Annotated in this window: 54 protein-coding genes, 1 other RNA gene and 1 pseudogene (1 of these 56 only partly in view); 29 read left to right on the top strand and 27 right to left on the bottom strand. The window is 63.7% G+C overall.

Going from position 1 to position 54,735, the window contains the following annotated elements; all coding sequences use genetic code 11:
* The first annotated feature begins 398 nt into the window (after window positions 1-398).
* Window positions 399-1,127, top strand: coding sequence for an AzlC family ABC transporter permease (locus NKI73_RS25115; protein ID WP_352633573.1), 729 nt, complete (start codon window positions 399-401; stop codon window positions 1,125-1,127).
* On the top strand, window positions 1,124-1,420 hold the full coding sequence (locus NKI73_RS25120) for an AzlD family protein (RefSeq protein ID WP_352633575.1): 297 nt from the start codon (window positions 1,124-1,126) through the stop codon (window positions 1,418-1,420). The genes NKI73_RS25115 and NKI73_RS25120 overlap by 4 nt, the downstream gene beginning before the upstream one ends.
* A 58-nt stretch (window positions 1,421-1,478) precedes the next feature.
* On the opposite strand, the gene NKI73_RS25125 is transcribed toward NKI73_RS25120, so the two are convergent.
* Window positions 1,479-1,661: a hypothetical protein gene (locus tag NKI73_RS25125; RefSeq protein ID WP_352633576.1), complete on the bottom strand. Its 183-nt coding sequence runs from the start codon at window positions 1,659-1,661 to the stop codon at window positions 1,479-1,481.
* A gap of 114 nt (window positions 1,662-1,775) precedes the next feature.
* Here NKI73_RS25125 and NKI73_RS25130 point away from each other — a divergent pair, with 114 nt between their 5' ends.
* Window positions 1,776-2,672 carry a LysR family transcriptional regulator gene (locus NKI73_RS25130; protein ID WP_352633577.1) on the top strand — a complete coding sequence of 299 codons (897 nt, stop codon included), beginning with the start codon at window positions 1,776-1,778 and terminating at the stop codon, window positions 2,670-2,672.
* Here NKI73_RS25130 and NKI73_RS25135 read toward each other — a convergent pair.
* The 3 genes from NKI73_RS25135 to NKI73_RS25145 all read right to left on the bottom strand — a co-directional run bounded on the left by NKI73_RS25135 (window position 2,662) and on the right by NKI73_RS25145 (window position 6,103).
* Window positions 2,662-4,506, bottom strand: coding sequence for an aminopeptidase P family protein (locus NKI73_RS25135; protein WP_352633579.1), 1,845 nt, complete (start codon window positions 4,504-4,506; stop codon window positions 2,662-2,664). The genes NKI73_RS25130 and NKI73_RS25135 overlap by 11 nt on opposite strands.
* A 138-nt stretch (window positions 4,507-4,644) precedes the next feature.
* A complete protein-coding gene (locus NKI73_RS25140; RefSeq protein WP_352633581.1) occupies window positions 4,645-5,517 on the bottom strand; it encodes a 50S ribosomal protein L11 methyltransferase in 873 nt (290 codons plus the stop codon).
* Between the two features lie 10 nt (window positions 5,518-5,527).
* Window positions 5,528-6,103, bottom strand: coding sequence for an SCO family protein (locus NKI73_RS25145; protein WP_352633583.1), 576 nt, complete (start codon window positions 6,101-6,103; stop codon window positions 5,528-5,530).
* Between the two features lie 215 nt (window positions 6,104-6,318).
* Here NKI73_RS25145 and NKI73_RS25150 point away from each other — a divergent pair, with 215 nt between their 5' ends.
* Complete coding sequence (locus NKI73_RS25150) at window positions 6,319-6,822, top strand: CreA family protein (protein WP_352633585.1); 504 nt, start codon at window positions 6,319-6,321, stop codon at window positions 6,820-6,822.
* Between the two features lie 83 nt (window positions 6,823-6,905).
* Window positions 6,906-7,547, top strand: a complete 642-nt coding sequence (locus NKI73_RS25155) for a transferase hexapeptide repeat family protein (RefSeq protein ID WP_352633587.1) — start codon at window positions 6,906-6,908, stop codon at window positions 7,545-7,547.
* Window positions 7,548-7,639: 92 nt separating this feature from the next.
* Here the strand turns inward: NKI73_RS25155 and NKI73_RS25160 are convergent, their stop codons facing one another.
* A complete protein-coding gene (locus NKI73_RS25160; RefSeq protein WP_352633589.1) occupies window positions 7,640-8,767 on the bottom strand; it encodes a LysR family transcriptional regulator in 1,128 nt (375 codons plus the stop codon).
* On the opposite strand from NKI73_RS25160, the gene NKI73_RS25165 reads away from it, so the two are divergent.
* On the top strand, window positions 8,744-8,899 hold the full coding sequence (locus NKI73_RS25165) for a YjiS-like domain-containing protein (protein ID WP_245266380.1): 156 nt from the start codon (window positions 8,744-8,746) through the stop codon (window positions 8,897-8,899). The genes NKI73_RS25160 and NKI73_RS25165 overlap by 24 nt on opposite strands.
* A gap of 365 nt (window positions 8,900-9,264) precedes the next feature.
* Window positions 9,265-9,690 (top strand): low affinity iron permease family protein, encoded by a 426-nt coding sequence (locus tag NKI73_RS25170; protein WP_352633591.1) that lies wholly within the window; start codon window positions 9,265-9,267, stop codon window positions 9,688-9,690.
* Between the two features lie 3 nt (window positions 9,691-9,693).
* Here NKI73_RS25170 and NKI73_RS25175 read toward each other — a convergent pair.
* Window positions 9,694-10,408, bottom strand: a pseudogene (locus NKI73_RS25175) (SDR family NAD(P)-dependent oxidoreductase).
* A 157-nt stretch (window positions 10,409-10,565) separates the two neighbouring features.
* On the opposite strand from NKI73_RS25175, the gene NKI73_RS25180 reads away from it, so the two are divergent.
* Window positions 10,566-10,847: a hypothetical protein gene (locus tag NKI73_RS25180; protein ID WP_352633593.1), complete on the top strand. Its 282-nt coding sequence runs from the start codon at window positions 10,566-10,568 to the stop codon at window positions 10,845-10,847.
* Window positions 10,848-10,927: 80 nt separating this feature from the next.
* Here the strand turns inward: NKI73_RS25180 and NKI73_RS25185 are convergent, their stop codons facing one another.
* Entirely contained in the window at window positions 10,928-11,356 is a 429-nt protein-coding gene (locus NKI73_RS25185) for an SgcJ/EcaC family oxidoreductase (RefSeq protein WP_352633595.1), read from the bottom strand.
* Window positions 11,357-11,461: 105 nt separating this feature from the next.
* A complete protein-coding gene (locus NKI73_RS25190) occupies window positions 11,462-12,037 on the bottom strand; it encodes a TMEM175 family protein (RefSeq protein ID WP_352633596.1) in 576 nt (191 codons plus the stop codon).
* A 239-nt stretch (window positions 12,038-12,276) separates the two neighbouring features.
* Here NKI73_RS25190 and NKI73_RS25195 point away from each other — a divergent pair, with 239 nt between their 5' ends.
* Window positions 12,277-12,681 (top strand): SH3 domain-containing protein, encoded by a 405-nt coding sequence (locus tag NKI73_RS25195; protein WP_352633598.1) that lies wholly within the window; start codon window positions 12,277-12,279, stop codon window positions 12,679-12,681.
* Between the two features lie 194 nt (window positions 12,682-12,875).
* Window positions 12,876-14,084, top strand: coding sequence for an MFS transporter (locus tag NKI73_RS25200; RefSeq protein ID WP_352633600.1), 1,209 nt, complete (start codon window positions 12,876-12,878; stop codon window positions 14,082-14,084).
* Between the two features lie 43 nt (window positions 14,085-14,127).
* Here NKI73_RS25200 and NKI73_RS25205 read toward each other — a convergent pair whose 3' ends face one another.
* The gene (locus tag NKI73_RS25205) at window positions 14,128-15,600 is read right to left on the bottom strand and encodes an MATE family efflux transporter (protein WP_352633602.1); all 1,473 of its coding nucleotides are present in this window, start codon (window positions 15,598-15,600) and stop codon (window positions 14,128-14,130) included.
* Window positions 15,601-15,869: 269 nt separating this feature from the next.
* Here NKI73_RS25205 and NKI73_RS25210 point away from each other — a divergent pair, with 269 nt between their 5' ends.
* A complete protein-coding gene (locus NKI73_RS25210) occupies window positions 15,870-16,658 on the top strand; it encodes a L,D-transpeptidase (protein ID WP_352633605.1) in 789 nt (262 codons plus the stop codon).
* 78 nt (window positions 16,659-16,736) lie between these two features.
* Here NKI73_RS25210 and NKI73_RS25215 read toward each other — a convergent pair whose 3' ends face one another.
* Entirely contained in the window at window positions 16,737-18,212 is a 1,476-nt protein-coding gene (locus tag NKI73_RS25215; protein ID WP_352633607.1) for an esterase-like activity of phytase family protein, read from the bottom strand.
* A gap of 308 nt (window positions 18,213-18,520) precedes the next feature.
* Between NKI73_RS25215 and NKI73_RS25220 the strand changes: the two genes are divergently transcribed.
* The 3 genes from NKI73_RS25220 to NKI73_RS25230 all read left to right on the top strand — a co-directional run bounded on the left by NKI73_RS25220 (window position 18,521) and on the right by NKI73_RS25230 (window position 22,887).
* Window positions 18,521-20,929: a GcvT family protein gene (locus NKI73_RS25220; protein WP_352633608.1), complete on the top strand. Its 2,409-nt coding sequence runs from the start codon at window positions 18,521-18,523 to the stop codon at window positions 20,927-20,929.
* 12 nt (window positions 20,930-20,941) lie between these two features.
* Window positions 20,942-22,495, top strand: coding sequence for a trimethylamine methyltransferase family protein (locus NKI73_RS25225; RefSeq protein ID WP_352633610.1), 1,554 nt, complete (start codon window positions 20,942-20,944; stop codon window positions 22,493-22,495).
* Window positions 22,496-22,572: 77 nt separating this feature from the next.
* On the top strand, window positions 22,573-22,887 hold the full coding sequence (locus tag NKI73_RS25230; RefSeq protein ID WP_352633612.1) for a ferritin family protein: 315 nt from the start codon (window positions 22,573-22,575) through the stop codon (window positions 22,885-22,887).
* Window positions 22,888-22,930: 43 nt separating this feature from the next.
* On the opposite strand, the gene NKI73_RS25235 is transcribed toward NKI73_RS25230, so the two are convergent.
* Window positions 22,931-23,956, bottom strand: coding sequence for a LacI family DNA-binding transcriptional regulator (locus tag NKI73_RS25235; protein WP_352633614.1), 1,026 nt, complete (start codon window positions 23,954-23,956; stop codon window positions 22,931-22,933).
* Between the two features lie 194 nt (window positions 23,957-24,150).
* Between NKI73_RS25235 and NKI73_RS25240 the strand changes: the two genes are divergently transcribed.
* The 5 genes from NKI73_RS25240 to NKI73_RS25260 all read left to right on the top strand — a co-directional run bounded on the left by NKI73_RS25240 (window position 24,151) and on the right by NKI73_RS25260 (window position 29,125).
* Entirely contained in the window at window positions 24,151-25,182 is a 1,032-nt protein-coding gene (locus NKI73_RS25240; RefSeq protein WP_352633615.1) for a Gfo/Idh/MocA family protein, read from the top strand.
* Entirely contained in the window at window positions 25,179-26,087 is a 909-nt protein-coding gene (locus tag NKI73_RS25245; protein WP_352633617.1) for a sugar phosphate isomerase/epimerase family protein, read from the top strand. Before NKI73_RS25240 ends, NKI73_RS25245 begins: the two co-directional genes overlap by 4 nt.
* Window positions 26,088-26,180: 93 nt before the next feature.
* Window positions 26,181-27,194, top strand: coding sequence for a substrate-binding domain-containing protein (locus NKI73_RS25250; RefSeq protein ID WP_352633619.1), 1,014 nt, complete (start codon window positions 26,181-26,183; stop codon window positions 27,192-27,194).
* 87 nt (window positions 27,195-27,281) lie between these two features.
* Entirely contained in the window at window positions 27,282-28,079 is a 798-nt protein-coding gene (locus NKI73_RS25255) for an ATP-binding cassette domain-containing protein (RefSeq protein ID WP_352633621.1), read from the top strand.
* The gene (locus NKI73_RS25260) at window positions 28,076-29,125 is read left to right on the top strand and encodes an ABC transporter permease (protein WP_352633623.1); all 1,050 of its coding nucleotides are present in this window, start codon (window positions 28,076-28,078) and stop codon (window positions 29,123-29,125) included. Before NKI73_RS25255 ends, NKI73_RS25260 begins: the two co-directional genes overlap by 4 nt.
* A 290-nt stretch (window positions 29,126-29,415) precedes the next feature.
* On the opposite strand, the gene NKI73_RS25265 is transcribed toward NKI73_RS25260, so the two are convergent.
* Window positions 29,416-32,112 (bottom strand): ATP-dependent helicase, encoded by a 2,697-nt coding sequence (locus NKI73_RS25265; RefSeq protein ID WP_352633625.1) that lies wholly within the window; start codon window positions 32,110-32,112, stop codon window positions 29,416-29,418.
* 311 nt (window positions 32,113-32,423) lie between these two features.
* Between NKI73_RS25265 and NKI73_RS25270 the strand changes: the two genes are divergently transcribed.
* A complete protein-coding gene (locus tag NKI73_RS25270; protein ID WP_352633627.1) occupies window positions 32,424-34,739 on the top strand; it encodes a glucose/quinate/shikimate family membrane-bound PQQ-dependent dehydrogenase in 2,316 nt (771 codons plus the stop codon).
* 19 nt (window positions 34,740-34,758) lie between these two features.
* On the opposite strand, the gene NKI73_RS25275 is transcribed toward NKI73_RS25270, so the two are convergent.
* Together NKI73_RS25275 and NKI73_RS25280 are read right to left on the bottom strand one after the other, a co-directional pair.
* Window positions 34,759-35,196: a hypothetical protein gene (locus NKI73_RS25275; RefSeq protein WP_352633629.1), complete on the bottom strand. Its 438-nt coding sequence runs from the start codon at window positions 35,194-35,196 to the stop codon at window positions 34,759-34,761.
* Window positions 35,197-35,205: 9 nt separating this feature from the next.
* Entirely contained in the window at window positions 35,206-35,355 is a 150-nt protein-coding gene (locus NKI73_RS25280) for a hypothetical protein (RefSeq protein ID WP_352633631.1), read from the bottom strand.
* A gap of 236 nt (window positions 35,356-35,591) precedes the next feature.
* On the opposite strand from NKI73_RS25280, the gene NKI73_RS25285 reads away from it, so the two are divergent.
* Window positions 35,592-36,485: a dienelactone hydrolase family protein gene (locus NKI73_RS25285; protein ID WP_352633632.1), complete on the top strand. Its 894-nt coding sequence runs from the start codon at window positions 35,592-35,594 to the stop codon at window positions 36,483-36,485.
* Between the two features lie 14 nt (window positions 36,486-36,499).
* On the opposite strand, the gene NKI73_RS25290 is transcribed toward NKI73_RS25285, so the two are convergent.
* Window positions 36,500-37,402, bottom strand: coding sequence for an EamA family transporter (locus tag NKI73_RS25290; RefSeq protein ID WP_352633634.1), 903 nt, complete (start codon window positions 37,400-37,402; stop codon window positions 36,500-36,502).
* Between the two features lie 89 nt (window positions 37,403-37,491).
* Between NKI73_RS25290 and NKI73_RS25295 the strand changes: the two genes are divergently transcribed.
* Entirely contained in the window at window positions 37,492-37,971 is a 480-nt protein-coding gene (locus NKI73_RS25295) for an Lrp/AsnC family transcriptional regulator (RefSeq protein WP_352633636.1), read from the top strand.
* A 26-nt stretch (window positions 37,972-37,997) separates the two neighbouring features.
* Here NKI73_RS25295 and NKI73_RS25300 read toward each other — a convergent pair whose 3' ends face one another.
* Together NKI73_RS25300 and NKI73_RS25305 are read right to left on the bottom strand one after the other, a co-directional pair.
* Window positions 37,998-38,195, bottom strand: coding sequence for a hypothetical protein (locus tag NKI73_RS25300; RefSeq protein WP_284271956.1), 198 nt, complete (start codon window positions 38,193-38,195; stop codon window positions 37,998-38,000).
* Between the two features lie 144 nt (window positions 38,196-38,339).
* Entirely contained in the window at window positions 38,340-38,825 is a 486-nt protein-coding gene (locus tag NKI73_RS25305) for a thioesterase family protein (protein ID WP_352633638.1), read from the bottom strand.
* Window positions 38,826-38,927: 102 nt separating this feature from the next.
* Here NKI73_RS25305 and NKI73_RS25310 point away from each other — a divergent pair, with 102 nt between their 5' ends.
* Entirely contained in the window at window positions 38,928-40,340 is a 1,413-nt protein-coding gene (locus NKI73_RS25310; protein WP_352633640.1) for an FAD-binding oxidoreductase, read from the top strand.
* Between the two features lie 168 nt (window positions 40,341-40,508).
* Complete coding sequence (locus tag NKI73_RS25315; protein ID WP_352633642.1) at window positions 40,509-40,877, top strand: avidin/streptavidin family protein; 369 nt, start codon at window positions 40,509-40,511, stop codon at window positions 40,875-40,877.
* A gap of 118 nt (window positions 40,878-40,995) precedes the next feature.
* Here NKI73_RS25315 and NKI73_RS25320 read toward each other — a convergent pair whose 3' ends face one another.
* Window positions 40,996-41,982 (bottom strand): Dyp-type peroxidase, encoded by a 987-nt coding sequence (locus tag NKI73_RS25320; RefSeq protein WP_352633643.1) that lies wholly within the window; start codon window positions 41,980-41,982, stop codon window positions 40,996-40,998.
* Between the two features lie 130 nt (window positions 41,983-42,112).
* Here NKI73_RS25320 and NKI73_RS25325 point away from each other — a divergent pair, with 130 nt between their 5' ends.
* Window positions 42,113-46,072 carry an AsmA family protein gene (locus tag NKI73_RS25325; protein ID WP_352633645.1) on the top strand — a complete coding sequence of 1,320 codons (3,960 nt, stop codon included), beginning with the start codon at window positions 42,113-42,115 and terminating at the stop codon, window positions 46,070-46,072.
* A 34-nt stretch (window positions 46,073-46,106) separates the two neighbouring features.
* Here NKI73_RS25325 and NKI73_RS25330 read toward each other — a convergent pair whose 3' ends face one another.
* The 3 genes from NKI73_RS25330 to NKI73_RS25340 form a co-directional block, all read right to left on the bottom strand.
* Window positions 46,107-46,988 carry a sigma-70 family RNA polymerase sigma factor gene (locus NKI73_RS25330; protein ID WP_352633647.1) on the bottom strand — a complete coding sequence of 294 codons (882 nt, stop codon included), beginning with the start codon at window positions 46,986-46,988 and terminating at the stop codon, window positions 46,107-46,109.
* A 16-nt stretch (window positions 46,989-47,004) separates the two neighbouring features.
* Complete coding sequence (locus NKI73_RS25335; RefSeq protein WP_352633649.1) at window positions 47,005-47,310, bottom strand: hypothetical protein; 306 nt, start codon at window positions 47,308-47,310, stop codon at window positions 47,005-47,007.
* A 114-nt stretch (window positions 47,311-47,424) separates the two neighbouring features.
* The gene (locus NKI73_RS25340) at window positions 47,425-47,862 is read right to left on the bottom strand and encodes a MarR family winged helix-turn-helix transcriptional regulator (RefSeq protein ID WP_352633651.1); all 438 of its coding nucleotides are present in this window, start codon (window positions 47,860-47,862) and stop codon (window positions 47,425-47,427) included.
* Window positions 47,863-48,019: 157 nt separating this feature from the next.
* Here NKI73_RS25340 and NKI73_RS25345 point away from each other — a divergent pair, with 157 nt between their 5' ends.
* Complete coding sequence (locus tag NKI73_RS25345) at window positions 48,020-49,822, top strand: chloride channel protein (RefSeq protein ID WP_352633652.1); 1,803 nt, start codon at window positions 48,020-48,022, stop codon at window positions 49,820-49,822.
* Here the strand turns inward: NKI73_RS25345 and NKI73_RS25350 are convergent.
* The 4 genes from NKI73_RS25350 to NKI73_RS25365 form a co-directional block, all read right to left on the bottom strand.
* Entirely contained in the window at window positions 49,819-50,043 is a 225-nt protein-coding gene (locus NKI73_RS25350; protein WP_352633654.1) for a ribbon-helix-helix domain-containing protein, read from the bottom strand. The genes NKI73_RS25345 and NKI73_RS25350 overlap by 4 nt on opposite strands.
* 10 nt (window positions 50,044-50,053) lie before the next feature.
* Complete coding sequence (locus tag NKI73_RS25355) at window positions 50,054-50,251, bottom strand: DUF4169 family protein (protein WP_352633656.1); 198 nt, start codon at window positions 50,249-50,251, stop codon at window positions 50,054-50,056.
* A 14-nt stretch (window positions 50,252-50,265) separates the two neighbouring features.
* Complete coding sequence (locus tag NKI73_RS25360; protein WP_352633658.1) at window positions 50,266-50,802, bottom strand: SspB family protein; 537 nt, start codon at window positions 50,800-50,802, stop codon at window positions 50,266-50,268.
* Window positions 50,803-50,920: 118 nt separating this feature from the next.
* Window positions 50,921-51,610 carry a TetR/AcrR family transcriptional regulator gene (locus tag NKI73_RS25365; RefSeq protein ID WP_352633660.1) on the bottom strand — a complete coding sequence of 230 codons (690 nt, stop codon included), beginning with the start codon at window positions 51,608-51,610 and terminating at the stop codon, window positions 50,921-50,923.
* A 189-nt stretch (window positions 51,611-51,799) separates the two neighbouring features.
* Between NKI73_RS25365 and NKI73_RS25370 the strand changes: the two genes are divergently transcribed.
* Window positions 51,800-53,005 (top strand): multidrug effflux MFS transporter, encoded by a 1,206-nt coding sequence (locus tag NKI73_RS25370; RefSeq protein ID WP_352633662.1) that lies wholly within the window; start codon window positions 51,800-51,802, stop codon window positions 53,003-53,005.
* Window positions 53,006-53,050: 45 nt separating this feature from the next.
* Here the strand turns inward: NKI73_RS25370 and NKI73_RS25375 are convergent, their stop codons facing one another.
* A complete protein-coding gene (locus NKI73_RS25375; RefSeq protein WP_352633663.1) occupies window positions 53,051-53,605 on the bottom strand; it encodes an AAA family ATPase in 555 nt (184 codons plus the stop codon).
* 117 nt (window positions 53,606-53,722) lie between these two features.
* Window positions 53,723-54,082, bottom strand: a transfer-messenger RNA (tmRNA) gene (ssrA, locus tag NKI73_RS25380).
* Between the two features lie 170 nt (window positions 54,083-54,252).
* Here ssrA and NKI73_RS25385 point away from each other — a divergent pair.
* A complete protein-coding gene (locus tag NKI73_RS25385; protein ID WP_352633665.1) occupies window positions 54,253-54,564 on the top strand; it encodes a DUF2853 family protein in 312 nt (103 codons plus the stop codon).
* A gap of 166 nt (window positions 54,565-54,730) precedes the next feature.
* A protein-coding gene (locus NKI73_RS25390) for a thymidylate synthase (protein ID WP_352633667.1) crosses the window boundary here: on the top strand, window positions 54,731-54,735 show its 5' end (the start). It continues 790 nt past the right edge of the window; only the first 5 of its 795 coding nucleotides appear in the window; the start codon lies at window positions 54,731-54,733; its stop codon lies off the right edge, out of view.

A 54,735-nucleotide genomic window follows, 5' to 3' on the forward strand; every position in this document is an offset into this window, starting at 1 on the left:
CGAGGGCTCCGCAAATCACGAAGCCCCTCATGAATCACATTCGCATCCCATACGCACCTCCCGTTAACCCGAAGCGATTGCCCTGGGGCCGATGCACGGCCTGGTTGCTTTGTGAGGGCAGTTATGCTATCTATTTAGCCATGGTGCTGATTCGCGCCAACGACCCGCCGCAGAGGCGGGTTTTGCGTTTCGGGCCCTGCCGTCATCGTGCACAGCCGATGAAGCACAGGCATCTGCGCCACCCGGGAGCCAACTGAATCAGGAAATCCCGAAGGGCGCGTATCGCGACCTTGCTCGATCCAGGGCATATCAGTTTCGCTGATGTGTTGGCTCAAGCGAATTCGTCTGACTTTTCAACCGCGCACCCCTAAATACCGGCGCGACGTTAGGAATGTGACATGTCGGCTGAGACTTTGACCGCGAATTCCGTGAGCAGCGATTTCTGGCAGGGCGTGCGGCTCTCGATGCCGGTCGTGGTGGCATCGGCGCCGTTTGCAGTGCTGTTCGGCGCGCTCGCTGTCGACAACGGCTTCTCGGTCCTGGAAGCCTTCCTGATGAGCGCGCTGGTCTATGGCGGCGCCAGCCAGATGGTCGGCATCCAGCTGTTCGGCCAGCATGTCGCGCCGTGGCTGGTCGTGCTGTCGATCTTCGCCGTCAATTTCCGCCATGTGCTCTATTCCGCCGGCATCGGCCGGCGCATCGCGCACTGGCCTATCATCAGCCAAGCGATCGGCTATTTCATCCTCACCGATCCGCAATTCGCGGTGGCCGAGGCGAGGGCGCAATCCGGCCAGACGGTCGGCTTCGCCTGGTATCTTGGCCTCGGTCTGCCGGTCTATCTGTTCTGGATCGTCGAAAGCGCGCTCGGCGCGGTGTTCGGCAAGCTTATTCCCGATACGCATGCGCTGGGCATCGATTTCCTGCTGCCGATCTATTTTCTTGGTCTGGTTCTGGGCTTCCGCAAGCGGCCGCTGTGGCTGCCGGTGGTCATCGCCAGCGCTGCGGCCTCGATCATCGCCTACAAGACGGTGGGCTCGCCCTGGCATGTCTCGATCGGCGCGATTGCCGGTGTGCTGCTTGCCGTCATCCTGCCACCCCACCACAGCGGCGTGAAGGCACGGCCATGAGCACGACATTCTGGATCATCATCGCCGGCGCGATCGCGACCTATCTGACCCGCATCGGCGGGCATCTGGTCATCTCCCGCTTCGACACCATCCATCCGCGTGTGGAAGCCGGCCTCAATGCCGTGCCGGCGGCAGTGCTGACGACGCTGGTGGCGCCGGAGCTGTTGAACGCCGGCCCTGCGGAATGGGCGGCATTGGCCGTCACATCAGTGGTTTCGCTGCGCGGTGGGTTGATGGCGATGTTCCTGGCGGGGGCGGCGGTGTTGATCGTTGCTCGGCAGATCGTCAGCTGACTTTTTGTCATAGTTAGTCCACGTATGCTCACTTACGCAGCGCCGCCATACATAGTGATCAAGCAATAATTCCTGTCAGGCGCTTCTTAAAAATCGAACCGATCCACACCGCGCTCAGCCGAATTGCCTCCGATCTCTCCTGATGGGCGCGACGCACAACGCTGGTGTAAAGGGCGTTGCGCTGCATTGGAGTCAATTCGCCAAGATCGATCGGCCAGCGGCCGAGAGGTTCAGGTGACATTTCCATCTCCCGTGGTTGACCGCCCGAATCGGCGTCAATAACAGGCGATTTACGCGCCGTTGATCATCAGATAAAATGAATTATTAAGATCATTTTATTCTCCGGGAGAGATGTATGGACTTGGCCGACCTTCGGATCTTTCGCATGGTGGTGCGCGAGGGCGGTATCACCAAGGCAGCGGAAAAGCTGTTTCGCGTGCAGTCCAACGTGACCACTCGCATCCGGCAGCTTGAAGAGGACCTGGGGGTGCGGCTGTTTATCCGCGAAGGCAAGCGGCTGCAGGTGTCGGCCGCCGGCCGAAGATTGGTTCTCTACGCGGACCGGTTGCTGGCGCTTGCCGAGGAAGCGCGAACGGCGGTCCTCGATCCGCGCCCACGCGGTGCGTTGCGACTTGGCGCTATGGAGAGCACCGCCGCAACTCGGCTTCCTGGCCTGCTCGCCGAGTATCACGCACGCTATCCCGAGGTGGAGATCCAACTGCGAACCGGCAACCCGCAGGTTCTCGCGGTCGCCATGCTCGCCGGCGAACTCGACGCTGCGCTCGCGGCCGAACCGCTCGCAGACGCTCCGTTCGAGAAGCAGGCTGCATTTCGCGAGGAGTTGGTCATTGTCTCGGCGGCATCGCGCGGTTCGATTGAGGACCGCAGCGACATGCCCAAAACCATGCTAGCCTTCGAGCATGGTTGTCCACATCGCAGGCGGCTGGAGGAATGGTATGCGCGCCGAGGCTTCATGGCCGAGCAAATCGTCGAACTCGGTTCATATCATGCGATGCTCGGTTGCGTGGCGGCTGGCATGGGCATAGCGCTGATGCCCAAAAGCGTGCTCAAGGGCTTCCCTGAAGGTGGCAGGCTGCAGGTGCATGAACTGCCTTCAGACGAGGACAGTGCCCTGACGGTATTGTTTTGGCGCAAGGGAGCAGGCTCTCCCAACGTCCAGGCTTTGCGGGAGCTGCTTACGGAGCAAGGCACACCAATACCAAGCAAGGGTGCCGCCGCGACTACTGCTTGAGATCGTGCGGCAATGGCGCGGTGGCCTTGCCTAGCCAGGCCAGCGTTTCGCCGTCGAGCATCGGCCCGATCTCGGCCAGCACCCGGGCATGGTATGTGTCGAGCCAATGCAGCTCGTCGCGCGTCAGGAGATCGGTGCGCACTAGGCGGGTGTCGATCGGCGCCAGTGTCAGCGTCTCGAAGCCGTGCATGGCGATGTCGCCGCCCTCGACCTCTTCCGCGGGCGTCACCAGGATGAGGTTCTCGATGCGGATACCGTAGGCGCCTTCCTTGTAGTAGCCGGGCTCGTTGGACAGCATCATGCCTTCGAGCAGCTTTTCGGTGCCGGTGCGGGCAATGCGCTGCGGGCCTTCGTGCACGGCCAGATATGAGCCGACGCCATGGCCGGTGCCGTGGGCGAAGTCGCAGCCATGCTTCCACAGCGCGATGCGGGCGACGGCGTCGATTTCCGAGCCGCGCGTGCCGGCGGGGAAGCGCAACGTGGAAATGCCGATCATGCCTTTCAGCACCAGCGTGAAGCGTTCGCGCATCTCCTGCGTCGGCTGGCCGATCGGTACGGTGCGGGTGATGTCGGTGGTACCGTCCTGATACTGCGCACCGGAATCGAGCAGGAACAGTTCGCCGGCCTTAAGCTTGCGGTTGGTGGCGCGCGATACGCGGTAGTGCATGATGGCGCCGTTCGGGCCGGCGCCGGAAATGGTGTCGAAGGAGTTGTCGCGCAGCGGCATCTGGGTTTCCTCGCCCGTCCGCCGGCGCGTCTCCTCCAGCCTGGTGACGACGGATATCTCGTCGAGCGAGCCGGGCTTCTGCCGCTCCAGCCAGCACAAAAGCTTCGCCACGGCGGCGCCGTCGCGGCGATGCGCGGCACGCGAGCCGTTGATCTCGGCCTTGTTCTTGGTGGCGCGCGGGATGCGGGCGGGGTCAGGCGCTGCAATCACCGTGCCGCCGTTGCTCTCGACCAGCATGCGCAGCCTGTCGGCTGCCAGCACCGGGTCGAGCGCGATTTTCGCGCCGCCCTTGGCGAGGGACACGATAGCCGCTTCGAATTCGCCGGGCTCATGCGGCTCGGCGAGCTGGGTGAGGTAGGCCTCGACCTGGCGCGAGAATTTGCGCCGGTCCATGAAAAGCTGATGCGACCCATCGGCGGCGAGGATGGCGAAGCCGAGCGCCAGCGGCGTGTGCGGCACGTCGCCGCCGCGGATGTTGAAGGCCCAGGCGATGGAGGAGGGGTCGGTCAGCACGGCGTGGGTGGCGCCGTCCTTGCCGATCGCACTTGCCAGCCGCGCCAGTTTGTCCTTGGCAAGTTCGCCGGCAAAACCGATCGGGTGAAGTTCGACAGGTGCCATCGGCGCGTCGGGCTGATCCTCCCAGATGATGTCGATCGGGTTCTTGTCGAGCGGCACCAGCACCGCGCCCGACTTGTCGGCCGAGGCCTGCAGCGCCTTGACGTCGCTGATCGTGTGCAGCCATGGGTCGAAGCCCAGCCGTGCGCCCTTGCCGATGTTATCCTTGAGCCAGACGGCGGGCGGGTTGTCGACCAGGCTTTCGATCGAAAAGATGTCGAGATCGACCTCGCTGCGCACTTGCAGCGTGTAGCGTCCGTCGACGAAGATGAAGGCGCGGTCGCGCAGGACGATAGCGACGCCGGCCGAACCGCTGAAGCCGGTCAGCCATTTCAGCCGCGCCGAACGATCGGCGACATATTCACCCTGATGTTCGTCGGCGCGTGGCACGATGAAGCCGTCCAGCCCGTTGGCTTCAAGCCATTGGCGCAGCAGCGCCACACGCGGTTTGCCGACGGCCGGGTCGCCCGCAGAATCGAAGGTCTGGAACATGGTGGGGCCTCCTGCAATCAGCGCAACCGTAGCGCACGGTCGCGGAAATCGGAATCGATTTCCAGCTGGCGCAAACTGCTACACCATCGCTTGACTGACAACCTGCGGAACTTGGTCCAGGCCCGGTCGTGCCGGCCCTCAATGCTTGAGATGGATCGTCACCCAGCCCTCGCGGTGCAAGGTTTTGATATGGCGGAAGTTCTGGCCGACATAGGCCGAGACGACGGCGTCGCGCTGGCGCTCGAGGATGCCTGACAGCACGATCGAGCCGCCAAGCGCGATGTGATCGGCCATTTGCGGCGCCAGCCGCATCAGCGGCCGTGCCAGTATGTTGGCGACGATCAGATCGAAAGGCGCGCGCTTGCCGAAGATCGGCTGGTGAAAGCCCGGCGCGGTCACTGTTTCCACCAACGTCTTGACGTGGTTGAGCCGCGCATTGGCGGCGGCGACTCTCACCGCCACCGGATCGATGTCGGTGGCCAGTACCGGAATATGCGCCAGCTTGGCGACGGCAATCGCCAGCACGGCACTACCGGTGCCGAGGTCGAGCGCATTGCGCGGGCGTTCGCGCCGAACTACTCTTTCCAGCATTTCCAGGCAGCCGGCCGTGGTGCCGTGGTGGCCGGTGCCGAAGGCGAGGCCGGCCTCGATCTCGATGGCGAGTTCGCCGCTGCGGCGCTTGCGGCGATCATGTGCGCCGTGGACGAAGAAACGACCGGCACGCACCGGCTTCAACCCTTCCAGAGAGCGCGCCACCCAGTCGATATCGGGCAGGGCCTCGCGCTCGATCGGCTTAGACAGGGAAAGCCCGGCAAGGGTGTCCTTCAAGCGGGCCTCGACCGCATCGACGTCGCCATCGGCGTAGAGCGACACTTCGTGGATATCTTTGTCCTCATCGACTTCCAGCACGGCGATCGGCAAGCCTTCATCCTCGAAGGCTGCCTCGAGCGCCGCGAAGATGCTGACGGACTCGATCTTTCCGGTGGTGAAATACAGGCGCGTCTGGGTCATGAAATGGTGATCAGCCCTTCGCCGCCAGCCGCTTCAGTTTGGCGACGGCCGTTTCCGAGCTTTCGCCATAGGCGATGGTGCCGGCAAAGTCGCCCCTTGCGTCGAGCAGCAGCACCGACGCGGTGTGATCCATGGTGTAGTCGCCGCCGGTGTCGACTTTCTTCCAGTAGATGCCGAACGACTTGGCCATGGCATGGACCTTGTCGGGATCGCCCGTGATACCGGTGATCCGGTCGGAGAAATTGCTGACATAGGCGTTCATCACCTCTGGCGTGTCGCGCTCCGGATCGACCGAGACGAAATAGGCGTGCAGGTTCTTGCCGTCGTCGCCGAGCGTCTTAAGCCAGCCGGCCAGCTCGAACAGCGTGGTCGGGCAAACCTCGGGGCAATGGGTGAAGCCGAAGAAGACGGCGCTGGGCTGGCCCCTGAAGGCGGCTTCGGTGATCGGCGCGCCTTTCTGGTCGACCAGGGTGAAGGCGGCACCGAAGGGCTCGCCGCCATAGTGGCCGCGATACCAGTCGAAGGTCAGCCAGCCAATGCCAGCCGCCATAAGGACGAGAATGCCGACCAGGATAGAACGCATCATCAGAAAAGTCCGTCTTGCAATTTCTTCGGCGTGCCGGCCAAGGCGAGCCCTTGGTTCGGCGAACAGTCTTAGCGGTTTGACCGGGTACACGCAAAGGTGCCGCGTTGACGCAACCGGCCATGGCGGATGTGGCGTTTTCATCCGGTGCCGCCGCTTGCAATGCCGTGCTCTTCGCCCCACCTGAGACCGGCAAACTCGAACCCCCGGAGGCTATCTTGCAAGGATCGATTGGGCAAAAACTGGTCGGCGGCGCCTTAGCCGCGTGCCTTGTCCTCGGCGCCGGTGCGGCCCTTGCCGATGAAGTCGGCAAGGTCGGGGTCGACTGGCTCGGCAACGACATCATCGTCGAGGCGATCAAGGACCCGAAGGTGGAGGGGGTGACCTGCCACGTGTCCTATTTCGATCGCGGCATTATCGATCGCCTGCACAAGGGCAACTGGTTCGAGGATCCCTCCGATTCCTCGATCTCCTGCCGCCAGACCGGTCCGATCATCATCGGCGACATCGACACGGGCGAAGGCGGCGAGGAAGTGTTCAAGCAAGGCATCAGCCTGATCTGGAAGAAGCAGGTGGTCAATCGCATCTACGACAAGGCCAACGAGACGCTGATTTATCTCTCGCATTCGCGCCAGGTGCAGAACGGCTCGGCCAAAATGTCGGTCACCACCGTGCCACTCTACGGCCAGAACGTGGTGTGGAGCAAAGGCAAACCGCAATAGGGGCTTCAGCTCTTTCGCGGAACCGGTAGACGGACGATTGGTCTCGCTTGCGGGACCAATCGCTCTGACGTAAAGCCGCCGGCATGGATCGTTCCGAAAATCTCGTCCCGAAGGATTCCGAGCCGCGCATCCATCCGACCGCGGAACTGAAGGCGTGCAAACTCGGCCGTTATGCCTCGATCGGCGAGCGGGTGGTGCTGCGCGAGGTCACGGTCGGCGACTTCTCCTATTTCGAACGCCACTGCGAAGCGATCTACACGACGATCGGAAAATTCTGCTCGATCGCCGCCAACAGCCGTATCAACGCGCTGGAACATCCCATCGAGCGGCTGACCCAGCACAAGGTCAGCTACCGGCCGAACGAGTATTTTCGCTGGCTGGGCGTCGATGCTGCATTCCGCGCGCGGCGGCAGGCGAAAGCCGTGACCATCGGCCATGATGTCTGGATCGGCCACGGCGCGGTGATCATGCCCGGGGTCACCATCGGCAATGGCGCGGTGGTCGGCGCCAACGCGGTGGTGACGCAGGATGTGCCGCCCTATGCAATCGTCGCAGGCGTGCCGGCGAAGGCACTCCGGCCACGCTTCGCTCCGGATATTGCGGTGCGGATCGAAGCTCTCGCCTGGTGGGACTGGCCGGTCGAAAAGCTCGCCAGAGCGGTTCCCGACATGCAGGCGATGACGATCGAAGCCTTCCTCGATCGCTGGGAAAACGACGGGATCTGACCTCCCGCAGATGCTCTTGTTCCGGGCGCGTGTTGCTGATCGGTTCGGGCGCCGGCATGCGGCTCGGTTGGCGACCGATCGACGCCCGAGGCTTACCGGATCGGCGTCTCGCCACGAAACAGCGGCTGGTGCGCCCGCATCAAGGCGGAAATCCGGTCGGCGACCTTTCGTACCGGCGGGGAGTGACGTTCCTCGTGATGGGTGACGATCCATTGGTCGGTTTCGAGTTCGGGGATAGGCTGAGCGACGCGAACCAGCCGTGGGTCGCCGTCACCGACGAAGCACGGAAAGACCGAAAGGCCGGCGCCGGCGGCCACCAGTTCGCGTACCGAATGGGTGTTGTTGCCGCGCACGGCGATGCGGTCGCCGTGATGGGCTTGTAGCCAGCGCGCCGAGGCAATGTTCGCCCCTTCGCCGGTGACGCCGACGAACAAGCCGGCGGCGATGCCATTGATCAGGTGGCGTCCGGAATAAATGGCATGAGCGACCTTGCCGCTCTGACGGCCGGCCAGCCACTGCTCGGTCGGGCGGTCGCTGCGAATGCCGATGTCGGCGGCGCGGCGACCGATGTCGACCCGGTCGGTGGTGGTGACGAGCTCCACCCTTATGCCGTCGTCGACCGTCCAGATCTCGCCGATATGGGCCGATACGAAGGCCGAAGTCCACGGCCCGGCCGACACACGGACAATGCGGTCGGGCAGGCTTCCTTCGCGCCAACGGGTCAGCGACTGCATTGCTGCCTCGACGTCTTCGGCGCGCCGCAGCAGTTCTTCACCGACCGGGGTCAGCCGGTAGCCGGTCTGCTGACGCACGAACAGCGGTTCGCCGATCTGCCTTTCGAGCGCGGTGACGCGTCGTCCAAGGGTGGCTGCGCTGAGGCGCGTGGTTCCCGTCGCTGCGCTCAAGCCACCCAGCCGCGCAACGACGAGAAACAATCTTAGATCGTCCCAGCCAATGTCCATTTTGCAGAAATGAAAAACTCCTTGCGACCGTGGCTGTAGCGCGAAGCCGGCATCACGCGCAAGTATGCAGGCATTGGAAGCATTGGACAATCCTGCTTGGCGGCATACCGACGAGCGCCTCGGCTGGCTGACAAGCCAGCGCAATCCTTTCGATCGCGCATGCGCTTTGCGCAGATGCTTTGCGCCTTCGACCACCAGAGCGCGCCGCCATTCTGCGCGCCAAAGGAGACGATCATGTTGTATGAACTTCGATCCCATTTCGCCCGCTGGCTTGCCTATCGCCGGACGCTTGCGAGCTTGAGGCGGGCCCCGGACAGCACATTGGCGGACGCTGGCATTTCTCGCGAAGAGATCCGCGAGCGTGCCCGCCACGCCAGCTTGCGACTTTGAGACAATGGAGGCGGGCTGCAGATTATGGAACTTTGGGAAGATCGGTCGGTAACCGCGCATCGGGGATCTGGCGGTCGTGGTGCCGTCCGCTTCAGGGAACCGTTCTGCGCGCTCTCCGGACTGAAGCCCCTTCCGCCATGCGGGGGTGGCGCGGCGGAAGGGGCTGGAGGTAAACCGCTGTGAGGCGGAAGGAACAGGCACACTTGCCTGCACGGTTACTGTGACATTAAACCCATAAGGTGTGTTTTCTGCCCCGTTCTCTCTATGCGTGTATTCGATTGTGCCTGACGTATTTGTCTCCGCCGGGAACCTGAAACGGTCGCCGGTTGTTTCTCATCGCGCCGCTGCATCGAGGGTTTCGATAGATGGAAAAGCTTTTCACCAAGATCGCCAACTGGGTCGCCCATATAACCGGCCTGCCGCTGACATTCGCCGTCTGCTGCCTGATTATTGTCGTCTGGGCGGTGAGCGGTCCGTTCTTCGGCTTTTCGGACACCTGGCAGCTCGTCATCAACACAGGCACGACGATCGTCACCTTCCTGATGGTCTTCCTCATCCAGAACACCCAGAATCGCGACGGCGCCGCGATCCAGGCCAAGCTCGACGAACTGATCCGGGTCGGCAAGGGCCACAACCACTTCATCGGCATCGAACATCTGACCGAAACCGAAGTCGAGGAGATCCGCGCCAAATGCGAGCGTGCTGCAAAGCGGCATGACGAGCAGATCGCCGCCGCCGCGGCGAAAAAGGCCGTGGCGCAGAAGCGCGGGCCGAAAAAGCACGCGGCCTGAAAGTCAGCCTTTCATGAACGCCGCGAAAGGCTCCTTGTAGTCCGGATGCCAGCGTGACAGAGCAGGGCGGTTCTCGATGCGCGCCTTCGGTCAGGCCGGTGAAGGTGAAGCCGGGGATCAGCAGATGGCCGGCAACACGGGCGCCGGGTTCGTTGCGCAACGCATGCGCCAGGCCTTCGGTGAAGGTCTTCACCCCGGCCTTGGAGACATTGTAGGCAAAATTGCCGGGCGGCGTGGTGATGCCTTGCTTGGAGCCGGTGTTGATGATCAGGCCGGGCCTGGCCGAGGCCAGCATGCGGGGCGCGAAGGCCTCGACGCCATGCACGACGCCCCAGAAATTGATGTCCAGCAGCCGTTTCCAGGCATCGCGGTTTTCCCAGGGCTTTCCGGGGTTGTCGCCGACTCCGGCATTGTTCATCAGCAGCGACACATCGCCGAAGGCGCCGAACGCCCTTTCGGCGAGACGGTCCACCTCATCCGCCTTCGAAACGTCGGCGTCGACGGCAAGTACGGCATTGTCGCCGGCGATCGCAGCGACGGCGCGCGAGGCGTGTTCAAGGCGCGCGCCGCCAATGTCGGCCAGTACGATCTTCATGCCCATCGATGCAAGCCGCTTGGCGGCTGCAAGACCGATGCCGCTGGCGGCGCCGGTGATGACGGCGATGTTGCCTCGGCTAAGCGCGGGCAGGACTGTCTGGATCTCGGCGTCGGTCATCATGGGCGATGGTTCCTTCTTTCGATGGCGCCGAACTTAGCGCTGGAACGGGCTTGCGCAAGCCTCTGATCGCCCTGTTTGGGTTGACCAGTTCGGTCGAGGCTGCGCATGTTGTCCTGGCAAAAGGAGACTTTTGCCGGGGCAAATGGAGATTTCCTGATTGACGGACTGGGTCGCAATTCTGAAAGAACAGACCGCTATCGGCGACCAGATGGGGCGCGAGGTGCCGCAGATGCTGGCCAACCCCGACATCAGCGAAGCGCAGGTGAAGACGCTGTTTTCCGCGCTGGAGAAACAAGCCGAGTTCGTCGAGAAGCTGCGCATGGCGCTGGAAAAGTTCGGCCATGATTTCTCGATCATCAAGGCGGCGGAACGGCTGGAGGAGCGCTATGCCGACCTTGCCGCATCGGTGGCGGAAAAGCTGAAAGCGATGCGAAAGTAGGGTAGTGTCTCAGTCTAGGTGCGCCGCTCTGGCGTCATGTTGGCGGCGCGCTTCTTGCCTTCAGGTCCGGTCGGCATGAGTTAGCTTTTCGAGCCGGCTGGGACGATTGTGCCAGGAACAATATCAGTGTTCTGAGCCACCTTGATACGCCATCCCGACGGCCCTTCCTGGGCAATCAGAAGCAATATGCCTTTCCTAAGCCCTGCCGGGGACCCGTCCGGGGCAGATGCTCCCGTGAGGGTCCAAGTGTAATGAACGGAAGCAAGCCCCGGAGCCAATTCCACGACCGACGAGACATCGCCTTCCAATCGACTATCCCGAAACATGGTGTCATGGGTAGCTCGGTGCGCCGCTTCGATTTCGGATCGGTTCTTCCACCAAACGCCTACGACGTTGACGAAATTAGCATCAGGAGCGAACAGAGATGCAAACTCATCCATATCATGCCGGTTCCAAGCATTCGCAAAAGCGGTCGCGACATGCTCAGGCTTGCCAGTCGTCATGCCCATGACCCTACGTCTCCTGGATACTTTCCGCTAAGCGTATAGGAGTCGGGGGCCGGATGCGACAACGGCAAGGTCACATTTCAAACTGAGACACTACCGCAATAGCGGCTACTTTTCGATGACCCGCGCGAAACGCGTATCCGGCACGAGCCATACCATCGCGACCAGCACATAAAGCGCGACGCCGATCCATTGGCTGACGAAGGTCAGCACGACGGCTGCGATGTAGATAGCCAGCGAGGTCTTCCCCTTGCGATCGTTGCCCAGTGCCCTTGCAAAGGCCGTGTCATTGCCGTGCAGGCGATGCAGCGCGGCGGCCAGTATCTTATAGGCGATGGCGCATAGCGCCAAGTCGATGCCATAGACGGCGACCGGCACCGGCGCAAAGTGGTTCTCGCCCATGAAGGCCGTCGTCACCGGCATCAGCGACAGCCAGAACAGCAGGTTGAGGTTCGCCCACAGCACGCGGCCGTCGACACGCTGCACGGTGTGGAACATGTTGTGCAGATTGTTCCAGTAGATGCCGACATTGATGAAGGACAGCACGTAGCAGAAGAAGACCGGCCACAATGGCAACAAGGCCGCGATATCCTCGCCATGCGGCACTTTCAGCTCAAGCACCATGATGGTGATGATGATGGCCACGACGCCGTCGGTGAATGCCTCGACCCTGCCTTTGCCCATGGATCCCACCTTTGCCGCACCGGATTGTCGAAAGACAGTAAACTGTTAGCGGATATTGAAGGGCCGATAAACGGCGCCGGAGAATTTCCTCAACCATATCCAAGGAAACTTCTGCATCAGCCCCGCTGGTCGGAATGGTTGCGGCGGCCACATGTTGACTTTTCTTGGCTTGGCCTCTCCGCTTGCGGCGCAGCCTCGGCCGAAGCAGACGAACGGCCGGGGTTCGAATGGAGGGACTGATGAGATTTCGATTTCTGCTTGTGATCGCGACCATACTGGCCGCGGTCTTCGGGACGTCCGCCGCGGCCTTCGCCTACAGCGCCCACACAACAACCAACCTCAATGTCCGTAGCGGGCCGGGGGCTGGATACGCCAAGGTCGGAACGTTGCCCGCCGGCTTCAGGGTGAATGTCACCGGCTGCCAGCCGGGCTGGTGCAGAATCCATGTCGGCGGCGTCAGCGGCTGGGCTAGCGCCGGCTATCTCGAGCGGTCCCAGATCGTTCGCCCGCCGATCATCATCGTGCGCCCGCCGCATCGGCCGCCGCACTGGCAGCACAGGCCGCACCGCCCCCCGCACCATCGCCCGCCGCACAAGCCGCGTCCCGGCAAGTGCAAGATCGCACCAGGCTTTCCCTGCCGGTAAGGCAGATTGCTCGGAATTGAGCGATAGATGTCATGACGGATCGGAGCCGCTGGCCCCGATCCGAGCCCGTCAAGCCGTCGGATATCCGTCCAGGCAATGTCCACCGTGCTGTCAGGAGCCTGCCCGTCGGCCGAAACGTCGTGGGTGAAACCGCGTTAAAGTCTCGATCCCCGAAATCGATGACGAGGTTGGCCATGGCCATTCGCGATTTTGCGCATACGCACGAACGGGCCGGCGGCGACGCACTTGCAGTCCCCACCGTCGCTGCGATGATTGCCGTGCTGTTTGCCGGCAGCACCGTGCTGACGCCGCTCTACATCGTCTACAAGCAGCAATTCGGCTTTTCACAAATCACGCTGACGCTGATCTACGCGGTGTATGTCGTCGGCAATCTGGCGGCACTGCTGACGCTGGGCGGCATCTCGGATGTTGTCGGCCGCCGGCCCGCGAGCCTGGCGGCCATGCTTGTCGCCATCATCAGCGCGCTTGTCTTCCTGTTTGCCGGAAACGTCGTCTCGCTCGACGTGGCCCGCATCCTGAGCGGGCTCGGCATCGGCGTTGGCGCGGGGACCGGAACCGCATGGATTGCCGAGCTTCTTCCCGGTGCGGACAAGTCGCGCGCCAGCGTCATCGCCACCAGCACCAATTTCCTCGGCCTCGGTTTCGGGGCCTTGATTTCAGGACTTCTGGCTGAGTACGCGCCATGGCCGTTGCGGCTGATCTTCATCGTTTACCTGGCGGCACTCGCGGTGGTGACGATCCTGGTCTGGCGCACCCGCGAAACGGTGGCGAAGCCGGGCCGCCTCGGGCGGATTTCCTTGCGGCCGCAATTCTCCGTCCCGCAGGTGATCCGTGCGCGCTTCGTCGCGCCGGCGGTGACCGGCTTTGGCGCGATGGCGCTGGTCGGCTTCTATGCCGCCGTGGCGCCGAGCATCCTGGCGCAGCAGCTGCATGAGACCAATCACGCCGTCGCCGGCGCGCTGTTCTTCGAACTGGCGATCGTCACCGCGGTCAGCATCGTGGTTCTGATGCGCATGAAGAGCAACAAAGCGATGCTGGCTGCGCTGGCATTGATGATCCCAAGCGTCTTGTTGGTGGTGGCGGCGCAAATGCTGGCTTCGCTGGCGCTGATGATCGCGGCGACAGCCTGCTGCGGCGTGGTGGCGGCGCTCGGCTATCGTGGCGGGCTGCAGGTGGTGAACGAGATCGCGCCGCAGGATCGCCGCGCCGAAGTGGTGTCCAGCTTCTTCATCTGCTGCTTTGTCGGCAACGCCTTGCCCGTCATCGGCATCGGCGTCGTGTCGACCTATGCCAGTCCCGTTGCCGCGAGCCTGGCGTTTGCCTGCATGATTGTAGCCTTTGCGCTGCTGGCGCTGGGCTTCGGACTGAAACAAAGGCGGTGATATCCGGACATCCAGCGGGGGGCGGTTGGCCAGCGGGGACGGTTCAGCCGTTCGGCGTTTCAGGCGAAAGATGCGCGCGTCCGCGCGGCACGCCAAGCCCGGTGTCCGGCGGCTCGCCGGCGGCTGGCCTGTCCTCGATCATGTGCATGGTGCGCCAGCGACCGAAGCGGTAATAGGCCGCGGCCAGCACGAGCGAGGTGATCGAACCGGCCGGGAAACTCCACCACAGCGCTTCCTCGCCGATCACGCCACGCATGAAATAGGCAAAGCCGGTGCGCACGACCAGCACCGAGATGACCAGGATGATCAGCGGCGGCATCACGGCGCCCGTGGCGCGCACCGTGGCAAACAGCACGATGGTGATGCCGAACAGGATGAACGACCACGACGCGACAGTGTTGATGTGGACAGCGATGTCGATCGCGGCACTGTCGCTGCTCAGGAACAAGCTCAGCACCGAGCGGTCGAAAACCGACAGCACGGCAACCAGCGCGCCAGTCAGGACCAGATTGAAGCCGACGCCGGAGGCGGCGATGCGGCCGATCCGGTCCCAGCGCCCGGCGCCGACATTCTGCGCCGCCATCGAGGAGACCGCGGCACCGATGGCGAGCGCCGGCATCTGGATGTAGGTCCATAGCTGGGCAGCAATGCCGTAGGCGGCGGCGACCTGCGAACCGTAGGAATTGACCATGCCCATCACCGTCAATGCAGCGGCCGAGATGACGATCATCTGCAGGCCCATCGGCACGCCCTTGAAGACGACGATGCGCAGCAGGGTGGGGTCGGGCCGCAGCAGAGCGAGGTTGGCGCCGGCCAGCCGCAGCGGATGCTTGCGCACATAGAGCACGATCAGAATGGCGATCACGCTCACCGTCTGGCCGATCAGCGTGGAGGTGGCGGAGCCCGCGATACCGAGTTCGGGAAATGGCCCGATGCCGCGGATGAGCAGCGGGTTGAGGACGATGTCGAGGACGACGGCCAGCGCCATGAAAAAGAAGGGCGTGCGTGAATCGCCGGCACCGCGCAGCACGGTCATGACGAAGGACAGAAGGTTCATCATCGGCACGGCCACGAAGATGATGCGCAGGTAGGAGCGGGCCAACGGCAAGGCATCGGCCGGCGTGCCCAGCGCGCCCAGGATGGCGTCGACCCAGATCCAGCCGCAGACCGCGAACACCACAGAGACGAGGAAGAAGAAGGTGGCGCTGGTGCCGACGATGCGACGTGCCTCCGGCAGGTCGCGGGCGCCGACCGACTGGGCCACCAGGATGGTCGCAGCCATGCCGATGCCGAACACCGTGCCGAGGATCAGGAACAGGACGAGGTTGGCATTGGAGGTGGCGGTCAGCGCCGATTCGCCGAGGAAACGGCCGACCCAGACGGCGTTGATCGACCCGTTGAGCGACTGCAGCACGTTGGAGCCGAGCACCGGCAGCGCGAACAGCAGAAGTGTGCGCGGGATCGGGCCGCTGGTCAGGTCGCCGGTACGCCGGCGCGAGGGCATTTTTTCGTCCATGACGGGCAACTCGGCGAAGGTTAATCTCAAGAGCAGTTCACCGTTTCACGGAAACGGCGAACCGCTCTCTTTGTTTCGACGCAATTCCGGACGGAAAACCGCTACGCACTTTTCCTGGAATTGCTCAAGTCCGGTCCGCGATGATTGCCGACTCCACTGGACAGGTCATGCCTTGATCTAATCATGTTCTCAAAACTTCAGGAATGGGATATTGATCCTCGATGCGTGGGGCCGCATTCCTACTAGATCTTGGATAGACCGGGGGGTTCATGTCCGATATTCCGCTGTTTTTCTCGCGCCTGAACCGGCGCGCGTTCCTCGGTGCGTCCGCCTTGGGCGCGGCCTCCGTGGCTCTTTCGGCGTGCACCACGACGGACGTGGCGCCGCCGCCGGTGGCTGCACCGCCAAGCGATCCGGCTTTCGGCGATGCCGCAAGCATGTATGCGGCGCGCGTCGACGAGGGCTATCAATTGCCGGCAATCCCGGTCGCCAAGCTCGATCCGAAGTTCGTGCGCCAGATCGTGTCCGACCCGACCGGAGAGAGACCCGGCACGATCGTCGTCGATACCTCCGAGCACTTCCTCTATCTGGTGGGCGACGGCGGCAAGGCTATCCGCTACGGCGTCAGCCTTGGCAAGGCCGGTTTCGGATGGACCGGCAGTGCCGTGGTTCAGGCGAGGAAGAAATGGCCGGTCTGGACACCGCCTCCGGAAATGATCCAGCGCCGGCCGGAACTGGCGAAATACAAGGATGGCATGCCGCCCGGCCCGCAGAGCCCGCTCGGCGCCCGCGCGCTGTATCTCTTCCGCGACGGCAAGGACACGATGTACCGGCTGCACGGCACGCCGGAGTGGGATTCCATCGGCAAGAATGCATCGTCGGGCTGCGTGCGCTTCATGAACCAGGACATCATCGACCTTTACAGCCGGGTCAACGGTGTCGCACAGGTCTTCGTGCGCCCCAATTTGTCGGCAGCCGGCAAGATCATGGCCGTTTCGAGCAGGACCGCCGAGCCGATCGATGCCGGCGTGCCAAGGGATGCGGAGATGTTGAAATAAGTGCCTTCGCGGCATTGGTGATCGTGGACAATCGATTTGAAGGCGGACGCGCTCGGCGCGTCCGGCGTCGTGTTGTCGTTACTTCTTGGCCAGGCCCGGCAGCGTGACCTGATAGACCAGGAACATGGTGTCGACATCGGCGCCGTCCTCGGCCTTGTAGGGCGCGCCGACCTGGAAGCCGTCCTGGGCGAGGAAGTCGTTGTCGTTGGCGACGAACAGGAAATAGTCGTCGGGCAGCTTCGGATCGAGAACGCTGACCACCGACATCGCCTCCCACTTCTCCGACAGGTTGTTCTTGTCGTTCGGCGCGCCATTGTGCAGGCCGAAGCGGCCGAGTTCGGCACTGTCGTTGATGTCGATGAACGGCGTCAGCTTGGCCGGCGTCACCGACGGGTCGAGCACGCCCTTGGGCGCCATCGGCTTGTCGGCGGCATCGAAGGCGCCGCCGGCGATGTCGGTGGCGGCCGAGACGTCGACGACGAAGATCTGGCGCACCAGCGAGGTGTCGCCTTTCAGGCCCTGGCCGTTGCCGCTGTCGCGCGCCAGCAACAGGAAGGTCTGATCCGACAACGCCACGATCTCGCTTTGCGCGGCGATCTTGGTCTTGCCCTTGGCATCCTTGAACACCGGCAGCGGCACGACATACTCATGCGCGAGCTTGAGATGGCCGAGGTCGGATGCGTCGTAGACCAGCGCCCTGGTGTTCTGGCGCGTCGCGGGCGAATCGCCGCCATCCTGCCGGGGCGCGGACTGCAGCACGGCGATCAGGAACTTGCCATCAGGCGTCATCGCCATGCCTTCGAGTCCCTGGTTGTTCTGGCGGCCGGTATCGGGATCCTTCGGATCGGGCTCGGCGGCACCCGGACCCGGATTATCCGAGGCGAAGTTCGGCGCGCCGTGGCGCATCGGCACGAGAGCGGCGGGCGGCTGGGTCGCCGACAGCAGATGGCCGTCGGCGGAGAACCGGTAGATGTTCGGGCCGTATTCGTCGGAGATGAACATCGAACCGTCGGGCAGCCGCACGATCGCCTCGTTGTCGAGCGCCAGCTTGCCATTGGCTTCGGGCAGGATCGGCATGGGGCCGCTTGCCGCGCGCACGCCGTTGAGCGGATCGAGGCCGGTAGCGTCGGCGCCCTTGTCGTCGGTGAGAAGCATGGTGTCGGCAAGCGTCGCCTTGACGCCCGTCTGCTCCTGGCCGGCGGCGGGTGCGGCACCTGGAGCTACCGGGGCAAACTCGACGCCGATCGTATTGAGGCGCGGTCGGTAGTCGGTGGTGCCGACGACATTGTAGCCGCGGTCCGGCAGCAGCCAGAGCGAGCCTTTGTAGCCGGCGGCGTCATGCGTCCAGCCTGATGTGTCGATCGCCATGCCGGAGCCCGAGCCGAACGTCTCGCCGAACTTGTCGCGCTGAGCGGCCGGGATGCGGCCGACGCCGACCAGCCCCTTGTTGACGAGGCCGCCGACGGTCGCGGTGCTGTCGGCGAGCGCCGGCGTCAAGGCGGTGAACAAGGCCAGCGCGACGCCGAGCGACGCGGTTCGGTACAGGTGTTTCATGGATAATCCTCTTTGTGACAAGCCGGAGCGGCCGCAGGACGAAAAAAGCTGAAAGAGGTGCGACATCGACGATGCCGCGCGCGCCTCCCCGAAACGCGGTCTACGGCGCGAACATGATGCTTGCGTGACAGCGCACGATGCATGCCCGCCGTCTTCTCCAGGCGACGACAAAAACATGTGCTTGACGGAAAGAATTGATCACCTCGTGCGGCTCTGGTTGGCGAAAAGCGGTGAGCTCGCACGGCACTGGACACTTATGTACAGTACATATATGGTCCAGCCTTCGGACTAACCGTGGAGGGGAAGCCTTGAAGTCGCACTACCGCGCAGTGGTCATCGGAGGTGGCGTGGTCGGGGCCTCGGTCCTCTATCACCTGACGCGTTTTGGCTGGAGCGATGTGGCGCTGATCGAGCGTGCCGAACTGACGGCCGGTTCGACCTGGCACGCGGCGGCCGGGTTCCATGCGCTCAACGCCGACGCCAATGTGGCGGCGCTGCAGGACTACACCATCAAGCTCTACCGTGAACTCGAAGCTGAATCCGGCCAGAATGCGGGCCTGCATATGACCGGCGGCGTCAACATCGCCAGCGATCCGGCGCGTTGGGAGTGGCTGAAATCGGCGTGGGCGGTTTTCCAGTCGGTTGGCATCGAAACCGCTCGCCTGGTGACGCCGGAAGAAATCAAGGAAATCTGTCCGATCGTCGACGTCGCTGGCGTGCTCGGTGGGCTCTATGATTCCAACGAGGGTCATCTCGATCCCTACGGAACGACGCACGCCTATGCCGGTGCCGCGAAAAAGCGCGGCGCGGACGTCATCCTCCGCAATCGAGTCGTCGAGCTGAAGGCGCGCGCTGACGGCCGCTGGGATGTCATCACCGAGCAAGGCACCATCATCGCCGAGCATGTCGTCAACGCCGGCGGGCTGTGGGCAAAGCAGCTTGGCCGCATGGCCGGCGTCGACCTGCCGGTGACGCCGATGGAGCACCATTATTTCATCACCGAGGACATTCCGGAGGTTGCCGCTCTCGACAAGGAACTTGGGCTTGCCGTCGATCTCGACGGCTTTTCGTATCTCAGGCAAGAGCGCAAGGGCGTGCTGCTAGGCGTCTACGAGCAGAACCCCAAGCACTGGAACATGGATGGCGCGCCTTGGGACTACGGTATCGAGCTGATCCCGGAAGACATCGACCGCATCAGCCCCGAACTCGCCAAGGCGCATGAGCGCTTTCCTTGCCTGGCGACAGCCGGCATCCGCAAATGGGTCAACGGCGCCTTCACCTTCACGCCGGACGGCAACCCGATCGTCGGGCCGGTGCGCGGGTTGAAGAACTATTGGGTCGCCTGCGGCGTCATGGCCGGCTTCAGCCAGGGCGGCGGCGTCGGCAAGTCGCTGGCCGAGTGGATGATCTACGGCGAACCGCAGGCTGACATCTTCGGTATGGACATCGCTCGTTACGGCGCCTTTGCCGCCAACCGGGAATATCTCAGGCAGACGACGCGTCAGTTCTATTCGCGACGCTTCGTCATGACGTTTCCCAATGAGCGGCTGCCGGCCGGCCGGCCGCTGAAACGCCCCGGCGCCTATGACGGCATGAGCGCGGCGGGATGCGAATGGACGGCCTCATGGGGGCTGGAAATCCCGGCCTATTTCGCGCCGATGGGGTTTACCGAGAACACGACGCTGCGCCGTTCCAATGCCTTCGACATCGTCGGCGACGAGGCGCTGCAGGTGCGGAGTGCCGCCGGTCTCGTCGATATCTCGGCCTATTCGCGCTATGCGGTGTCCGGGCCCGGCGCTGAAGCATGGCTTGACCGGCTGCTCGCCTGCAAGCTGCCGAAAGCAGGACAGGCGAGGCTGGCGCCCATGCTCGGCCATGACGGACGGCTGAAGGGCGATCTCACCGTCTTCAACTGGGGCGGCGGCTACTGGCTGATGGGCTCCTACTATCTCAGGGAATTCCACATGCGCTGGTTCGAGGCTCATGCGGCGGAGAGTGTCACCGTCGCCGACCTGTCCGACACAATGAGCGGCTTCCTGCTGACCGGGCCGAACGCGCGCAAGATCCTGGAGCGCACGACGCATCAGGATGTTTCCGGTGCAGCACTGCCATTCATGGCTTGTGGAGCATTCGACATCGGCATGGTGCAGGCGCGTGTGGCGCGGCTGTCGATCGCGGGCGAACTCGGCTTCGAAATCAGTTGCCCCGCAACCATGCATGCCACACTGCGTGAAACGCTGCTGGCCGCCGGCGAGGATCTCGGCCTTGCCGAAATCGGTTATTATGCGCTCAACACGCTACGGCTGGAAAAGAGTTTTGGCATCTGGTCGCGTGAATTCACTCAAGGGTATACGCCCAATCAGGCTGGGCTCGACCGCTTCATCGCTTTCGGCAAGGGTGATTTCACCGGTCGCGAAGCGGCGTTGAAACAGCGGGAGGCCGGCAGCAGCCAATGCCTGGTGACGCTGGAGGTCGATGCGCTCGACGCCGACGCCAGCGGCTTCGAGCCGATCTGGCACCAGGGCCGGCGCGTCGGCTTCGTCACGTCGGGCGGCTATGGCTATACGGTCGGCAAGAGCCTGGCGCTGGCGCTTGTCGACCGCGATTTCGCGGGCGAGGGCACCGCGGTTTCGGTGCATGTCGTGGGTGAGGAGCGGCCGGCCCGTGTCATCGCGGCCTCGCCCTACGATCCCCTGGGCAAGGCGATGCGGCAATGAGGAGGATTTCTGATGGTCGATGACGCGGCACGGGACAGCAGGCGCGAACGCCGGCGTGGACGCACGGGCGAGGCCGGCAGCGAAAGCAGCCGCCGGCCCAATTACCATTCGCTGAAGAATCCGTTCCTGCCGCAGCCGATTTTTTCGGACGATCAGGTCGCCGCCATTCACGACACGGCGCTGCGGGTGCTGGAAGAGCTCGGCATCAAGGTGCTGCTGCCGCGGGCGCGTGAGCTTTTCGAGCGCGCCGGCGCGCTCGTCGATCCCGACACCGACATGGTGCGCATCGGCCGTGACATGGTGACGGCGGCACTGGCCTCGGCGCCGAAGTCGATTCACGCCCATGCCGGTTCCCGCGCGCGCGATCTGACGCTCGAACTTGGCTCGATGGCGTTCCTGGCCGGGAGCGGAGCGCCGAATGTCACCGACCTCGAACGCGGCCGGCGGCCGGGGACACTCGCCGATTTCGAGGACCTGATACGACTGGTGCAGCATTTCGATGTGCTGCATATGCTCGGACCCTGTATCGAGCCTCAGGATGTCGACAACCGCTTTCGCCACTATGCCGTCAATCGCGCGCAGCTGACGCTGTCGGACAAGTTTCCGTTCGTGTTCGCACGCGGCACGCCGCAGGTCGAGGACGGTTTTGCGATGCTGCGGCTGGCGCGCGGCCTGTCGCAGGACCAATTTCTGGCGAACGCGCATTGCTATACCGTCATCAACACCAATTCGCCGCGCCAACTCGACATTCCGATGGCTCAAGGCATCATCGATTTCGCCCGCGCAGGCCAGGTCTCCGTCATCACGCCGTTCTGCCTGGCGGGTGCGATGGCGCCGATCACGGTCGCCGGCGCGCTGACGCTGCAGCATGCCGAGGCGCTGGCGGGGCTGACGCTGGCGCAGATCGTGCGGCCTGGTGCGCCGGTCGTCTACGGCTCATTCTCCTCCAATGTCGACATGAAATCCGGCGCGCCGGCCTTCGGCACGCCAGAGCATATCAAGGCAACGCTGGGGGCCGGGCAATTGGCGCGCTTCACGGGGTTGCCGTGGCGGTCCGGCGGCGGCAGTGCCGCCAACATCTCGGACGCGCAGGCCGCGCACGAGACGCAGTTCGCGCTGTGGGGCTCGGTGCTGGCCGGGGCGACGATGTGCATCCATGCCGCCGGCTGGCTGGAAGGTGGCCTCAGCGTCTCCTTCGAGAAGCTGGTCACCGATATTGAGGCGTTGCAGACGGTGGCGGAACTCTGTGCCGCGACGCCGGGTGACAGCGATTCGATCGGCTTCGAGGCGATCGCCGAAGTGCAGCCGGGCGGGCATTTCTTCTCGGCCGGCCACACCATGGCGCGCTACCGCACCGCCTTTTACGAACCGCTGGTGGCCGACTGGTCGAATTTCGGCAATTGGACGCAAAGCGGCTCGAAGACGGCAAGCGAGCGCGCCACCGGTGTCTGGAGACGGGCGCTGGCCGACTTCGAGCCGCCGGCTTCGGCTGCCGCCACATCAGGCGTGCTGGACGAGTTCATCGCCCGGCGCACTGAAGAGGGCGGGGCTGCGCCAGTGTCGTGACAGGGATGGAATTGCAGCGATGATGCGGAACCGGCGGCATTCCCGGGCATTCATGGGAATGGCCAACGGAGGACGACATGGGATTCGACCAGTATCACGAACCGCCTGAAGAATTGTCGCAGAAGGTACGGACCTTTGCCCGCATGATCGCCTCGCTGATCGAGGAAGCGGAAGCGATCGGCTGGTACGAACAGCGCATGTCGGTGGAAAAAGACCCGCAGGCGCGGGCCATCATGGAGAACGCGCAAGGCGAGGAATTCAAGCATTTCGGCATGGATCTCGAATTCCTGCTGCGCCAGAATAAGGACTGGCGGGCGGAACTGAAGGAAATTCTGTTCACCACGGGCGATATCGTCAAACGCGGCGAAGCCGGCGAGAAGAAGGTGGATTGAGGCCTATCAGCTCGTACCGACGCGGCTGCGGGTTTCGCCTCAATTAGTCGCTGTCGCGTGCGACCAGTTCCAGCGGCCAGACTTCGCGCATGATCCGCGGACCTTCCGGGCCGGCGAAGGCCGGGATCGAGGCCAGCAGCATTTCGGCGAGCCGCTGTCCCATCGGCTCCAGCGCCGGGCGGAAGGCGGTCAGCGCCGGCGAGAAGTAGCGGCAGAGCGGCGTGTCGACGATGACGGTCACCGCCATGTCGTGACCCGGCCTGATGCCCATCTCGGCCAGCGCCTTGCAGCCGCCAAGCGCCATCGCGTCATTGTTGAAGATGATGGCGGTCGGCGGATCTTTCGAGCGCATCACTTGCGGCGTCACTTCGTAGCCGCCGGCCTCGTTGATGAAGCCGGACGCGATCAGTTCAGGGTCGACCTCGATGCCGTGCCGCCGCAAGGCCTTGCGGTAGCCGGCCAGGAACAGATAGCCGAAGTTGAGATCGAGCGACGGGCGGATGGCGGCGATGCGGCGGTGGCCGCGTGCCACAAGGCGGTCGACGGCGTCAGCGCCAGCCTTTTCGAAATCGAGGTCGAGGGACGGGTAGGACTTGTCTCCGGAGCGGCTGCGGCCAAGGGTGGCGAACGGAAAGCCGACCTGGGTTAGATAATCGATGCGCTCGTCCTCGCGCCGCGTCCAGGCCAGCAGCACTGCGTCGGCCCGGCGCGTCTCGACGACGCGGCGCAGGCGCTCCTGCTGGTAGTCGCCGGGCGCGCCCATCACCACGATCAGGTCGAGACCGCTTTCGGCGAGTCTGGCCTGCAGCCCGATCAGGAACGGAATGAAGAACGGCTCGCCATATTGCTGGTCGCCCGGATGCGGCTGCAGCATGAAGGCGATCGAATGGGTGGCGCCTTGCCTGAGACTGCGGCCGGACTGGTTCGGCGAATAGTTGAGCGTCCTGGCCGCCTCGAGCACGCGCTTGCGCGTGTCGGCATTGACGTCGGCGCGGCCATTCAGCGCGCGCGACACCGTGCCGATCGAAATGTTCAGGTGACGGGCAAGGTCGTGAATGCTGGATGCCAAATGACTGTTCTCCCCCTTGCTTGGCTAGCACCGGTAGCCGCTCAGGCCAAGGCGCAAGACGATTTTCACGAGCGGCCAATTGACATTCTACGCCTTCGGGTGTGTTCTCGTAAACGTTTACGGAAAAACGTTTACGGTCTTGCCGTGAATGCCGTGACGATCGGTCTGGAGGGACCGAGAGGGAGGAGTGCTGGATGATCGATGTCGTCCTGGTCGGCTGCGGAGCGATGAGCAAAGCCTGGCTCGATGCCGTGCGGCAGATCGACGGGCTGGCCATTGTCGGCCTTGTCGATCTCGACGCCGACAGGGCGCGGGCGAGGGCGCGTGAATACGACCTCACCAATGTCGTCATAGGCACCAGTCTCGACGCCGTGCTCGGCCAGACCAAACCGCAGGCGGTGTTCGATGTGGTGGTTCCCGCTGCCCGGCGCGAAGTCGCGCTTTCCGCTTTTGCCCATCATTGCCATCTCTTGACGGAAAAACCGCTCGCCGACAGTCCTGAGAATGCGCGGGCCATCGTCGAGGCGGCTCGCCAGGCCGGACGCATCCATGCCGTCGTCCAGAACCGCCGCTATGTCGCTAATGTCAGGCGCATCCGGAGATTTCTGGACTCCGGCGCCATCGGTGCGCCGACCAGCATCCATGCCGACTTCTTCGTCGCGCCGCATTTCGGCGGCTTTCGCGAGGAGATGGCCCATGTGCTGCTGCTCGACATGGCGATCCACACATTCGACGCCGCCCGCTACATGGTCGCCGGCGAGCCGGCCGGCGTCTATTGCCGGGAATGGGAGCCGGCCAATTCCTGGTACCGGCAGGGATCGTCGGCCAGCGCCGTCTTCGATCTCGGTGGCGGCAAGGTCTTCACCTATGCCGGCTCCTGGTGTGCCGACGGCTTCCGCACCAGTTGGGAAGGCAGCTGGCGCATCGTCGCTGAGCGCGGCAGCCTCATTTGGGACGGCAACGATGCGTTGAAGGCGGAGGTGGTGGCGTCGGGCCGCGATGGGCTGATCGACAAGACCCAGCCGATCGAAGTGCCGTCGCTCGATCCGGCCGACCGCATCGGTGGCCATCTCGGCATCATCAGGGATTTCATGCACGCCATCGAGACCGGCACAGAGCCGGAGACGCGTGGCGCCGACAACATCAGGAGTCTGGCCATGGTTTTCGGCGCCATCGAGAGCGCCGAAACCGGACGCCGCGTGGCAATCGCAGAGGACGCACAATGATGCCAAACCCGCTTCTCGACATCCGGATCGGCACCATGGTGCGGGCCAACCTCGACGATCCGGCGGCCTACATCAAGGCGATCCTGCCGCTCGGATTCGAGAGCATCCAGCCCTTCTTCTGGCAGACGCTGGGCGGCAAGGACCTGCCGCGGCTCGCCGGCCAGATCCGCGAGGCGATCGGCGATGCCGATGTCACGGTGTCCTCGCTTGGCGTGTTCGGCAATCCGCTGGAGAGCGGCGATGTCGATCGCGGCGTGCTGCAGGCCTGGGAAACGGTGATCGACAATGCGCATCTGTTCGGCGCGTCGATGGTCAGCGGCTTCACCGGGCGCCTGCGCGGCAAGAAGCTGACCGACAGCCTGCCGCGCTTCAAGGAGGTCTGGGGCCCGCTGGCCAAACGCGCCGCCGACAAAGGCGTGCGCATCGCCTTCGAGAATTGCGCGATGGACGGCAACTGGGCCAGCGGTGACTGGAACATCGCCCACAATCCGGACGCCTGGGAGCTGATGTTCAACGAAGTGTCCGACGACAATCTCGGCCTCGAATGGGAACCCTGCCACCAGCTTGTCTATCTGATCGATCCGATGCCGCAGATCCGCAAATGGGCGCCGCGCATCTTCCACGTCCACGGCAAGGACGCGACGGTGCGCTGGGACGTCATCCGCGAGCATGGCGTGTTCGGCCGGCTGCCTTTCGTGCAGATGCGCACGCCTGGCTTCGGCGACAGCGACTGGACGCGCGTGATCAGCGAATTGCGGCTGGCCGGGTACAAGGGCGCCATCGACATCGAAGGCTGGCACGACCCGGTCTATCGCGACGATCTCGAGATCACAGGGCAGGTACGGGCGCTGGAATATCTGAAGCAATGCCGGGGAGGCGCCAGCTACCTGCCGAACCCAGCGTGAGAGCAGGCCGGAGAGGAGCCGGCAAGCAAGTGGTACTGCCAGCAATCATCAAAAGCCCCTCGGCTGACGAGGGAAACAATGGGAGGAACGTGCATGAGCATCGCGAAGAGAACGACACTTCTGCGCTCGACCGTCGTGGCGGCGGCCACGGCGCTTTGCGCCACAATCTCCACCTTGCCCGCGCAGGCGCTCGATGCCCAATGGTGCAAGGACGTCCACATCCGCTTCTTCGTCGGCGGCGCTGAGGGCGACGCCTTCGGCACCATCGTCTACAATGGCGCCAAGCAGGCGGCGGCCGATCTCGGGCCGAAGGTCGACTACATCTTCTCCCAGTGGGACGTTGAAAAGATGGTGCAGCAATTGCGCGAAGCCGTCGCGGTGAAGCCCAACGGCATCGCCATGATGGGCCACCCGGGCGACGCGTCGATCATGCCGCTGGCCGAGCAGGCGCACAAGGACGGCATCAAGATGATGTACCAGAACGTGCCGGTGCCGAAGGTGGTGGAAGCATTCGGCGGCGGCTATGTCGGCGCCCAGCAGGAGCAGCAGGGCCGCGCGCTCGGCACCGAGGCGTTCAAGCTCGGCAAGCTCAAGGCCGGCGACAAGGCGATCATGATCGGCCCGTTCGAGAACGAGGCCCGCGGCGCGCGCGAGCGCGGCACGGTCGCAGCACTGAAGGAGGCCGGCGTCGAGGTCATCCAGCTGTCGTCGCCGCCGAGCGGCGAATGGGCGTCCGACCCCAATCTGGCGATACCGGTGATCACCGCGGCGCTGCTCAACAATCCCGATGTGAAGGCAGTCGGCTATCCCGGCGGCCAGATGCTCGGCAATGTCCCGACCTACATGCAAGCGGCGGGACGCAAAGCGGGCGACATCTTCAACTTCGGCTTCGATACCAGTCCGCAGATCGTCGAGGCGTTCAAGGGCGGCTGGGTGCAGCTGACGGCCGACCAGCAGCCGTTCCTGCAGGGCTATCTGCCGATCCTCAGCCTTTGCCAGCAGGTGGTGCTGGGCCTGGCGCCGATGAATGTCGACACCGGCGCCGGTTTCGTCACGCCGCAGAATTACGAGATCGTCGCCGAGCTGGCCAAGCAGGCGCTGCGCTGACCTCCCAAGCCGTCGGCCGGGGTATCAGGCCCGGCCGGCGGAACCGCGGCGACAACGCCGGCACGCGACAATGAAAGCGAGGATCCGATGGCCGAACGTCTCATCGAACTGCGCGACATCAGCAAGTCCTATGGCCACGTCTATGCGCTAGGCGGGGTCAATCTCAGCGTCGACCGCGGCGAGGTGGTCGGCCTCATCGGTGACAATGGCGCAGGCAAGTCGACGCTGATCAAGATCCTGTCGGGTGTGGTCAAGCCGACCAGCGGCGAGATACTCATCCGCGGCAAGCCGGTGACCGGATGGAGTGCGGCGCGCTCGCGCGAAGCCGGCATCGAGACGGTGTTCCAGGACCGGGCGCTGGCCGTGCAGCAGACCATCGTGCGCAACATCTTCATGGGCCGCGAACTGACCGGCTTCATGGGCTTTCTCAGGGTCAACAAGGAGATCGAGGAGGCGAGCCGGCTGATGCGCGAGATCGGCTTCACCTCGAAAGTGTTCACGCCGCATTCGATCGTCGGCCAGCTGTCCGGCGGCGAGCGCCAGGGCGTAGCGATCGCGCGCGCCATCTACAAGCAGGCGGAGCTGATCGTCCTCGACGAGCCGACGACGGCGCTGTCGCTGACCGAAACCGCCAAGGTCTTCCATTTCGTGCGCCAGGTGCGGGCGAGCGGCCGCTCGATCCTGTTCATCGGCCACAACATCCATCATGTCTTCGACATCGCCGACCGCTTCGTGGTGCTGGACCGCGGCAAGGTCGCGCTCACCGCCGACCGCAGCCAGGTCAAGTCGGCCGAAGACCTCATCAATTTCATGGAAGACGTCGCGCATCCGGGCGGGTTGGCCGGACTGCATGACGCCGGCGACGCGGAGCAGAGAGCACGATGAGCAACACCATGGAACCCGATCTGCACGAGCCGGCGGCCGGCATTCCCCGCCCCAATTCCCAGAAGGAGTGGAAGCACCCATCCGATCACTGGATGCGCGGCTTCATCCTCGACAACCGCGCCTCGCTCGGCACGCTCGGCGTGTTCATCATCATGATGGCGGTGTTCATCATCGCCAACCCGACCGTCTTCACCACCTGGTACCTCTACCGCTCGGTGCTGACCACGCTGCCGGTGGCGCTGTTCGTGGTGGTGCCGCTGGTCTTCGTCGTCACCTGCGGTGAGATCGACCTGTCGTTTCCGGCGACGATGGGTTTTGCCTCCTGGGTCTTCGCGCTGGTCGTGCAGGCCGGTTATGATCCGTTCCTGGGTATCATTGCAGCGCTGATTACCGGCATGCTGCTCGGTTTCCTGGTCGGATCGCTGGTGGTCTATGGCGGGCTGTCGTCGCTGATCGCCACGCTCGGCATGAATTTCCTGCTGCGCGGTCTGATCCAGATCATCAACGAGGGCAAGTCGACGGCGCTGACCAGCCTTGCTGACAGCTGGGCCTACACGATCTTCTCCGGCCAGCTGCTGGGCATTCCGGTACAGATATTCTGGGCCATCGCCTTTGTGGTGCTGTCGGCGATGCTCTACAACCGCCATCGCTTCGGCGCGCAGGTGAGGGTGGTCGGCGACAACCCCGACAGCGCCCAGCAGATGGGCATCGACGTCAAGCGCGTGCGGGTGAAAGTGTTCGTCTTCGTCGGCATTGGGGCGGCGATCGCCGGCACCTTCTCGGTGATGATCAACTTCACCTGGTGGCCGACCGCCGGCGACGGCTATCTCCTGCCGGTGCTGGCCTCGGTGTTCGTCGGCGGCACCCCAACCTGGGGCGGCATCGGCACCGTGGTCGGCGGCGCGATCGGTGCCGTCACCGTGTCCTTCATCCAGACCGGCGTCGTGGCGGCAGGCCTGAGCGGCTTCTATGTCCAGTTCTTCAACGGGCTGATCATCATCCTGTCGCTGCTCGGCCACAAGTGGAACCAGGCGCGGTATAGGTGAGGGGCTATTTCGTTGACGGACCGCATGCCCTGACTATTGGCGCAGACGCCCTTCGCTTCGTCATCCACGGGCGAAGCAAGGAGCGGAGCGGCGCAGCGCAGACCCGAGGATCCATGCCGCGACTTATACGCGTCACCACGGTGCAGAATTCTGCTCCGCTGCACCCTTCGGCCAAGGTCGCGGCATGGATCCTCGGGTCTCCGCGACGTCGCTTCGCTCCTGCTCCGCCCGTGGATGACGAAAGTAGGGGCTTCCGCCAGAGAATGGTCGCTTGTAGGACAAGCGGACGCTCACACTGCCGCGACAAATCCATCCAGCACGCGTTTCTGGCCGGCCTTGTCGAAGTCGATGGTCAGCTTGTTGCCTTCGATGTTGGAAATGTTGCCGTTACCGAATTTCTGGTGGAAGACGCGGTCGCCGATGTTGAAGGCGGACGGCTTGTCGGCGACGGATTTGGCGACCAGCTCGCCGTCGATGGTGCGGCCCTTGACCGAAGTGCGGCCGGCGCCGTAGCCGCTGTCCGTCTCGCCATAGCCGATGCGCTCGACCTGGTGGCCGGAGCGCGAGCCCCAGTTGCGGTCGGTGGCCTCGGTGCGGTTGGCCTGCGCGCGCTGCCAGCCCGGCGTCGCGTAGGTGTTGGAGAAGGCGCCTGACTTTTCGGTGTCGGCGCCGACATTGTCGAAGCGCGAGGCGCCATAGGGGTTTTGCCGTCCTGCGCCCTGGCCGCCGCGACCAGAGGCAAAAGAACCGCCGCCATAGGAATTGCCATAGCCGCCATAGGAGTTGCCGCTTTCGGCGACCTCGACATGGGCTTCCGGCAGTTCGTCGAGAAAGCGTGACGGGATGGTCGACTGCCACAGGCCGTGGATGCGGCGGTTTGAGACGAACCACAGATGCAGGTTCTTCTTGGCGCGGGTCAGGCCGACATAGGCAAGCCGCCGCTCTTCCTCCAGCCCCGAGCGGCCGCCTTCATCGAGTGCGCGCTGATGCGGGAATAGGCCTTCCTCCCAGCCAGGCAGAAAAACGGTTTCGAATTCGAGACCTTTCGCGGAATGCAGCGTCATGATGCTGACGGCGTCGAGCCCGGCGTTCTGCTCGGCGTCCATGACCAGTGCGACATGCTCGAGGAAGGAGCGTAGCGACTCATACTCCTCCATGGAGCGGATCAGCTCTTTGAGGTTCTCCAGCCGGCCGGGCGCTTCGACCGAGCGGTCGTTTTTCCACATGTCGGTGTAGCCGCTCTCTTCGAGAATGGTCTCGGCGAGTTCGGTGTGCGGCGTGGTTTCCAGCGCCTTCTGCCAACGCTCGAAATTGGCCGCGACCTCGCGCAGTGCCGCGCGCGGCTTCGGCTTCAGCTCGTCGCTTTCGGCAAGCTTGGCGGCGGCTTCCAGCATCGGGATGCGCAACGCACGGGCGGTGTCGTGGATCTGGCGGATGGTGGCTTCACCAAGGCCGCGCTTGGGCACGTTGACGATGCGTTCGAAGGCGAGGTCGTCGGCGCCTTGCGCGACGACGCGGAAGAAGGCCAGCGCATCGCGGATTTCCATGCGTTCGTAAAAACGCGGGCCGCCGATGACGCGGTAGTTGAGGCCGAGCGTGACGAAGCGATCCTCGAACTCGCGCATCTGGAAGGAGGCGCGGACCAGGATCGCCATGTCGTTGAGATTGTGCTTCTGGCGCTGATAGGTCTCGATGGTCTCGCCGACGGCGCGAGCTTCCTCCTCGGAATCCCAGGCGGCATGGACATGCACCTTGCCGTCCTCCGGCTCGTCGCGGTCGGTGAACAGCGTCTTGCCGAAGCGGCCCTCATTGTGGGCGATGAGGTGGGAGGCCGCGCCAAGGATGTGCGCGGTCGAGCGGTAGTTGCGCTCCAGCCTTATGATGGTGGCGCCGGGAAAATCCTTGTCGAAGCGCAGGATGTTGTCGACCTCGGCCCCGCGCCAGCCGTAGATGGATTGGTCGTCGTCGCCGACGCAGCAGATGTTGACGGTGGCCGGACGCGGGTTTCCCTCCCCCTTGAGGGGAGGGTGGCCGGGCGAAGCCCGGTCGGGTGGGGTCCGCGCGGCAGTGCTCGACGTTCTGGAGGTGCCTTCTGCGGCAACCCCCTCCGCCCGCTTCGCGGGCACCTCCCCCTCGAGGGGGGAGGACTGCGGCCGCTGCGCCAAAAGCCGCAGCCACATGTATTGCGCTGTGTTGGTGTCCTGGTACTCGTCGACGAGGATGTATTTGAAGCGCTTGTGGTATTCCTTCAGCACGTCCGGATTGGCGCGGAAGATGCGGATCGGGTGGCACAGGAGGTCGCCGAAATCGCAGGCATTCAGCGTCTTCAGCCGCTCCTGATAGGCCTTGTAGAGTTCGCGGCCCTTGCCATTGGCGAAGGCGCGCGCGTCGCCCTCGGCGATATCGGCCGGGCCTTGCCCCTTGTTCTTCCAGCCATCGATCATCTGGGCGAACTGCTTGGCCGGCCAGCGCTTGTCGTCGAGCCCTTCGGCCTGGATCAGCTGCTTGATCAGCCGCACGACGTCGTCGGTGTCGAGAATGGTGAAGTCGGAGCGCAAGCCTGCAAGCTCGGCATGGCGGCGCAGCAGCTTGACGCCGATCGAGTGGAAGGTGCCGAGCCAGGGCATACCTTCGACATTGCCTTCGCCGATCAGGACGCCGATGCGGATCTTCATCTCGCGGGCGGCCTTGTTGGTGAAGGTCACCGCAAGGATCTGCGACGGGAAGGCCTTGCCGGTGGCGAGGATGTGGGCGATGCGGGTGGTCAAGACGCGTGTCTTGCCGGTGCCGGCGCCGGCCAGCACCAGAACCGGACCTTCGGTGGTTTCCACCGCCAGCCGCTGCTCGGGGTTCAGCCCCTTCAGATAGTCGGGCGCATTGTTGTGGCCGCTGCGGGCAGCCATGGCGCGCGCAGCAATGCCCGACGGGGCCGAGGGCCGCGCATTGGGTTCGTCGAAAAAGGGCATGTCTTCGGAAAAGCCGGACATTGCCCCGAATGTAGTGATTCGGGAGCGAAAGACCAGAAGTGTCTACGTTTTGTTCCGGTAAAGTGCCTGATATCGCCGTTCAGGCCTTGCGGTAACCGAGAGCGACGAAAACCGAACGAGCGCGCCTCGTCGGTCATCACGGCGCCGAGAGCGCTGGAAAACGCTGATGCAGGCAAGATGGATTACCACCTCGGCGTGTGCTCCGCGCTTGACAGGCGCGGCAGGCGGGAGAAAGTTGTGCCCAGGGCAGGAAGGTAACGCCGGTTGCCCATGGCCGCGTCGCAAAGCGCAACAGTCGAAGGAGTATCATCTTGGCTGTCACCGTCACCTCCCTCATTCTTTTGCTCATAGGCCTGGCGCTCGGCGGCGGCGGTATCCGCTTAGCTTCGCTGGGCGGCAGCTGGTATTACCTCATAGCCGGTCTCGCATTCCTGATCGCCGCCTGGCTGCTCTACCGGCGCAGATCCACCGCGCTGTGGCTCTACGCGGCGATCGTGCTCGGCACACTTGCCTGGGCGGTCTGGGAAACCGGCTTCGACTGGTGGGAACTCGGGCCCCGCGGCGGCATCATCGTGCTGGTCGCGCTGTGGCTGCTGACGCCATGGGCGAGACGAGGTCTTGTCGGCCCTGATGCGCGCGCGCCGATGATCCTTGCAGTGCTGGCATCGCTTGCCGTCGCTGGCTACTCGATGACGGCCGATCCGAAGGACATTGCCGGCGAACTCGGCACCGACAAGATCGTCGCCAACGCCAATCTCGGCAATGATGTGCCGGCCGGCGAATGGCACTATTACGGCCGCACGCAGTTCGGCCAGCGCTATTCGCCGCTCGATCAGATCACGCCGGACAATGTCGCCAAGCTGCAGCCGGCGTGGACTTACCGCACCGGCGACGTGAAGGGTCCGGACGACGTCGGCGAGACCACCTATCAGGTGACGCCGCTGAAGATCGGCGACACGCTCTACATCTGCACGCCGCACAATTTCGCCATCGCCATCGACGCAGCGAGCGGCAAGGAGAAATGGCGCTTCGACCCCAAGATCAAGCTCGACAAGGACCGCCAGCACCAGACCTGCCGCGGCGTGGCCTATTATGCCGATGCTGCCGGCGCCGCCGGCCAGCCCTGTGCGACCCGCGTCTACCTGCCGACCTCGGACGCGCGGCTGATCGCGCTCGATGCCGCCAACGGGCAGGTCTGCCCGGCTTTTGCCGAGGGCGGCACGCTGAACCTTCTGACCAACATGCCGTATCCGAAGTCGGGCTATTATTACTCGACCTCGGCGCCGCTGATATCAGGCGGCAAGATCATTGTCGGCGGCGCGGTCAACGACAATTATTCGACGCAGGAGCCGTCGGGCGTCATCCGCGCCTACGACGCTGCCACCGGCAAGCTGCTATGGAACTGGGATTCCGGCAATCCGGACCAGACGACGCCATTGGCGGCCGGCCAGACCTACACCGCCAACTCGCCCAACATGTGGTCGACGCCGAGCGCCGACGAGAAGCTCGGCCTGCTCTATGTGCCGCTCGGCAACCAGACGCCGGACCAGCTCGGCGCCGGGCGCAGCGCCAATGTCGAGAAGTTCTCGTCGTCGATCACCGCGCTTGACCTCAACTCCGGGCAATTGCGCTGGGTGAGGCAGACGGTGCACCACGACCTCTGGGACATGGACGTGCCGGCGCAGCCGAGCCTGATCGACATCACCAAACCCGACGGCACGGTGGTGCCGGCGCTGGTCGGGCCGACCAAGCAGGGCGACCTCTATGTGCTCGACCGGCGCACCGGCGAGCCGGTCATCGCTGTCAACGAAGTGCCGGCGCCCGGCGGTGCCATCGAGGGCGATCACACATCGCCGACGCAGCCGGTGTCGGATCTTACCTTCATGCCGAAGCCGCTCACCGGCGCCGACATGTGGGGCCTCACCATGTTCGACCAGCTGGCTTGCCGGATCGAATTCCAGGGCCTGCGCTATGAAGGCCGGTATACGCCACCTTCGGTACAGGGCTCGCTGATCTATCCCGGCAATTTCGGCACCTTCAACTGGGGTGGCGTCGCTGTCGACCCGGTCCGGCAAGTGATGTTCGGCATGCCGACTTATCTGGCGTTCAAGTCGCAACTCATTCCACGCGATCAGGTGCCGCCGCCGGACGAGGGGCGTGGCAGTGAGCAGGGACTGAACCGTAACGAGGGCGCGCCCTATGCGGTGGTGATGGGACCGTTCCTGTCGCCGCTCGGCATTCCTTGCCAGGCGCCGCCCTGGGGCTATGTCGCCGGCGCCGATCTGAGGACCGGCACCATCGCCTACAAGCACCGCAACGGCACCGTCTATGACATGACGCCACTGCCGCTGCCGCTGAAGGTCGGGGTGCCCGGCATCGGCGGGCCGATGATCACCGCTGGTGGCGTCGCTTTCCTCGGTGCGGCGGTCGACGACTATCTGCGCGCCTATGACCTGACATCGGGCAAGCAGCTGTGGCAGGCGCGGCTGCCGGCCGGCGGGCAATCGACGCCGATGACCTATACGGTCGCCGACGGGCGCCAGTTCGTGGTCATCGTCGCCGGCGGTCACGGCTCGGTCGGCACCAAGCCGGGGGATTATGTGATGGCCTACGCGCTGCCGAAGTGAGGGTGGCGCAATCTATGACCTAGCAGAGTCCCAGATGGCTTTTCAGGCTGGGTACCGATCCGAGTATCCGGTTGGTGAGGTCAGGGCCGGCGGCGGCTTCGGCTTGCTGGGCCAGCGTTTCGCCGGCCTTCTGGATCTGAGCCAAATCGAGCCCGGACGCCTTGAGCGCGGCGAGGCCGTTGACCAGCGCGCCGGCCTTTTCGCCGAGAACCCCGCCAAGCGCGCCCTGCAGCGATGACAGGAAGCCGCCACTGGCGCCGGCCGGAGCGACGGCCATGACATCATACTGGTGGGCGAGGTCGTCGGCGCCCGGGATTTTGGCGAAAGACGCCGACGCGCTGGTGCCTTCCGCCTCATGTTCGAGCACCGAGAAGATGGTGCCGACGACTTTCTCCGTCGTCGCCTGGTCAAGGCCGGCTTTCTGCGAGACGGTGTTGACGATATCCTGGACGTTCAAGACCTGATCTCAACCTTGGATTTTCGTGGATACGGCCTGGCGCTGGTTACTACGGACCCTGATCGTCGATCGCCTGGTGGAAGCGGCCGAGCGCAGTGCCAGCAGTGCGGCAGCGGCCAGCACGAAAGCGGTGGCGAGGATCGGGGTGGAAAAGGCCATGGGTGTTGTTCCTTCCGGTCAGATTGAGCGCACAGGGCAGGGACGAGGCCGCAAAGGCAGCTATCCCTAATATTGAAGCAGCCGCATCAAGATTGTCGAAAATGACCAAAATGTGATTGCAGTGGGTTCTGCCACGGCTTTCGGGTGAGCACCGTCACCCAACCGTGACTGGATCATGCAAGTCTCGACCCTATCTTGCGCCGCAACGAGACTTTTCGAAGCCGAGGAGCGCATCCATGACGAAAGCCGAAGCCAACACCAAGCCCGTCATCACTCAGGCGATGATCGATGCCTATGACGAGTACACGCATCTGACACTCGACCGCCGCCGCTTCATGGAGCAACTGACCCGGCTTGCCGGATCGGGCGCGGCGGCGGCGGCGATCGCGCCGCTTCTGGCGGCGAATTCCGCCCAGGCGGCAATCGTCGCCGACAACGATCCGCGGGTGAAGGGCGAGGACATAACCTATGCCGGCAGCGGCGGCGAGATGAAGGGCTATCTGGTCAAGCCGGCGGATAAGGCGGGCAAGCTCGGCACGGTCATCGTCGTGCATGAGAACAGGGGACTCAACCCACATATCCGCGACGTGGCGCGACGCGTGGCGCTGGAAGGGTTCGTGGCGCTTGCGCCGGATTTTCTGTCGCCGCTCGGCGGTACGCCAGCCGATGAAGACAAGGCGCGCGACATGTTCGCCAAGCTCGATTCGGCGCAGACCATTGCCAACGGTGTAGCGACCGTCGCTTTCCTCAAGGGCGACAAGAACGGCAACGGCAAGGTCGGCGCCATCGGCTTCTGCTGGGGTGGCGGCACGGTCAACATGCTGGCCGTCAACGCGCCAGATCTCAATGCCGCCGTCGCCTATTACGGCATGCAGCCGAACGCCGCCGACGTGTCGAAGATCAAGGCGGCCTTGCTGCTGCACTATGGCGGACTGGACGAGCGCATCAATGCCGGCATCGACGCCTTCAAGAAGGCGCTCGACGCAGCGCATGTCGAATACACGGTCTATGTCTATGAAGGCGCCAACCATGCCTTCAACAACGACACCTCGGCTGCGCGCTACGACAAGAAGGCGGCCGACCTCGCCTGGGGACGCACGATCGCCTTCCTGAAGGAGAAGCTGGCGTAGCTTCCGGCGTTGTTTCAGCGCGCCGGTTTGTGGAAGGCGACGCCGGCCACCACCAGCGCGATGCCGAGGCAATCGGTGAGGCTTGGTATCTGGCGCAGCACGATGACGCCGATCAGCGTGGCGGTGACCGGCAGCAGCGACAGCATCAGCGCAAAGCTGGCGCGCGGCAGCCGCGACATGGCGAGTTGGTCGCAGATGTAGGGGATGACCGACGAGCAGATGCCGACGCCGGTGGCGGCGAGCACCAGCGGCGGTGAGAAAAAGGCCGGCAGTGCATCTCTGAAGCCGATCGGCAGCACGATGACGAAAGCGATTGCCATGGCGGCACCAAGGTTGGCGATGCCGCCGCCCGCGCCTGAGGCAGCGATGCGGTGCCCGAGAACGATGTAGCCGACAAACAGCGCGCCGTTGAGGAGGGCCCAGAACAGCCCAAGGGGATCGCTCGACCACTTGACGTCGATGAGCAGCAAGGTGCCGGTGACGGCGACGGCAAGGGCGGCGAGATTGCGCGGGCTCCTGAGGCCGATCACCGCAACACCGATGGTGCCGACGAATTCGATCGCCGCCACCAGCGAGATCGGCAAGCGGTCGAGCGCCAGGTAGAACGAGCAGTTCATCACCGCCAGACAGGCGCCGAAGGCTAGCAACAGCAGCCGGGTCGAGAGATCGGCGCGGGCGAAAGATCGCCAGGGACGGGTCAGCGGTGCGAAGATCAGCGCGGCGGTGGCGATGCGCAGCCAGGCCATGCCAAGCACGCCGACATGCGGGAAAAGCAGCACGGCGAATGCCGGCCCGAGATAGTGGAAGACGGCGCTGACGCAGAACCAGACATGCGGCGGCAGTTTTTCCGTCAGCCTGCCGAGGGTGGAACCGGCAGCAGCAGGGTCTGCCGCAGGAACTTGCGTTTGATCATGCATCGGATCAGTATCGCAGGCAGATTTGCCTGTTTATATGGGTGATAGTTGGCGCGTCGGCCTATCTTTCCCCCGGAAGCAAGGAATTTTCCATGAAACGCCTTCGGAACGAAAATGCCGACCTCGACGCAGCGGATATGAAGATCCTGCGCCTACTGGAGATGGACGCGCGCATCAGCACGGCGGAACTGGCACGCTTGGTCGGCTTGTCGGCGCCGAGCGTGGCCGAGCGCATCAAGCGGTTGCAGGAGAGCGGCGTCATCGAGGCCTATTCGGTCAGGATCAACCCCGCGGCACTTGGCCTGCCGCTATCGGCATGGCTGCGCATCCGTCCGGTACCGGGGCAACTGGCTGTCGTGGCCGAAATCATCCGCGAGCTGCCGGAGATCGCGCAATGCGACCGGGTGACCGGCGAGGACTGTTTCATCGCGCTGGCGCATGTAGGCTCGGTGGCCGAACTCGAGCGGGTGATCGATCGCATCATCCCTTACGCGATGACCAATACGGCGATCATCCAGTCGTCGCCGGTGGTGGCGCGCTCACCGCTGGCGGCAGTGAAGCGCCCGACTTGAGGGCGAGGATCGTCGATGCGAAGGTTTTAAGCGTGGCCGCGCTTCAGGCGGGCGCGCTTCAGAATCGTGCGCCAGCGGATCATGTCGAACGGGATCGGTTCGTTGTTGTTGGCAATGTGGAATATCTCGTTGTCGACGTTCTTGAGCGAGCGCCAGAAATCATAGTCGGTAATGCGCGGATCGGCGGCCAGCCTGTCCACTTCGACCTTGATGTCGGTTTTCATGCACTTTCCTCGAACCGGCTCGCCGCGCCGCCCGCATCGCAACCCAATGCGATCGTTTTCAACCGCTCTGCTGAGTCGTTCAACGGCTCAATTGGCTTGTTCCCGTTAAAACCTCGGTAAGGTTAACGCTGGCGCCGAGCGGCTTCAAGCGGTCTTGCGACGAACCCCGATCGAGCGGCCTGCGCGTTCCGGCATCGGCAGTGCCGAATGGGCGGCGCGCATGGCTTCGACCTTCGCAAGCACATCGGCTGGGAAAGGCGCCACCTTCGGCCCGGACATGTCGACATGCAGTGACAGGGTCTCGGAGGTGGCGGCGAGCCAGCCGTCGACATGGCGGATTTCCTGGTAGGCCCGTAGCCGCTTGTCGTCATGGTCGATGAGCTGGAAGGAGACCGTGACCTGGTGCTCGAGATGCAGCTCCTGGACGTAGCAGACATGGACTTCGGCGGTGTAGATGGTGAGCCGCCGCTGGCTCACGTAATCCAGCCCCATGCCCATCGCCTCGAAGGCTTCGTCCGAGCAGCGGTCGAACAGCACGTTGTAGTAGGCCATGTTGAGATGGCCGTTGTAGTCGATCCAGTCCTTCTCGATGTCCATGGGCTTGGAGACGAAGGGGGCAGGGATGGGCATCGAAACTTCCTTGTTCTGGTGCTGGACAGAGCGTGGTGGGTGAGACTACGCATCCATAATCGCATAACAAGCGGGGGCGCTGGTCCATTCGCGGAGGAAATCATGGCTCTGAGCGACCTCAACCCGGTCGAACGCAACGAGGAGGGCATCGCTGACGTGCTCGGCATCCTTAAGCAGCGGCTGGGCGAACGCTTCCAGACCGGCGAGGCCATGCGCTCCCAGCACGCGCACACCACCACCTACATTCCGACGCAGGCGCCGGACGGCGTCGCCTTTCCGGAGACGACGGCCGAGGTGCAGGAGATCGTGCGCGCCTGCGCCGCGCACCGCGTGCCGGTCATCGCCTTCGGTGTCGGTTCGTCGCTGGAAGGCCACACCAACGCACCGGGCGGCGGCATATCGCTCGACACATCGCGCATGAACCGCATTCTCGCGGTCAATCCGCAGGATCTCGACTGCACGGTCGAGCCTGGCGTTACCCGCGAGGATCTGAACCGACATCTGCGCGACACCGGCCTGTTCTTTCCAATCGATCCGGGCGCCAATGCCTCGCTCGGCGGCATGGCGGCGACGCGGGCATCCGGCACCAATGCGGTGCGTTACGGCACGATGCGCGAAAACGTGCTGTCGCTGACGGCCGTCATGGCCGACGGCGAGACGGTGACGACCGGCAAGCGCGCGAAAAAGAGCTCGGCCGGTTATGATTTGACGCGGCTGCTGGTCGGCTCGGAAGGCACGCTCGGCATCATCACCTCGCTGACCTTGAAGCTGCAAGGCATCCCGCAAGCGATCTCCGGCGGCGTCTGCCCGTTTCCGAGCGTCGAGGCGGCCTGCAACGCGGTCATCGCGACGATCCAGATGGGCATTCCGGTGGCGCGCATCGAGCTGGTCAATGCGCTGCAGATGCGGGCGATGAAGAATTATTCGAAGCTCGACTATCCCGAGAGCCCGTGCCTGTTCGTCGAGTTCCACGGCAGCGATGCCGGCGTTGCCGAGCAGGCCGAGACTTTCGGTATGATCGCGGAGGAGAATGGCGGCGGACCGTTCCTGTGGACCAGCGTTGCCGAGGAGCGCACGAAACTGTGGAAGGCCAGACACGACGCCTATTGGTCGTCGCTGACGCTGCGGCCAGGCGCCAAGGGCCTGTCGACCGATGTCTGCGTGCCGATCTCGCGCTTTGCCGAATGTGTCATGGAAACCGAAGCCGACATCGCCGAAATGGGCCTGATCGCGCCGATCGTCGGCCACGCCGGCGACGGCAATTTTCACGTGCTGGTGCTGATGGATGTTAACGATCCCAAGGAGATCGCGCTGTCGGAGAAATTCGTCGCGCGGCTCAATATGCGGGCGATCGCCATGGATGGAACCTGCACCGGCGAGCACGGCATCGGCCAGGGCAAGATCGGCTTCCTGCGCCATGAACTCGGCCACGGCGTCGACATCATGCGCACCATCAAGCAGGCGCTCGATCCGCAAAACATCATGAATCCGGGCAAGATATTGCCGGGAAACTAGGCGGGTCCTCCGACGCGAGCTTCGCAGGCGGCTGGTCTTGACCATGCCACGACTGGACCGAGACCGGCCGCACTGCGAGGTCTGAAACGGTCCGCTACCTTCGGAACCGATTCATAGCTTTCACGTTGCGGCAACCAATGGAACATCGTCAAAGCGGAGCGGTCGCCCATGAACTGGAAAGGCGTCTGGAAGAATCAATACGGGTCCATTGTCGAAATCACCGATGATGCGGACAATCGCATATCGGGATCGTTTCGAACCGCCCTGACGGATAGCGGGTTCCATGGCCAGGAAATTCCGATTTTGGGCGTCCACCGCGGCGACTGCATCAGCTTTGCCGGCGGCGGGAAAACGCCAGTCGGCGATGCAATCGTCTCTTATACCGGCCTCCTTCGGGAGGGAAAAATGGAGACGTTGTGGTTTGTCGTCTCGGATGCGGCGATCAAGGCCAGCGGCGAGGGCCAACCTGCGAAAATCGAAAAACTGAATTGGTGGCGTTCGATGTCGACCAGCGCGGACACGTTCCAAAGAAGCTAGTCCCAATGGCCAGCGAAGCATTTGGCCTCGCACGACGCCGCTCTGGTCATCGCGGTAGGGCCAGCAGCGGATGTCGACTACATCCGCATGCGCCCAAAGCGAAAGTAAATCCGGAGCGTTAGCGTGTGATCGCAGGCTTCTCCTGCACGCCCTCGACAAGCGTCTGCAGCATGGGGCGGGTTGGCGCGAAGAATGTCGTGCCGGTGTGCGGCGTGGAGAAATCAAGCAGGCGGTCGTAAGCGCCCGGCGGCTCGCCGATGTACATCCGCTCCAGCATTTTCTCGATCACCCAGAGATACCTGGAATAGCCGATAAAGTAGGTGCCGAACTCCTGCTGTCCTGGCCGGCCGAAGGGCATGTTGTCGCGCAATATGTCGTATTCGTTGCCGTCGGCATCTTCGATGGTGGCGAGCGACTTGTGCGACTTGCGCGGGGCGTCGTCATCGTCGATTTCGATGTTGTCGATCTTGGTGCGGCCGATGATCTCTTCCTGGAGCGGTGTCGGGGTCCGCGCCCACGCCTGGAGATCGTGCAGGTATTTCTGAACGACGACATAACTGCCTCCGGCGAAGTCGGCATCCTCATCGCCGACGAGCGCTGAGGCCGGCAGATCCAGCCCGGTCGGGTTGGCCGTGCCGTCGACGAAGCCAAGCAGGTCGCGCGCATCGAAATAGCGAAAGCCCGAGACTTCGTCGACGACGGTCACGCCGTCACCGAGACTGTCGAGCAGAATACGCTCGAACTCGAAGCACATGTCGGGGCGTTCGGAGCGGATATGGAAAAGAAGGTCGCCGGCGGTCGAAGGGGCCGAATGAACAGCTCCCTTGATCGGCGCAAACGGTTTCAGTTCCAGCGGTCGCCGGCCTGGAGAGAGGCGATCCCAGAGATCGCTGCCGATGCCGGCGATGCACGACAGCCGGCCGGAAAGGTCGCGGAACCCGACAGTCTTCACCAGGTCGTCAAGTTCGCCGAGCACGGAGGCGACCTTCTCGAGCGCGCTCCGATGGTCGGCGACGGTGACGACAAGAAACACCGCCGAAAGCGACAGCGGGGCGTCGATACTCTGCGCATCGATCGGCACGCGATCCCAGTTCTTCCCAGACATCTAGATTCTCCACTTTGCCGGGATTTGTTTCAGATGATCCGAGATCACGCAACACTCGATGAATTGCCTCTTTATCGACACGCGGATGCGGGTAGAGTGCGGCAGAATTCAATCAACCCGTTCGGAGCTGATGCTCGCACGCCTGTTCGTGATCTTTGGTGGCCTGTTCGTGCTGGTGCTGTGTGCGGCGCTGGTGGTGCCGTATTTTGTCGACTGGACCGGCTACCGCGCCGATTTCGAACGCGAGGCGAGCGCCATTCTCGGCCGCAAGGTGACCGTGCAGGGCGACGCCACGGCAAGGCTGTTGCCGTTCCCGTCGGTGACCTTCGCGAATGTCGCCGTCGCCGGTGGTCCCGACGGCCAGCCGGCCATGACCGTCGAGACGTTTTCGATGGATGCGGAATTGGCGCCCTTCCTGCGCGGTGAAGTGCTGATCTTCGACATGCGGCTGGTGCGGCCGAAGGCGACCATCGACATTGCCAATGACGGCACGGTCGACTGGGCGATGCGGCCATCCTCGCCCTTCGACCTCAACCAGATCTCGATCGAGAAGCTGACGGTGACGGAAGGCCAGGTCGAACTGCGCCACGCCGCCGGCGGCCGCAGCCATCTGTTTTCCGAGATCAATTCGACAATCTCGGCCAAGTCGCTGGCCGGTCCGTGGCGCATGGACGGCACACTGCGGCTGGACGGTCTTCGCAGCACGGTCGCAGCGTCCACCGGCAAGGCCGAAGGCACAGGGCAGATGCGGCTGCGGCTGAAGGCCGATCCGGACGCCTATCCGCTGGTCATCGAGACCGACGGCAATGCCGGCATCGTCAATGGGGCCGCCGTCTATTCCGGCCAGTTCAAGATTTCAAACCCTGACAAGGATGCTGCCGACAAGAACAGCGCCGAGTTGCGCGGCACCGATGGCGAGACGGTGAAGGTCTCGGCCGGCAAGCCCGATCCGGGCTTTCGGCTGAACGGCAAGTTTTCGCTCGACCACCAGAAGCTCGGCGTCGACGAATTCCGCTTCGAGACCGGGCCGCTCGACAATCCCTACACCGCCGATGGCAAGGCCTCGGTCGATCTCGGGCTGAAGCCGAACTTCGCCATCGAGGCCAATGGCGCTCAGGTGCAGCTCGACGAGGCGGTGGGTGCGCAGGCTGGCGCCGGGCTGACACTGGATCAGCGCTTCGCGGGGCTGGAGCAGGCGTTGCTCGATCTGCCGAAGCCGACCATTTCCGGCACTGTCGAGGTCAAGCTGCCGGCGGTGGTGGCCGGCGACACCACGGTGCGCGATGTTCATCTTTCCGCCGAGCCGGTCGATGGCGGCTGGTCGGTGAAATCGCTTGCTGCGACCTTGCCCGGCCGCACCACGCTGGAAGCCGATGGTATGCTCTTGCTCAACGTGGAGGGCCATTTCGGCTTCAACGGCTCGTTGCTGCTGGCCGTAGCGCAACCTTCGGGTTTTGCAGCGTGGCTGTCGAAGGATGTCGACGAGGCGATCCGCCGTCTGCCCGCCGCCGGCTTCAAGGCCAAGGTCGACCTCTCGGAGAAGCGGCAAGCCTTCAGCGACCTCGAATTGATCCTGGGCAAGGCGAAGTTCTCCGGCCGCATCGATTCCAGCCAGCCCGACGACGCCAAACCATCGGTGCTGATGCGGCTCGAAGGCGGCGAGCTCGATGTAGACGGGCTGGCGGCTTTTGCCTCGATCTTCGTCAGCGACAAGGGCGCCAATCGTTTTGCCGACCGCGACCTCGATTTCCAGATCAAGGCAGGGCCGGTCAACGCCGGCGGGCTGACCGCCGATACGGTCGATACCGCACTGAGGCTGCGCGACGGGCTGCTCGAAATCGACCGGCTGTCGGTGGGCGGGCTGGCCGGCGCCTCGATCAGCGCCACCGGCAGGATCAAGGATTTCCCGGCGAGCCCGACTGGCAAGCTCGACGCCTCGGTGGTCGCCGTCGACCTGAAGCCGCTGATCGACGTCGCCGCCCAGCATTATCCCGACAGCGCCGTGCTCAAAGGACTGGCGAGCCGTGCCGCGGCCTATCCCGAGCTGTTCCAGGATGCGCGCGTCGACCTGGTGGCGAGTGCGGCCGACAATGGCGACGGCACCACGGGCCTGGCGGTGAGCGGGCAAGGCAAGGCCGGCGGCTCGGCCTTTTCCGCGTCGCTGTCGGGGAAGGGGGCGGTGAACAAGCTTCTCGAAGCGCCGGTGGCGCTGACCTTCAACGCCAGAAATCCCGACGCCACCGCGTTGCTGGCGCTCTACGGCCTGCCGGCGTTGCCGCTCGGCATGCTGGGCGAGGCAAGCACGGACATTCAGGCCAAGGGTACGCTTGGCGGCGGCCTGGCGACGAATTTCAGCCTTGCCGGCAACGACTTCAAGGCCGGTTTCGAGGGGACGATCGCTGATACGCCGCAAGGCCTCGCCGCCAAGGGCAAGCTCAGCCTCGACGCCGCCGATATCGAGCCATGGCTGATGACATCAGGCATCGGCCTGCCGGGCATGGGGGCCGGCATGTCGACGTCGCTCTCGGCACAGGGCGATTATGGCAACGGTCTGCTGGTGCTGGACGAACTCAGCGGCGCCATCAACGAAGCGGCGGTGTCCGGCGACGTCAATGTCGACGCCAGGGATGGCGTGCCGCATCTGGCTGGCGCGCTGGCGCTCGACGAACTCGACCTCGATCCGATGGCGGTGGCGCTGTTCGGCGATTCCGCCTTTCTTGCCGACAAGGAAGGAACCGACAAGGGTGGCGTGTGGCCGGCCACACCGTTCAGCCAGAAATCCAACCTGCCGTTCACCGCCGATCTCGATTTGACGACGGCAGCCCTTGCCGCCGGCCGGTTCGCCACCGCGTATGATGCGGCCTTTTCGCTCAAGCTCGACCAGGAAGGTATTCGCGTTTCGGATCTCAAAGCGAAGTTGCTGGGTGGCGCGCTGACCGGCCTGTTCGAGCTGAAGAACAATGACGGCACGGGCCTTTTCACCGGGCAGATGAAACTGGCGGGCGCCGATCTGGCGACCGTGCTGCCGGATGCCGGCATCAGCGGCAATGGCGATTTCTCGACGGCGCTGTCAAGCAGCGGCAAATCGGTCGAAGGGATTGTGGCCGCCTTGTCCGGCTCCGGTACGGCGACGCTGAAGAGCTTGCAGGTCGCCGGCGTCAATCCCGATGCGTTCAATGCGTTCCTCGCCAAAGCCGATGCGATCGGGCGTGACATCGATGCGGCCAAGACCGCCGGCTTCGCACCTGACATCGCCGCCGATGGCAGTCTTGCCGCCAAGGACACCGATATCGCCTTCACGGTTGCCGGCGGCACGCTCAGGGCGCCGCCAATCAGCCTGGAGAATCCGGCGGCGACCTTGTCCGCCGACATCGCGGCGGATCTCAATACCAGCATAATTTTCGCCAAGGGGGCGATCACCTATCGGCCGGGCGACGAGGCCCTGGTCGGCTCCGAGCCGGCTGTGAATTTCACCGCCGAGGGGCCGTTCGGCGCCGTGAAGCGGCAGTTCGACAGCGAGCCGCTGGCGCAGTTCCTGACCCAGCGCGCGCTGGAGAAGGAGCAGCAGCGCGTCGAGGCGATGCAGGCGGCACTGCTCGAGAAGCAGCGGCTGCGGCGCGAGGTGCGCTACTACGCGGCGCTGCAGACCGAACGTGACAAGGCCGCCGAGGAATTGCGCAAGCAGGAGGAGGCCGCGCGGCTGAAAGCCGAGGCCGACGCGAAAGCGAAGGCCGAAGCGGATGCCCAGGCGAAGGCCGAAGCGGACGCCAAAGCTCAGGCCGACGCGGAGGCGAAGGCCAAGGCGGATGCCGACGCCAAAGCCAAGGCGGATGCGGACGCGAAGGCCGCTGCCGAACAGCAGGCCGCCGACGAGGCGGCCAAGGCGCAGGCCGAGCAGGAGCGGCAGAAGGCGGAAGAGGCGATGCGTGTTGCTTCGCAGGAAAAGGCAAAGCTCGAGGCCGAACGCAAGGCCGCACAGGCTCCGAAGGTGGAGCGTGCGCCGCTGCCGGAGGCTCGCGACAACCCGCCGCCGGCCAAGCCGAAGTCCAATCCGTTCACCATCGACAATCTGCTGAAGTCGCTGCAGTAGGGAGTAGGGAGGGTTTTCCCGTCCTGAGATCCTCTCAAAGAACGAGCAAGTTGGCGCCGTCGGTGACATAGCGGGCGTGGCGGAAATCTCGGACGGTCAAGAGTTTGCCGTCCTGCCAGGCCAGCAAGATGAAATAGGATGGCCGCGCCGCCGGATCATCGCTATCGCGGACGAGGACCGCTGGCCTGTCTTCGACGAAGCCCGGCACGAAATGCCAGTCCTTCACCTGGGAATAGTTATGGAAGTAGGTGGCCACTTCCTTGCGACCGTTCAGCCGCGTCCTGGCCACCAGTTCCAGCCGCACTTCGTCGGCCAGCATGTCGCGCACCGCGTCGAAGTCGCGGGCGTTGAAGCGGTCGATGTAAGCATCGAGCAGCAGACGCTCTGCGCCGCTCAATCTCGGAACAGGACGGTCGTCCGGTTCGTCCGCAAGATGGCGCAGCCGATGACGACCACGATGTAGCGCCGCCTTGATGGCGGGGATGCTGGTGCCGAGCATGTCGCCGATCTCCTGCAGCGAATAGCCCAGAACGTCCATCATGATGACGCTGCTTCGCTGCGCGACAGGGAGGCGCATGAAGGTATGCAGGCCGGCCGCCGCGGCCTGACGGTCGACGGTGGGATTTGCCGGGTCGACGATCATGTCCGGGTCCTCATCGGAAAAGGACTTTTCACGGGCTCGCCGGCGCAGGAAGTCGAGTGCCGCATTGTGGGCGATGCGGAACAGCCTGCCCTCCGGGTTGGCGATCGGTCCGGCATCGGGCAGCGCCTCGAACGCTTTGGCCAGGGCTTCCTGCAGCACGTCCTCACCGTCGATGACCGAGCCCGTCATTCGGGCGCAGTAGCGGTGCAGCTTGGGGCGCATCTCACCGAACAGGCGGTCAAAAGGCTCGCGGATCTCGCCAGGAATGTTCATGCGCCTCTGTTCGCCGTTACTGGTCGAGCATACGGTAGCTGCCGACCACAGTCATTTCCTCGCGGTGCGGACGCTCGATCAAGCGATCCCTGATGCCATTCTGAAAGGCCTCGAATGCCGCCAGCCCGGTGATGATGTCGGCATGGGCCTCGGTTTCCGTCTCGACCAGATGGACAAAGGTCCCGTCGTCGGAACGCCACGTCATGTAGCGAACGCCGTCCGGCGATTTTTCCCGCAGCTCCTGGAACACGGCCTTGACCAGCCGTTCATTCTCGTCGGTCCGTTCCGGTTTCGTCTTGTAACGTATCAGGTGGCGTTTCATCGCAGTTGTTCCTCTTCGTTGCCTTGCGCTCATGTCCGAGACGTTGCGGCGAAGCCAAAGGATTCGGGGTGCCGGGAAAATTGTTCGATGCTGTTCCGTGCAAGACCCGGAGCTTCACGCATGGTCCCGATCGAGCAGGCGCCGCAGCATCGGTTCGATGCGTGACAGCTCGTCGAGATGTGCCGCCGACAGCTCGGCCAGACAATCGTCGGCGCGCTCGGTCAGCTGCAGCAGCACGCGGCGGTGGTCGTCCTTGTCCTGATCCCTTGCGACCAGCCCTGCCTCGCTGAGACGGTTCACCAGCTCGACAGCGCTATGGTGGCGGATGCGCAGGCGCTCCGCCAGGTCGCCAACCGTCACCGGAACGCCACCGGGAAATCCCTTGATCGCCAGCAGCGCCTGATGCTGGCGCGGGGTCAGGCCGGCGTCCTCCGCCTGGATCTGGCTGAATTCGAGGAAGCGCCGGATCAGGTAGCGAAACTCGGACAGCCGCTGGTAGTCGGCTTGGCTGATGGCAGGGCGTGATTTCCTAGGCTGCGGCATATCAGACATTTGTTCGTTTTCCGACGAAAGCTCAAACGGATTTTGGGCGAAATCGGCTTGAACAGATATATCGTGTTACGATACATAGCCATCGACAAACCCGGCTGGCCTTATCGGCCGTGCCGCATATCCGACATACGGCCCGCCGCCAGGAAGCAAATTTGCCATGAAGACGCATCACTCAAACCCGGAGCATCTGCGTGATTTCACCACGGATGCCAGGGTGCTGCTTGTCGCAGCCATTGCCGTGGTGGTGGCGACAGCGGGGCTGTTTGCCGGCATCGCGCTGTTGAAGTTGATCCGGCTTGCCACCAACATCGCCTATTTCGGTCAGTTCACGCTCGCCGATCTGAAACTCGAGGACACACCGCTTGGTCTTGCCTCCGTCATCGTCCCGGTGATCGGTGCACTGATCATCGGCCTGATGGCGCGCTATGGCAGCGAGAAGATTCGCGGGCACGGCATCCCCGAGGCCATTGAGGCGATCCTGCTCGGACGTTCCAGGCTCGATGCCAAGGTAGCGATCCTGAAGCCGCTGTCGTCGGCGATCTCGATCGGCTCCGGCGGACCGTTCGGCGCCGAGGGCCCGATCATCATGACCGGCGGCGCGATCGGCTCGCTGATCGCGCAGATGCTGCCGGTCAGCGACAACGAACGCAAGACGCTGCTGGTAGCCGGTGCGGCGGCGGGCATGACCACGGTCTTCGGGACACCGATCGCCGCCATCATGCTGGCGGTCGAATTGCTGCTCTTCGAATGGACCCCGCGCAGCTTCATTCCCGTGGCGGTGGCGGCGATCATTGCCGAGGTCGAGCGCACCATGCTGCATCTGCCCGGACCGATCTTTCCGTTTCAGGGCGGTATGGATGTGTCCTTTGTCGGCCTAGCCGGCTGGGTCGCGATCGGGGTTGCGGCCGGCCTGTTGTCGGGACTGCTGACGCAGATGGTCTATGCCTGTGAGGACGGTTTTCAGAAGCTACCGATCCACTGGATGTGGTGGCCGATGCTGGGTGGCCTGGTGGTCGGCATAGGCGGGCTGATCGAGCCGCAGGCACTCGGCGTCGGCTATGACAACATCGCCAATATGCTGGACGGCCGCACGATCGCGACCGCGGCACTGCTCCTGCTGGTGGTCAAGGCCATCATCTGGTCGGTTGCGCTCGGCTCGGGGACATCCGGAGGCGTGCTGGCGCCGCTCTTGATCATGGGCGGGGCGATGGGGGCGGTGCTCGCCGGCGTTCTGCCTGCCGCGGATCCGGGTGTCTGGGCGCTGCTCGCAATGGCCGCCACCATGGGCGGCACGATGCGGGCGCCGCTGACCGCGACCTTCTTTGCCGTCGAACTGACCGGCAACACGCATATGCTGGTGCCGCTGATCACGGCTTGCGCCGCAGCGCACGCCGTTACCGTGCTCCTGATGAAGCGGTCGATCCTGACCGAGAAGATCGCCAGAAGGGGACATCATCTGGTTCGCGAATACCGCGTCGATCCCTTCGCCTTGACCAGGGTGCGCGAGGTGATGACCTCGGAGGTCGAAAGCGTGCCGGCGACGATGACGCTGCATGGCGCAGCAGCCTTCCTGACCGCACCGGAAACACGGCATCCGAGTTTTCCGGTGGTCGACGAGAACGGGCATGTGCTAGGTCTCATCGACCCACCGGCGATCCTGCGCTGGCGACGCGCCGGCACGCACCGCACCACGACGCTTGGCGAGTTGCTGGCTGGCAGCAAGGTGACGCTGGCCTATCCGGATGAGTATCTGGAAGGCCTTTCCGACAAGCTGCTGATGGCCAACGTGTCCCATCTGCCCGTCGTCACCCGCGAAGGCCTGCGACTGGTCGGCTATGTCGGCTGGAAGGATCTGATGCGCGTGCGGTCAAGGAGGCAGGCCGAGGAACGCGATCGCTCGACAATGCTCGGCTTCGGCACAAGACGCAGCAAAAAGGAAGCGGCGATCAAGGGCCTCTAGGAACTCGTTCCGCGCTTCGCCCACTCAAGGACATGGAGCCTCAGCGCCGAGGACAGGTTGGTGTCCCGCTGCCGCGTCTCATCGACTTCGGCGACGAGAGCGGCGAGCGTCAATTGCCGCGCGGCAGCGATCGCGACGAGGTCGTCGTAGAACGGCTTTTCGAGCGAGTAGCTGGTGCGGTGGCCCCGAATGGTCACCGAGCGCTTTTCGACCGCGCTCACGGCAGAGCGCTCATTGTTCGTTTTCGCCGCCGGATGGCTCGCGGCGGTGACCAGCGACGAAGTTCTCGGCCTTGTCGGCGATCAGGCGGTCGCGTTGCTTCTCACCTTTGGAACGGCCATGCAAGGCCCGGTTCTGTTCGGCGACGCGCACCTTTTCGTCCCGCGCCTTCTGCTTGCGGGCCTGGCGGAGATTGACGATGTCGGCCATGGCGCGAGCTGTGGCTACTTTTTGCGGAAGGCGTCGAGCGAGACCACTTCGGCGCCCTTGGTGGCGGCATCCGCCGCTGCCGGCTTCTTCTCCGCCTCGGCGGCGGCCTTCTTCTCGGCCTTCGGCTTTTTCTCGGAGACGATGGTCAGCGGCTCCGAAGTTGGCGCAGCCGGTTCCTCGGCTGCCGCCTCATCCGTCTTGACGTCGAATTCGAGTTCGAAATTGACCGAGGGATCATAGAAGCCGCGTACGGCCGAGAATGGAATTTCGAGCTTTTCCGGCACGTCGGAGAAGGACAGCCCGACCTCGAAGCCGGTGTCTGTCACCTTCAGGTCCCAATACTGGAACTGGATGACGATGGTCATCTGCTCGGGATAGCGCTCGCGCAGCCGCGAAGACACGCGAACGCCCGGCGCGCCGGTCAGGAAGGTGATGAAGAAGTGGTGGTTGCCGGGGAGGCCGGTGCGCGCGACTTCGGCCAGGACCTTGCGCATGACGCCGCGCAACGCCTCCTGGGCCAGAATGTCGTAGCGGATGTGGTCGTCGGCCATGTGGCGGTCGGGTTCCGTTGAATCGTCCGCATAGCTGTAATCAAGCTTGAGCGCGGCGTAAACCGCATATAGATCACCCTCGCGCGGAAGCGAAGACTATTGCCAGCGATTTGATCGCTCAGGCGCTGGCGAGCGCGCTTTGTTTTTCCGCTGGGGTTGCGGAGCGGCGCTTGCCAAAGGCGCGCAGGAAGGTGCGCACGCCATTCGTCGCGGATTGCACCACCTCGTCCTCGCGTGGCGAGCCGCCAAGCATGAAGGTGGTCTGCAGTTCGGCATTGACGAGACCAAGAAACTGACGTGCCGCCACATCGGGGTCCTCGATCGTGAGATAGCCGCCATAGGCGAGGCGGGCGAAGCGGGCGGCGATCGCCGGCCATGTCCTGCCCGGGCCCTGTTCGCGCCACTCCGCAAACAGTTCGGGATAGCGCTCGCCTTCGGTCTGGATCAGCTTGCGCAGGAATTTTCCGTCACGGTTGCAGATGCAGTTCTGGTTCAGGCGCACGGCAAAGCCGATCAGATCCGCTTCGAGATCCTTGGGCTGGTCGGGGAAGGTGGCAATGGTGGCGAAGATGCCGGCATTGCAGCGTTCGGTCAGATCGCGAACCACCGCGACGAACAATTTCTCCTTGTCGCCATGATGGTTGTAGATGGTCTGGCGCGAGACGCCGGCTTCGGCAGCGATCAGATCGATGTTGGCGCCGGCGAAACCTTCGCGGCAAAACACGGCAGCTGCGGAATCGACGATCGACAGGCGCTTGGCCTCATGGCCGCGTGGCGGGAAAGTGTCAGGAGAAACGTGCAGCTTCATAGAAATCTATATAGAGGTGATTGACGAATTAGACAAGAGTGTCTAAATTTGTGGACACGAGATAAAGAGATTTCGCTCGAGAGAGACGAATGGAATTCGCTCTTGAGGTGTCGGAATCTCATGGGATGGAACGTCCTAGGTTAGACGTCGCCCGGCGGCGGCAAACCAGATTTGAAAGAAGCCTTTATCATGAGTCCTAAATTCCTCCGCATCGCGGTCGTGCTCGGCCTGTTGTCCGCCATCGGCCCGTTCGCCATCGACATGTATCTGCCTGCGTTGCCGTCAATCGGCGCGGACCTGCACGCCAGCACCGCCGCCGTGCAGATGAGCCTGTTGATTTTCTTCCTGTCGATGGGCTTCGGCCAGATCGTCGTCGGGCCGATCTCCGACATGGTCGGCCGCAAGCTGCCGCTTTATGGCGGCCTTGCGCTGTTCATGGTTGGCGGCATCGGTTCGGCAATGGCGCCGACCATCGAATGGCTGATCGCTTTCCGCTTCCTGCAAGGGCTTGGCGCCAGCGCCGGAATGGCCGTTCCGCGCGCCATCGTGCGCGACTTGCACACCGGCAATGAGGCCGCCAAGCTGATGTCGTTGCTGATGCTGGTGTTTTCGGTGTCGCCGATCCTGGCGCCGCTGACCGGCAGCCAGATCATCGAGAATTTCGGCTGGCGCGCCGTGTTCTGGACGGTGACGGGTGCGGCACTGCTGGCCACCATCCTTCTGGCAACCTCCCTCAAGGAGACGCGGCCGGCGGAAGAACGCGTCGGTTCCTCCTTCGGCACCGCGCTTGCCGGCTACCGCTTCCTGATGGGCGACCGCAACTTCCTTGGCCTTGTGGCGATCGCCGGTTTCGGCATTGCGAGCTTCTTCGTCTATCTGTCGAGTTCGTCCTTCATCCTGATCGACCATTACGGGCTGTCGCCTTCGGTCTACAGCGTGTTCTTCTCGATCAACGCGGTGGCGTTCATCGGCATGTCGCAGCTGACGGGATTGCTGGCCGAGCGTTTCGGGCTGCGACGCGTGGTGCGCGTCGCGGTAACCGGCTATGCCTCGACGATGGTGGTGCTGCTGGCGATCATGGCGACGGGCGTCGACAGGCTCGATGTGATGGCGGCCCTGCTGTTCGTCGGCTACGGCTTCCTCGGCCTGGTCATCCCGACCACTTCGGTGCTGGCGATGGAAGAACATGGCGAGATCGCCGGCACGGCTTCGGCGCTGATGGGCACGCTGCACTTCGCCATCGGCGCACTCGCCATGGGCGTCGCCGGGGTGTTCTTCGACGGCACGCCGCTGCCGATGGTGGCCGGCATCACGCTCTGCGCGGTGATTTCGTTCACGCTGGCCAAGGTCACGCTCGGCCGTTCGCGCGAGGCTGTTGAGGCGCCGGCGGAATAAGCATTCGCCATCCCAGACAAAAGGCCGGGTTCTCCCCGGCCTTTTTCATATCAATCCTGTCTCGGCCAGTACGAAACGCAGCCGGGTCTCGACCGGCGCCAGGGGCAACGGTACCAGCTCGTAGCCCAGTCCCATATAGGCGCCGGCCAGCGCATGATAGGTGCGCTCGGCCTCGTCAAGCGTCTGCTTGCGTTCTTTATCCTGCTCGAAAATGTCAGGCCAGGGCGGGGCGACGAAGACGCGGGGGTTGTAGCGGAAACGTTTCGCCGCGGAGCTGACATGCTGGGGCACCGGCAGGCCGCTCAACTTGAGATAGCCAAGCGTGTCCGGCACGCCGCGATCGAAGAAAACAGGGCGCCCGGTCTGTTCTTGCGCAATTTGATACGAGCGCATCTCCCACGACAGCATCAGTTCGGCAAACAGTGCACGATCGTGCCAGGGTAAAGCGGGTCCGCCTATATCCGACTGATCGCGAATGATGCCGCGGCCGGCTTCGACGGAGGTGGCGAAGCCTGCCCGGCGCAGGGCTTCGATCAGGCTGGTCTTGCCGGAGCCGGGACCGCCGGTCAGCACGAAGAATCGATCGGAAACGTTTTGCATGTTTCGTCCATGGAGAGGCGCGCGGTGCCGCGCCTTGGCGGCTGACAGGTCACACAAGGATTTGCCTAATGGGAACTGCCGTTGCGCGTGACGCATATCGAAGGAGGAGGGGGGAGAAGTGGAGGTTTCTGTTGCCAGGTACCTCCGAACCCCGCCTAGAAGTGCGAACCTCTAGGGCTTGAATTGAAGCTATCGCACCGCTTACGCGGCGAGACGTGCTTCCGCATAGTTGTCATTTGCAACTACAGGTTTAGCCCGATGACGGTGGTACCATGCCGGGCAAAAGTACGATCTTTACACCTTCGTCGATCCTATTTCGCCCCCAGCAAAAACCGCTCTGTCGCCGACAGCGGCTTTTGGTGGAGGCGCCGGGTACCGCCCCCGGGTCCGAACGGCTTATTTCATCGCCCATTTATCGCCATAGTCGGTCAAGCCGACAGACTGAATATAGGGTGCCATCGCAAGAAATGGAAGGCCGCGCTGGCACTTTGTCTGCGTGTCAAAACCACATCTCCAAAGGGTTGACTTGGGCGCGGTCTCAACCGAAGCTTTGCTACGGTGAGGAGTAACCGACCTAGCGCACAAGTTGCGGCAGCGCGCCACAGCCCTCATCGATCGGATCCGTGGCGCCGACGAGGGGAATTTTGATGGCCGACTATCTTGCAGACGTGAAGAAATACGACGCTGGCGCCAGTGCGGATGCGGTCGAAAAGATCGTAAAGCATCTGGGCATCGCGCTCAGGAACCGCGATTCCTCGCTGGTGTCCTGCACCGACCCGAAGGAACTCGAGCGCGTCAGGACCAACTGGGTCGCCAAGAAACTCGGCATCGCCGATGCCGGCAAGGCCGATGCCGCCATCGAAAAGACCTGCAAGGCAATGTCTGCCGACAACACCAAGAGCCGGGTGACTTTTTACTACCTCGTCGCGAAGGACCTGGGCAAGCTCGGCTCCCTCTGACGATCGCGCGTCAATTTGCGGAGGCTGGCGCGGTTTATGCGCTATGCGCCAGCCGATGATGTTGTTGGGGACGGGTGACTTTCGAGCAGGGTTTGCGCTGCTTTGTGGTGTTCGGCCGCCTGTCCGTCAGCTATGATGGCTGGACAAACGAATCGAGCCGGAACCGATGCG

The organism is Mesorhizobium sp. M0496, assembly GCF_040321205.1.
Lineage (GTDB): Bacteria > Pseudomonadota > Alphaproteobacteria > Rhizobiales > Rhizobiaceae > Mesorhizobium.

Bases quoted from the DNA above. Each gene is read 5' to 3' on its own strand.
- NKI73_RS25115 (WP_352633573.1), top strand. From the start codon at position 399: ATGTCGGCTGAGACTTTGACCGCGAATTCCGTGAGCAGCGATTTCTGG.
- NKI73_RS25120 (WP_352633575.1), top strand. From the start codon at position 1,124: ATGAGCACGACATTCTGGATCATCATCGCCGGCGCGATCGCGACCTAT.
- NKI73_RS25125 (WP_352633576.1), bottom strand. From the start codon at position 1,661: ATGTCACCTGAACCTCTCGGCCGCTGGCCGATCGATCTTGGCGAATTG.
- NKI73_RS25130 (WP_352633577.1), top strand. From the start codon at position 1,776: ATGGACTTGGCCGACCTTCGGATCTTTCGCATGGTGGTGCGCGAGGGC.
- NKI73_RS25135 (WP_352633579.1), bottom strand. From the start codon at position 4,506: ATGTTCCAGACCTTCGATTCTGCGGGCGACCCGGCCGTCGGCAAACCG.
- NKI73_RS25140 (WP_352633581.1), bottom strand. From the start codon at position 5,517: ATGACCCAGACGCGCCTGTATTTCACCACCGGAAAGATCGAGTCCGTC.
- NKI73_RS25145 (WP_352633583.1), bottom strand. From the start codon at position 6,103: ATGATGCGTTCTATCCTGGTCGGCATTCTCGTCCTTATGGCGGCTGGC.
- NKI73_RS25155 (WP_352633587.1), top strand. From the start codon at position 6,906: ATGGATCGTTCCGAAAATCTCGTCCCGAAGGATTCCGAGCCGCGCATC.
- NKI73_RS25165 (WP_245266380.1), top strand. From the start codon at position 8,744: ATGTTGTATGAACTTCGATCCCATTTCGCCCGCTGGCTTGCCTATCGC.
- NKI73_RS25160 (WP_352633589.1), bottom strand. From the start codon at position 8,767: ATGGGATCGAAGTTCATACAACATGATCGTCTCCTTTGGCGCGCAGAA.
- NKI73_RS25170 (WP_352633591.1), top strand. From the start codon at position 9,265: ATGGAAAAGCTTTTCACCAAGATCGCCAACTGGGTCGCCCATATAACC.
- NKI73_RS25185 (WP_352633595.1), bottom strand. From the start codon at position 11,356: ATGGGCATGACGACTGGCAAGCCTGAGCATGTCGCGACCGCTTTTGCG.
- NKI73_RS25190 (WP_352633596.1), bottom strand. From the start codon at position 12,037: ATGGGCAAAGGCAGGGTCGAGGCATTCACCGACGGCGTCGTGGCCATC.
- NKI73_RS25195 (WP_352633598.1), top strand. From the start codon at position 12,277: ATGAGATTTCGATTTCTGCTTGTGATCGCGACCATACTGGCCGCGGTC.
- NKI73_RS25200 (WP_352633600.1), top strand. From the start codon at position 12,876: ATGGCCATTCGCGATTTTGCGCATACGCACGAACGGGCCGGCGGCGAC.
- NKI73_RS25205 (WP_352633602.1), bottom strand. From the start codon at position 15,600: ATGGACGAAAAAATGCCCTCGCGCCGGCGTACCGGCGACCTGACCAGC.
- NKI73_RS25210 (WP_352633605.1), top strand. From the start codon at position 15,870: ATGTCCGATATTCCGCTGTTTTTCTCGCGCCTGAACCGGCGCGCGTTC.
- NKI73_RS25215 (WP_352633607.1), bottom strand. From the start codon at position 18,212: ATGAAACACCTGTACCGAACCGCGTCGCTCGGCGTCGCGCTGGCCTTG.
- NKI73_RS25225 (WP_352633610.1), top strand. From the start codon at position 20,942: ATGGTCGATGACGCGGCACGGGACAGCAGGCGCGAACGCCGGCGTGGA.
- NKI73_RS25230 (WP_352633612.1), top strand. From the start codon at position 22,573: ATGGGATTCGACCAGTATCACGAACCGCCTGAAGAATTGTCGCAGAAG.
- NKI73_RS25240 (WP_352633615.1), top strand. From the start codon at position 24,151: ATGATCGATGTCGTCCTGGTCGGCTGCGGAGCGATGAGCAAAGCCTGG.
- NKI73_RS25245 (WP_352633617.1), top strand. From the start codon at position 25,179: ATGATGCCAAACCCGCTTCTCGACATCCGGATCGGCACCATGGTGCGG.
- NKI73_RS25250 (WP_352633619.1), top strand. From the start codon at position 26,181: ATGAGCATCGCGAAGAGAACGACACTTCTGCGCTCGACCGTCGTGGCG.
- NKI73_RS25255 (WP_352633621.1), top strand. From the start codon at position 27,282: ATGGCCGAACGTCTCATCGAACTGCGCGACATCAGCAAGTCCTATGGC.
- NKI73_RS25260 (WP_352633623.1), top strand. From the start codon at position 28,076: ATGAGCAACACCATGGAACCCGATCTGCACGAGCCGGCGGCCGGCATT.
- NKI73_RS25265 (WP_352633625.1), bottom strand. From the start codon at position 32,112: ATGTCCGGCTTTTCCGAAGACATGCCCTTTTTCGACGAACCCAATGCG.
- NKI73_RS25280 (WP_352633631.1), bottom strand. From the start codon at position 35,355: ATGGCCTTTTCCACCCCGATCCTCGCCACCGCTTTCGTGCTGGCCGCT.
- NKI73_RS25285 (WP_352633632.1), top strand. From the start codon at position 35,592: ATGACGAAAGCCGAAGCCAACACCAAGCCCGTCATCACTCAGGCGATG.
- NKI73_RS25290 (WP_352633634.1), bottom strand. From the start codon at position 37,402: ATGCATGATCAAACGCAAGTTCCTGCGGCAGACCCTGCTGCTGCCGGT.
- NKI73_RS25295 (WP_352633636.1), top strand. From the start codon at position 37,492: ATGAAACGCCTTCGGAACGAAAATGCCGACCTCGACGCAGCGGATATG.
- NKI73_RS25300 (WP_284271956.1), bottom strand. From the start codon at position 38,195: ATGAAAACCGACATCAAGGTCGAAGTGGACAGGCTGGCCGCCGATCCG.
- NKI73_RS25305 (WP_352633638.1), bottom strand. From the start codon at position 38,825: ATGCCCATCCCTGCCCCCTTCGTCTCCAAGCCCATGGACATCGAGAAG.
- NKI73_RS25310 (WP_352633640.1), top strand. From the start codon at position 38,928: ATGGCTCTGAGCGACCTCAACCCGGTCGAACGCAACGAGGAGGGCATC.
- NKI73_RS25315 (WP_352633642.1), top strand. From the start codon at position 40,509: ATGAACTGGAAAGGCGTCTGGAAGAATCAATACGGGTCCATTGTCGAA.
- NKI73_RS25320 (WP_352633643.1), bottom strand. From the start codon at position 41,982: ATGTCTGGGAAGAACTGGGATCGCGTGCCGATCGATGCGCAGAGTATC.
- NKI73_RS25325 (WP_352633645.1), top strand. From the start codon at position 42,113: ATGCTCGCACGCCTGTTCGTGATCTTTGGTGGCCTGTTCGTGCTGGTG.
- NKI73_RS25330 (WP_352633647.1), bottom strand. From the start codon at position 46,988: ATGAACATTCCTGGCGAGATCCGCGAGCCTTTTGACCGCCTGTTCGGT.
- NKI73_RS25335 (WP_352633649.1), bottom strand. From the start codon at position 47,310: ATGAAACGCCACCTGATACGTTACAAGACGAAACCGGAACGGACCGAC.
- NKI73_RS25340 (WP_352633651.1), bottom strand. From the start codon at position 47,862: ATGTCTGATATGCCGCAGCCTAGGAAATCACGCCCTGCCATCAGCCAA.
- NKI73_RS25345 (WP_352633652.1), top strand. From the start codon at position 48,020: ATGAAGACGCATCACTCAAACCCGGAGCATCTGCGTGATTTCACCACG.
- NKI73_RS25355 (WP_352633656.1), bottom strand. From the start codon at position 50,251: ATGGCCGACATCGTCAATCTCCGCCAGGCCCGCAAGCAGAAGGCGCGG.
- NKI73_RS25360 (WP_352633658.1), bottom strand. From the start codon at position 50,802: ATGGCCGACGACCACATCCGCTACGACATTCTGGCCCAGGAGGCGTTG.
- NKI73_RS25365 (WP_352633660.1), bottom strand. From the start codon at position 51,610: ATGAAGCTGCACGTTTCTCCTGACACTTTCCCGCCACGCGGCCATGAG.
- NKI73_RS25370 (WP_352633662.1), top strand. From the start codon at position 51,800: ATGAGTCCTAAATTCCTCCGCATCGCGGTCGTGCTCGGCCTGTTGTCC.
- NKI73_RS25375 (WP_352633663.1), bottom strand. From the start codon at position 53,605: ATGCAAAACGTTTCCGATCGATTCTTCGTGCTGACCGGCGGTCCCGGC.
- NKI73_RS25385 (WP_352633665.1), top strand. From the start codon at position 54,253: ATGGCCGACTATCTTGCAGACGTGAAGAAATACGACGCTGGCGCCAGT.